Here is a 57,671-nt window from a genome sequence, read left to right as displayed (position 1 = left end):
CTCGACGTTGCCGCGCTGGAGCGCCGTGAGGCGCGAGTCGCCGAGCGCCTCGGCCTCGGCGAGGAGCCACCGGAACATCGCGTTCGCGATCACCCGCTCCTTGCGCGTGTTGAACAGCCAGACGGCCGCGTGGCACACGTCGGCGTGCAGCTTGGGGAACGCGAGGCGGCGGAACTCCCCGCCGACGAGCATCGCCGCGGCCTCGTACTGAGCGCGCAGCGACGTCCACTCGCGCCACTCCGAGAGCGCCGGGAGCTCGCGCCGCTCGTCGACGCGGCGGCGCAGGGCGTCGCACGCGATCTCCACCTCGGACAGGAGCTCGTCGCGGAGGCGCCGGCGCGTGCGGCCGATGGTCGCGCCGAGGTCGTCCCACGCTGCGCGCGGCACGCGCGCCGCGCGCAGCGTCGCCGCGAGGTCCTCCTCGACCGCGCGCGCCAGCGGGCCGAGCGCCGCCTGCGCCCCCGAGGCGCCGAGCGACGCCGCCCGCTCGCGGAGCTCGGCCTGCGCGCGCTCGTCGTCGAGCGCCGCGTCCCACGCGCCGCCGAGCCGCCTCAGGTCGTCGCCCGAGACCTGGCCCCGGGGCCGGAGCAGCAGCGCGGCGTGGAGCAGCACCGCCCGGCTCCACAGATCGCCCTCGGCGACCTTCGCGGCGCAGGGCTCGGGCGCCTCCGGCTCCGGGCGCGGCGCGCCCGCGCCCGCTGCCAGGGCCCGGCGCACGAGCGGGAGCGTGGCGCGGCGGCGGGGCGCGATGAGCCATCGCAGCCAGAGCCCGAGCGCCCCCGGCGCGGGCGCCTCGCCGAGCAGCCGCGCCGCGACGGCGCCGAGCAGCGACAGCGCCCGGCCGCCGCTCACACACGCGTATCCGCTCACGGCCCCCCAGTCGCCGCGGGAGGCCGCCTCGGCTGCGAGCCAGCCCGCGGCGATGCGGCGGGCCTCGTCGGGGCAGGCGCGCTCGTCCAGGCCGGCGACGCTGTCGAAGAGCGCCCGCGCGCCCTCCACGTCGCCGCGGTGCGCCGCGAGCATCGCGCCCGCGGCGATGCCCGCGCCGCGCAGCGGAGCGGCGCTCGCCGAGGAGGGCGCGGGCGCCGCGCCGACGCGCTCGATCCGCTCGCTGACCCAGGCCTCCACCGCGGCGTCCGGCTTCCGCGCGCGGCAGAGCGCCCACGCGGCCGCGAGCGCCGCGCCGCCGCGCCGGTCGGCGCGAAAGGCCCCGTCCGACAGCGACGCGACGAAGTACGCGGCGCGCGGCAGCCCGAGCGGGATGAGCGCGTGGCGAGCGAAGGACCAGGGCGCCATGAGCAGCGCGAGCGGCGCGAGCGGCACCGCGCACCAGAGCTGACCCCCGGCGAGCGCGAGCGCGAGGAGGATCGCGATCGGCGCGAAGACGAACAGCACGACGACGTTCCAGAGGCCCACGCCGAGCATCTGGGGGCGCGGCGCCGCCCCGGGCGAGGCCCTCCGCGCGGCCGCCTCGCTGATCACCCGCACGAGGATGGCGAGCACCAGGAGGCCGCCCCAGCTCATCGTGCCCTCCAGCCGAGCGCGGACAGCGCCTCGGGCCACGGCGCGCGCGGATCCTCCCCGGGCGGCTCCGGCGGCGGCAGCTCGCCGAGGTCGTCGTCGAGATCGTCCTTCGGCGGCGGCCTCGGGTCGAGCCGCGCCCAGACCTCGTGTGCCAGGCGGCGCTCCGGGTCCCGCAGCGCCGCCATCGCCTGCCGCACCTTGTCGGCCGTCCGCGCGCCGGGGCCGACCGGCGTCGGGTACGCCGCGGCGCTCGCCAGCTTGAGCTCGAGCATCCCGAGCAGCTTCTGCCCCTCGCGCTCGATCTCTGCGCGGCTCGCGCTCGGGCGCAGCCCGAGCACGTAGAACGGGTTGTCGCGGATGCGGCGGAGCGCGTCGTCCATCACCGCACCCCCGACTCGTGGCCGAGCCTGCGCTTCTGCGCGTCGACCGGCAAGAGGCGCCAGAGCTCCTCGGTGATCGTCCTGAGCGTCGCCGTGTCGCCGCGCTCCGCCGCGCCGCGCCCGTCGCGCACGAGCCGCTGCGCGCGGACCAGATCCGAGGCCTGGTGCGCCTCGGAGGCGGCGTCCTCGAACATCCACACCCACGCCTTCGGGTGGCGCTGGAACGCCGCGCTGCTCAGGTTGCGGACCAGCCGGAGCTGCCGCTGCAGCTCGACCTGGTTCTTCTCGGCGCGCGCCCGCGCAACGCCCTGCGCGGCCTCCTCGAGGAGCGCCTTCTCGGTGCTCGATCCGAGCTGCGAGATCCACGTCGACGCGCTCGCGACGGCGGCCTGGGCCTCGGCGTCGAGCTCCGGCCAGCGCTTGTCGGCCTCGGCCTGCTCGAGCAGGACGTCGAGATCGAGCAGCGCGCGCCGCGCCTTCTGCCCCGCGTCGGCGTCGCCGCCGCGCGCCGCGGCGGCGTCGCGCTCCACCTCGGCGAGCGCGCACTCCACGTAGGTGACCTTGCCGAGCGCGTGCGGCGCGTCCCTGCGCAGGGCGGCCTCGCGCACCGCGGCGAGCCGCTCGCGCATGGCGGCGATCGAGGCGTCGAGCACCTCCGGCGCCGCCTCGGGGACGAGGAGGTGCGCGACGCGCTCGAACACGAGCCCCTGCGACGGGATCAGCGCGCGCGCCGAGAGGTGCCCGCCCCGATCGAGCTCGAGCGTCAGCTCGATCGCCGAGCCCGCGGGCAGGGTCGCGGTGAGCCCGCTCCCGTCGATCTCGAGCGTCCCGACCACGCGGCAGAGGTGGGCGACGTCGAGCTCGCCCTGCACGACGGGGATCTTCAGCACGCACGCGCTGGAGCCCTTCGGGACGCTCTCCACGCTGTGGTGCACGAACGTCCGCCGGGCCGGCAGCGGCGCGCCCCGCTCGAAGTAGACGCGCACCGAGTTGTCCGCGAGCGCGACCCCGATCGTGCGCGACAGCGGCGGATCGCCGATCGTGAGCCCCTGGACGATCGTGATCGCCTGCGGGTGCACCGGCACCCGCGCGCCGCCGGCCGCGCTCGCCTCGATGTTGAACACGTTCGGCCGGCGCGGCAGCAGGTCGACGGTCACCACGAACGCCCCCTCGGCGTCGAGCGGCGCCTCGGCGCTCGTCCACCCGTCGCCCTCGCGCGTGAGCCGGATCCGCTCGGGCGCGGCCCCCGGCCCCTCCATGACGCGGCCGACCACGTGGGGCGTGAGATCGCTCGACATGGCCGGGTACTGGAGCCACAGCCGGCGACCCTCCTCCTTGGGCCGCGCGCCCGAGGAGGAGGCCCGCGCGTCGAGCCCCGCCGTCGCCGCGTAGATCGCGGCCCCCTGCGCGACGAGCGTCATCGGATCGAGCCCCTCGCCGAAGGGCGCGCCGAGCGCGTCCCGGACGCGCTCGCGCAGCGCCGGCATCACCGTCGGCCCGCCCACGAGCACGACGCGCGCGAGCTGCGACGCATCGAGCCCGTGCGCCGCGAGCAGCCGCCGGCAGACCTCGACCGAGCGGTCGATGATCGGCGCGCAGAGCGCGTCGAGCGTGGACCTCTGCAGGACCAGGTCGACGTCGACCGGCGCGCCGTCCACCTCGAACGCCGCGGGCACCGCGAGCGCCGCCTCGTCGGCGCGGGTGAGCTCGATCTTGATCTCCTCGACCGCGAGCTTGAGCTTGCGGAGCGCGGCGGCGTGCCGCGGGTCGGCGCGGCTCACGGTGACGCCCTGGGTGCGCGCGATCTCGGCGAGCGCCCAGTCGACGATCGCCCAGTCGAAATCGCGACCGCCGAGGAAGTTGTCGCCGTCGTGCCCGACGACGCGCAGCAGCCCGTCGCGCGTCTCGAGCAGGGAGACGTCGAACGTCCCGCCGCCGAGGTCGTAGACGAGCCAGCTGCCCGTCGACTCCTCGACCGTCCAGCCGGCGGCCAGCGCCGAGGCCACTGGCTCCTGGATCAGCTCGACGCGCTCGAACCCCGCGCGCCGCGCCGCCTCCGACGTCGCCGCGCTCTGGGGCAGCTCGAAGAGCGCGGGCACGGAGATCACCGCCGAGGCCGGCAGGACCCCGAGGTGCTCCGCGACGTCGGCGCGCAGGGAGCGCAGCACCTCGGCGGCGAGCTCCTCGGGCTTCTTCGCGACCTTCGCCGCCGCGAACTCGATCGGCTGGGCCGTCCCCATCAGCCGCTTGAACTCCGCGCGGGTGTTCTGCGGATCGCTCTCGAGGAACCGGCGCGCGCGCGCGCCGACCGTGATCGTCCCGCGCGCGTCGATCCGCACCACGCTCGGGGTGAGCGTCGCGCCCTGGGAGTTCCGGACGAGGGTGACCTTCTCGCCGTCGAAGGCGGCCGCGGTCGAGTTCGTGGTGCCGAGGTCGATGCCGACGTAAAGCGGGCGTGCAGCCATCGCTCGAAAGGATACACGCGCGGCACGGCGGCCGCCCGGCGAGGCATGGAACACGCCCGGCGAAGCCGCTCGCGCGCGGCTGGCGCGCCGCGGGCGCCCGCCCGCTCGCCGCGAGGCGCGTCCGCCCTCGGGGTACGGGAACAGCGTACGTCAGCGCAGCGCCGCGGCGTCCGCGGTCACCCTGCGAACAGCTGCGTCACCCAGACCCGGCCGGTCGGGTCGCGCACGACCGCCACGCCGGTCCTCCGGTAGCGCCGGTCGAGCAGGTTGCCCCGGTGCGACGGGCTCGCCCAGATCGCGCGGTGCGCTCCCTCGGTCGTGCCCGAGCTGGCCACGTTCTCCCCCGCGATCGTCGCCTCGTACCCGGCCGCCCTGAGGCGCGCCGCCGGATCGCCCGAGCCCACGTCGTGGCCCACCATCTTCGCCTTGATCATCTCCTCGGAGTGCGCCCGCGCCAGCGCGGCGAGCGCCGCGTCGCGCGCGAGCGCGGGCAGGCGCTCCGACGCCCGCGCGGCGTTCATCATCCGCAGCATCGCGTCCTCGCCGCCCTGCGCCCCCTTCGCGGCCTCCTCGCCCGGCGCCGCCGCGCGGACGAACCGGCCCGGCGGAGCGCTCCCCGCGAAGATCATCGCCTCCAGCACGGGCCTCGGCCCGGTCGACACCGTGGCCAGCACCTGCACGAGCCAGCTCCCCGGCTGGTCGACCGCGAAGCTCGAGCGGAGCCGCGCGCCCGACAGGGAGCTCAGCACCGTCTTGGGCGCGCCCCGCGGTCCCAGCAGCACCACCTTCGCCGCGGTCGCCGGGACCCGCATCGTCCCTTCGAGGGTCACCCATTGCCCTACCCGCGCGGTCGTCGGCAGCGGCGACAGATCCGCGAGCGCGTCCACCCCGATCGCGGACACGATCACCGTCCCGTCCGGCTTCCTCGCCTGGGCCACCCCACATCGCCGCACCCCGAGGGAGGTCCACCCCGAGAGCCACCCGTCGATCCGCGCCCCGATCTCCGCCGGCCCGAGCCCTCGGCCGGAGATCGACCATCCCCTCGGCCAGGCGTGCGGCGCGCCGGCGGCGCGCAGCGTGAACGCCAGCTCGTCGGGCGGCATGATCTCCCCGCCCTGGAGCTGCCGCTCGACGTTGCGCTGGGCGACCGCGGCGAGCGCCGTGTCCGCGCTGCCGCAGTGCGCCGCGAGCGCGGCGATCTCCGGCGAGACCGCCTTGGGGGGCTGTGGCGAGCGCGTCGTCGCCTCCCACGTGAGCGCCGGCGGCTCCGCCGCCGCCGCGCCCGCGGAGGCGAGCGCCGCGCCGAACACCCCGCTGGCCCACCATGACCGCATTCGACTCGGCTAGCAGCTTTCCCGCCCCGGCGCTCGTTCACCTGCGTCGCCGCGAAAGCCGCGCGGTCCCGCGGGCGGCTCGTGCTACCGTGGCCGTCGCGCAGCATGGCTGAGGTCTCCAAGGCCGCGAAGGTCGGCGTGATGACGATCGTGCTCGCGGGCGCGGCCTACGGCGGGTACCGCTTCGTCTCGCGCGACATCGGCGGCGGGAACGGCTACCGCGTCTGGGCCACGCTGCCCGACGCGATCGGCGTGTCGCCGCAGTCGCGGGTGATGATCTCGGGCATCCAGGTCGGCGTCGTCGACAAGATCTCGCTCTACAACGGGCAGGCGCGCATCGACATCAAGATGAGCCCCGACGTCCCGCTCTACGAGGACGCGGCCATCGGCAAGCGCGCGACGAGCCTCATCGGCGAGTCGTTCGTCGTGCTCTCGCCCGGCACCGAGGGCAAGCCGCGCATCCCCGACGAGGGGAGGGTCCTCTATTACATCGACGAGCCGACGATCCAGTCGATGCAGGGGCAGGTCTCCGAGATCCTGAAGGACGTCAAGACCGTCACCGAGACGCTGAGGAACACCGTCGGGTCCGAGGGCGGGCAGGAGCGGCTCGCGCAGATCCTCGACAACCTCGCCGAGGTCACCGAGCAGATGAACGCGACCGTGCGCGAGAACCGCGCGGGCGTCACGGAGACCATCAACAACATCAACCAGATCACGGGCGACTCGGGCCCGCGCCTGAAGGAGATCCTGCGCAACGTCGAGCAGGTGACCCGCGACATCCGCACGATGACGGCCGCGGCCGAGGTGCCCGGCCGGAACGGGCAGCCCGGGGAGCTCCGGAGCGCCGCAGAGCGCGTGGGCCGCGCGACCGAGAGCCTCGAGTCGGCGCTGAAGCACGTCGACAGCGTCGCCGCGCGCGTCGACCGCGGGGAGGGGACGCTCGGCCGCATCACCCGGGACGAGACGCTGATCAACGAGGTCGAGACGGTCGTCGAGAACGTCGGCGAGCTCGTCGGCGGGCTCAGCCGGTTCCAGACGGTGGTCGGGCTGCGGACCGACTACAACTTCCTGGCGAACACCATCAAGAGCTACGTCGAGCTCAGGCTCCAGCCGACGGAGGACAAGTACTACGTCGTCGAGCTGGTGAACGACCCGCGCGGCAAGACGGACTTCCAGCAGATCGACGTCGACACGACCAACCCGAACGAGCCCGCGCACTACCGCGAGGTCCGCACGATCACGACGAACGCCTTCCGGTTCTCGTTCCAGTTCGCGAAGCGGCTCGGCCCCTTCACGGGCCGGTTCGGCATCAAGGAGTCGACGGGCGGCCTCGGCCTCGATCTCCATCTGCTCGACGATCGGTTCGAGCTCCGCCAGGACCTGTTCGGCTTCGGCGAGGAGCTGTCGCCGCGCTGGCGCGTCGCGCTCGCGTACGAGTTCATCCGGAAGCTGTGGCTGCTCGGCGGGATGGACGACATCCTGAACGCCGATCGCCGGGATTACTTCATCGGCCTGCAGCTCCGGTTCAACGACGCGGACCTGAAGACGGTCCTGCCCTTCGCTCCGTCGGGCTTCTGATCGCGCCCCCGCCCTCTCGGCGCGCCCCCGGCGGTGCGCCCGGGCCCCTGTGCTATAGCGCGAGCATGAAGCGCTCGCTTCTTCGCGGAGTGCGTCGCGGATACGCGCTCTTGATCCCCTTCGTCGCGATCTCCGCGGCGGCCTTCGCTTCGGCCTGTCAGGGGTGCAAGCTCCCTGCGACGGCCGCCGTGAGCGCGGACGCGGACGTGGACGCGAACGTGAACGCGAACAAGCCGACGGTGCGGCTCTACGTGCTCAGCACCGTCGCTGGCGCGCTGGAGCCGTGCGGCTGCACGAAGGATCAGCTGGGAGGCATCGACCACCTCGCCGCCTTGATCGAGTCCCAGCGCGGCGAGGCCCCGGATCGGCTCGTGGTCGGCGCGGGGCCGATGCTCTTCACGGACCCCGAGGTGAAGCCGGAGCGCTCCTCGCAGGACGCGTGGAAGGCCGAGGCGATGGCGCTGGCGGCGAAGGAGATCGGGCTGACGGCGTGGGCGCCTGGCGAGAACGACTGGGCGCTCGGCGCGGAGGCGCTCGGCAAGTACCAGGCGCAGTCCGGGGCGGCGCTGCTCGGCAAGAACCTCGAGGGCGCGCAGGGCGTCCAGGGCGTCGTCGTGCGCGACGTCTCCGGCGTGAAGGTGGGCCTCATCGGCGTGAGCGACCCGAAGGGCCGCGCCGGCGCCTACCCCGACGGCGTCAAGGCCGGCCCGGCGATCGACGCGATGAAGGCGGGCGTCGAGGAGGCGAAGAAGCAGGGCGCGAGCGTCTTCGTGGGGCTCGCGGCGCTGCCCAGGGGCGAGGCGCTGCGGCTCGCGGACAACGTGCCGGAGCTGCACGTGCTGGTGCTCGGCAAGCCGAGCGAGCGCGGCGACGGCAACGACGGCCCGAAGCCGCCGGAGATCATCGGGTCGACGCTGGTCGTGGAGACGCCGAACCACCTCCAGTCGGTGGCGGTCGTGGATCTCTTCGTTCGAGGCGGCGGCAGCGGCCCGCTCGTGTTCGCCGACGCGGGCGGCGTCGCGAAGGCCGGGGAGCTCATCAGCCTGTCGGAGCGCATCCGGGAGCTCGAGATCCGCCTCAACGGCTGGGAGGGCGACAAGCGGGTGGCGGCGAAGGACGTCGAGGCGCGAAAGGCGGATCTCGAGAAGCTCCGGGCCGAGAAGGCGCAGCTCGAGGCGGCGGAGACGAAGGTGACCGGCAGCTTCTTCCGCTACAGCTCGGTCGAGGTGCGCGAGAAGCTCGGGGCCGACAAGGACGTCGCCGGGCAGCTCCTCGCCTATTACAAACGGGTCAACGACCACAACAAGCAGGCCTTCGCGGATCGCGTCCCCGAGAAGCCGGCGAAGGGCGAGGCCAGCTACATCGGCATCGACGCCTGCACGAACTGCCACGACGAGGAGCGCAAGTTCTTCGACGGCACCGCGCACGCGCGGGCCTACGCCACGCTGCAGCAGGATTTCAAGGAGTTCAACCTGGACTGCGTGAGCTGTCACGTGACCGGGTACGGCAAGCCGGGCGGCTCCACGGTGACGCACAACGCCTCGCTGCAGAACGTGCAGTGCGAGGAGTGCCACGGCCCCGGCTCGCTTCACGCGAAGGATCCCGAGAAGAAGGGGCTCATCGTGCTCTCGCCTCCGCCCCAGAGCTGCGTCACGCAGTGTCACCACCCGCCGCACGTGGAGGGCTTCGAGCCCGTGTCCAAGATGCAGCTCATCCTCGGCCCCGGGCACGGCAGGGACTGAAGGAGGGGACGCGGCGGCGGCCCTCTCCCGCTGGTTCTTCTGGTTCTGGGCTGCGGCATTCCCGCGCCGTTTCGATCGCGCTACGGAATGCGCCTGTGACGAACGTCCACGCCGTCGTCTCCCGCCTGGGCCCGGTCGAGAGCGCGATCCTTGCGGAGCTCACCGCGGGCGCGCCGCCGTTCGCCGTGCACCGCCGCGCCGCGCTGAGCTCGACGCTCCGCTACCTGGAGGGCGGCGGCGGCTCGCCGGTGGTCCTCCTGCACGGCCGCGGGAACGCCGCGACGACGTGGTTCCCGCTGCTCCCCGAGCTCGCGCGGCGCCACCGCGTCGTCGCGGTGGATCTTCCCGGCTTCGGTCACGCGTCGTCTCCGCCCTTCGAGGGCGGGGGGTTCGAGGAAGGCCTCCGCTTCTTCGCCGATCCCGTGGAGGAGCTCCTCCTAGAGCTGGATCTCGGCGGCGCCGCCCTCGTCGGCCACTCCCTGGGCGCGCTGGTCGCGGCGGAGATCGCGCTCCGCAAGCGCGCGCGCCCGCGGAAGCTCGTGCTCATCGGCGCGATGGGGGTCGGTCCCGTCATGACCGCGTGGAGCCGCGCCTATTTCCGCGCCCCGCCGGAGCGCCTGGTGCGGGTGCTCGGCCCCGCGCTCTTCCGCCGCCTCCGTCCGCCGCAGCCCACCCCGCTCGGCGAGCGTCTGGCCGCCTTGCACGGCGAGTTTTACGCCGTGCCCGACGGCCGGGTCGCGCCCGTCGCCGCGTTCAACGCGCTGTTCCCCGCCCTCGGCGCCGTTCCCCATCGCTTCCCGCGGCTCGGCGAGATCGACGTGGAGACGCTGGTGCTCTGGGGCGAGCGCGACGACGTGTTCCCGGCGCCGATCGGCATCGCCGCGGCCGCGGCGATCCCGCGCGCCACGCTGCACATGGTGCCGCTCGGGCACGCGCCCCACCTGGAGGATCCGGCGCTCGTCCTCCCGGCGCTCACCGCGTTTCTCTCGGCCGGAGCAGCGCCCTCCGCGTAGCCCTTCTGGGCGCCATGACACGGCCGTGCCCTCCAGGAAGGGCCGGTGGTTGTCCAGGAACCGGGAATCGCCGTCCAGGAACGCCAGCGCGCCCCTGTCGAGTCCAGGGCCGCTCAGTGCACGCCGCCGACGAGCCACGCCTGCGCCGGGACGAGCACCTCTTCGGGCGAGCCTCCGCCCTGCGACGCCGGGCCGGTCGCGCTGCCGTCTCCCATCGGCGTCATGCGGAACCCGTGGTCGCCGAACACGAGCAGCAGCGTCCGCGGCGGCAGGCTGGCCATGAACCGCGCGATCACGTCGGCGACCTCCTCCGCGATGGCCTCGATCCGCTCGGCGAACGGCGGCCCGGCGGCGCGCAGGCGCGCCTCCACGAGGTCGAGCTTCATCAGCTCGCGCGACCCGACCCGCTCGCGCCGCAGCGTCGCGACCGCGCGCCCGCGGGCGATGGCGGGCTCCGCCTCGCTCGGGGGCATCGTCTCGCGGAGCCCGTCCGGCCCTCGGGCGAGCAGCGAGATCTGCGCCGTCGTCGTCGGCGGCAGCGCCGCCCAGAGGAGCGATCGCTCGACCAGGATGGCCCGATCCACCAGGATCTCCTTCAGGTGCGCGGCGACCCGCTCGCCGAGATCGAAGCGCATCGCGTCCACGAGCAGGAGCTTCACCCCGCGCGCCCCGTTGAGCCGGGCGATGCGGGCGGCGATGTCCGGGGCGTCGAACACCATGGGCGGCCGCTTGCCGGTCACGCGCAGCGCCGAGAACGCCTCCCGGTAGCTGTGCTCGAAGCTGGTCCTCCAGCTGTCGACCACGCCGCGCACGGCAGCGTCCGTCTCACCGGCGAGCGTCGCGCCGAGCAGCGGCGTGTAGTGGGTCGCGAACAGCTGCTCGATGACCCGGACCGGCTTCGGGCCGCGGGCGTTGTCGAGCTCGACGGCGAGCGCGCGCCACTCCGCCGCGCTGAGGATCCGGTCGCGCGGCGCCTTCCGCTCCCGCCGCGCCTGCGGGGGCGCGTCGGCGTCCGCCTGGGCTCCGTCGACGTTTGGCGCGTTTGGCGCGTTCGGCGCGGCCTCATGCGCCCCTCGCGGCGGCCTGAGCGTCATCGCTGCGCCGCGCTCCTCGTGCGGCGCCCCCGGCTCGGCGGCCGGCGCGCCCGGCGCGCCGCTGGCGGGCGCCATCGCGGCCGTCTCGTCCGTGGCCGGCGGCGTGCTCGCGCCCGGCGCCCGCGCCGCGACGGCGCTTCTCCCGGCGACGGCCGCCGGCGCGTCCGCGCGGCGGATCCTCGAGGAGCGGGGGGGCAGCACGCCGCGCAGCCGCCCGTCCGTCCGCCCTTCGGCGGAGGCGGGCGACGCCGGCGCTCCATGCGCTTCGGGGGCCGTCGACTTGGCCTCGTGCGCCTCGTCCGGGGCTGTCGGTCCGGCCTGGGGCGCCTCGTCCACGGCTGTCGGCTTCGCCGGGAGCGCCTCGACCGGGGCTCTCGCTCCGGCGCTCGGCTGCGCCGGCCCGACGGGGCGCTCCTCCCCGCGCGCCGCGAGGCTCCGCGCCTGCCCGCGCGGGGACATGGAGGAGACGCCGCCGTACCCGTCGCGCGTGCTCCTCTCGACGAGGTCCGCGAGGGGCACCGGCGCGAGCACCTGCGCGGACCTGTCGTCCGCGTCGAAGACGAGGGCGACGGGCGCCTCGCGCGCCGCGCCGAGCCAGGCGAGGAGCGTCGCGCTGTCGTCCGGGTGGAGCGCGCGCGGCGAGGCTGAGCGCCCGCCCGCGAGGCGCGGAAGGGCGACGGCGAGGCCCGCGGCGCCGAGCGCCCTGGCCCGGAAGATCTGGTCAGCGATCACCACCTCGACCGGCGCGCCTTCCTGGACCCGCGGCGGCAGCGCGCCGCGCAGGGCCAGCGCGAGCTCGACGGCCTCCTCGATCGTCGCGCGGAGCTGCCCGTCGGGCGCCGCCGGGGCGCTCGCCCAGAGGAAGCGCTGCGACCTGAGCTCGCGCTCGGAGTCGGCGCCCTGCCCGCTCGGGGCGAAGCGGGCCGTGCCGCACGGGGGCGCAGGGGGGGACGTCGGTCGGCCCTCCTCGGAGGCGGAGTCGAGGCGGGAGACAGGATCGAGGCGCATCGCGCGGGACCCTCGCAGAGCTCGCGGAAATGGGCCAAGTTTCGGCGAGCGAGCGCGCGACCGCCGAGCGCGCGACCGAAGGCCGCGCCGGCCGCGGCCTCCGCGGGCCTCTCGCGAGGCCGCGGCGGGTCTCGGGTGGGGCCTAGCGGGACTCGCGCGCTGTCTCGGCCATGAGGGCGAGCAGGGAGCAGGCGATGGCGAACCGGGCGTCGATTCGCCCCTGGTTCATCGACAGGTCGAGCGTGAACTCCTTCACGAACCACCGGAACACCTGCTTCACCTTCGCGACCTCCTGCTGATGGAGCTCGATGTGCCACTTCCCGATGAGGAGCGGGAACATGCGGCGGAGCAGCGCGGCGCCGTCCTCCTGCATCAGCCCGACCGGCTGATCCGCGGGGTCGAGGATGTCCCAGGTGTCGCGGACGATCGATTTGAGCCCGCGCGAGCGGATGGTGCCGACGCGCTCGCCGGTGCGCGCGTCGAGGACGTCGAGGCACCGGTTGAGGGCGATGACCTGCCGCGAGCGGATCGTGAGCAGCGGCTGCGACTCCGACTCGTCCGCGAAGAGGGTGAACTCCTCACGCAGCTTGAGCAGCGGGTGCTTGACGAAGCAGACGAGAGAGCCGTCGGGCGCATAGACGTGGAACTTGCGGCCGAGCAGCGACCAGAAAGGCCGCTTGATCGTGTACGTGGGGTGCGAGAACGGTTGAACCGCGAGGCCGCCGTACGCGGCTTGGGCTTGGACCATGGGGCTGGCAGGCTGCATCGGCGTCGAGTAGGCCGGAGCCGAGCGCGTCGGTCAAGCAGCGACGACCGCGCGTCTCGCGCGTCCAGCGACGACCGCGCGTCTCGCGCGTCTACCGCGCGAGAGGGCCGCGCTCCTCCACGGCAATGCCCGCTGCGATGGCCTTCACCAGCTCTGGTTTGACGACCTTGCCCATCGCGTTGCGCGGCAGGGCCCGCACGACGATCGACTCGCGTGGGACCTTGTAGGGCGCGAGGCGCTCCTTCGCCCAGGCGCGGAGCGGTCCGGTGGCGCACTCCGCCTCTCGCCCGGGCGCGGCGACGACGACCGCGACGACGCGCTCTCCCCACGCCTCGTCAGGGACGCCGATCACCGCGACCTCGGCGATCGCGCCGTGCTCCCGCAGCGCCTCTTCGATCTCGAGGGCGGACAGCTTGTATCCGCCGCTCTTGAGGATATCAACCGAGGTCCGCCCGAGGAGCCGGAAGCACCCGTCGCTGGAGCGCTCGGCGACGTCGCCGGTGCGGAACCAGCCGTCCTGGAAGGCCGCGGCGGTGGCGTCCTCGCGCCCGAGGTATCCCTTGAAGACGCTCGGCCCGCGGATCCAGAGCTCGCCTCGCGCGACCGCGGCGTCGCGCGGCGCTGGCGGGTCGCCCGGCGGCCGTTCCCCCGGCGTTCGTTCACCCGGCGCCCACGCGTTGCCCGCGTCGTCCGTGATGCGCGCCTCGACGGTCGGCAGCGGGAAGCCGACCCAGCCTGCCCGCCGCGCGCCTGGATCGAGCGAATTGCTCATGCCGACGCCGATCTCGGTCATCCCGAAGCGCTCGAGCGGGATCGTGCCGGTGAGGTCGCGCCAGCGCTCGGCGAGCGTCACCGGCAGCGCCGCGGAGCCGCTCGTCGCGAGCCGCAGGGCCTTCGCCCCCGCGGCGAAGCCGGGCGCGCCGCCCCGGTCGACGTGCTCGAACAGCCGCTGGTACATGGTCGGCACCGCCATGAACGACGTCACCGAGCGGCGCGCGATCTCGGCGGCGACGCGCTGGGCGTCGAAGCGCGGCAGCATCCTTGTCGCGCTGCCCGCGAGCAGCGACGTCATGAGCGCGATGACGACGCCGTGGAGGTGGTGCAGCGGCAGCGCGTGCAGCAACAGGTCCTGATCCGAGAAGCCCCAGGCCGCGCGCAGGAGCTCCGCCTGCACGGCCAGGTTGCGGTGCGTGAGCAGCGCCCCCTTCGGCTTGCCGGTCGTGCCGCTCGTGTAGAGCAGGAGCGCCGGATCGTCCGCGGCGATGTCGGAGATCGCCGCGTCTCGCCCGGGTGCGGCGCGCTCGAGATCCTCCACGCGGAGCACGGCGCGGCCCTGCGCGATCGGGGCGGCCACGGCGGCGAACTCGCCGTCGGTGATGATCCGCCGCACGCCCGCGTCGCTCGCGAGCCACTCGAGCTCTGCCGGCGGATAGAGCGCCGACAGCGGCAGCACGATCCCCCCGGCGAGGAGGGCGCCGAGGAAGGCCGAGACCCACGCCGCGCCGGGCGACACGAGGAGCAGGATGCGCTCGCCCTCGAGGGAGCCCGGGCTCTCGGCCTCACCCGCGCCGCGCCGCGAGCCGCCGGCGAGCAGCGCGCCGCGGACGCGGAGGGCTCGCTCCAGGAGCGCCGCGAAGGTGGTCTGCCCCCGCTCGTCCTCGACGGCGGTTCGGGCGGACGAGCCGAGCTGCGCGAGCCGTTCGACGAGCGGGGAAGCCATCGCGCGGACTCTCGCACAGCGGAGGTGCGCGGAGCCAGGCCGGTTGGTTACACTGCCGCGCCATGAGAGCTTCCTGCCTCCTTGTCAGCGCCTCGCCGCGCCTCGCGGTCGCCGCGGGCCTGATCCTGGCCGCGGCGGCGTGCGAGAGCGCGCCGAAGCCCGCCGAGCCTGGCGCGGTCGCCACGGTAGCCCCGAGCGCCGAGGCGCCCGTCGCGCCGCCGAAGCCGAAGGGCATGCCCGAGCTGCTCGTCGACTCCATGGGCCCCTACATCGGCGGACAGCGCGTGGATCTGGCGCAGAAGGAGGGGCCCGAGAAGCTGACGAAGGTGATCCGCGAGCTGCCGATCGAGGGCAAGCCCGTGACGCTGCTGGCCGACAAGAGGGCGAAGCCGAGCGCCGTCGCCGCCGTCGTGAGCGAGCTCGGCGCGGCCGGCGCGCCGAAGGTAGTCATCAAGACCGACGGGCGAGACGACCTCCCGAAGGAGATCACGGTGGTCCCCGAGGGGCGCGCGTCGAAGCCGCCCTCCTGCGCCGTCAGCACGATGGTGCTGAAGGACCTCGCGACGGCGATCTGGCCGTTCGGCGGCGGCATGGGCAAGAAGCAGCGCAAGGGGCTCGCCGGCCCGGATCTGTCGAACACCGGCGAGCAGCTCACGAAGGACATCGCCGCGTGCAGCGCGACGGTGGCCTTCTTCTCGGCGGACGACGAGGTGCCCTGGGAGATGGCGCACAACCTGGCCGGCACGGTCATGGCTTCCGACGCCAAGAAGAAGCTCGACACGCTCGTCCTGCTCCGCGCTGCCCCGGTCGCGGGGCGGCCTGTGCAGCTCGGTGGAGGCTGACGTGCGCGGCGCCGGGGGGCTCCATCGCGTGGATCGCCGTGCCTTCGGGGCGCACCGGCCGCAGGGGGCAGCGGGTGCGCTCGGTGCGCATTTTTGCGGAGGGGCTGTCGAACGCGGTGGGGCGAGATCGCGTGTGTGCTCGTTCGAGCGCGGGTAGGGTTGGCTGGGGTGACCGCGGCACGATCCGGCACAGGCGATGGTGCTGCGAAGGCACGGAAATGCGCGGGCGGGCGCTCGCCGTTGGGGTCGGCCTGGATCATGAATAGGGCGAGTCGCCGGTCCCCTGCGCCATCGGGGGCGTGACAATCACGGGAGGATGGTTCGGACATGTCGAAGCGACTTCTTGGATCGGCCCGCGCGAACAGGGGCCGAAGTCTCCGTCCCCGGGCCTCCCAGCCGCGGGTGTCGGCGGCGCCTGAGGGGCCGGCCGTCGCGACCAGGGACTCCGCGAGGCCGGTCGCGAGCGGCTCGGACGTCGTCGCCGAGGTAGCTGAGTGTTCCGCCGCTCCTGCGCTGGCAGCCAGCGCCGCGGACGACGCTCCCGCTGTGTCGCCGGCTCTCGAGGCGCCCGCCGCACCGATCGTCGCGGAGGTGGCCGCGGCTGCGCCGGTCGTTGCGGCTGCGCCGGTCGCCGTGGCTGCGCCGGTCGTTGCGGCTGCACCGGTGGCCGCGGCTGCACCGGTGGCCGCGGCTGCACCGGTGGCCGCGGCTGCGCCGGTCGTTGCGGCTGCACCGGTCGTTGCGGCTGCACCGGTGGCCGCGGCTGCACCGGTCGCCGTGCTCGCGCCGGCGTCCGAGGCGCTCGCCGCGCAGCGCGCCGTTCCAGGCGACACGGACGATGCGGACCCTGACAAGGCGCTGGAGCACGACCCATCGATCATGGCTCCACACGCCGGCGCCCTGAGCCAGCCGGGTACCCTTGCGTCCCCGCCCGATGAGCTGGCGTCCGACGAGGATGCGCTCGATCTGATCGACCCTTCCTCGCCCACGGCGGCGTTCTTTCGGCGCGAGGAGGAAGAGTCGTTCCCGCCGCTCGCCGAGGTGGCCAGCGGCCCCGACGATCACGCTGACGAGCGCCTCGTCGTGGTTCATCAGCTGTCGCCCGAGACCCTCGCCCGGCGGGCGCGCCTTCGTCGGATCGTCGCGGCGGTCGCGGGGCTCGCCGGGGTGATCTCCGTGGCGGTCGTCGCCAAGGCGGTGTTCTCGAGCAAGCCGTCCTCACCTGCGCCGGTCGCGATGGCCGCGCCGGCTCCGAAGCCAGCGCTCGTCGAGACGAAGCTCCTGGCCGCGGCGGGCGCTCCCTCTCCGGCACGGGCGAAGACGCCTGCGCAAACCGAATCGGCGCTGACGGAGTCCTCTGCAAAAGGGGCCGGCGCCGTTCCCGATCCGGCGAAGGCGGAGGCCGACGCGGAGAAGGCCGAGGCGGAGAAGGCCGCGGCGGAGAAGGCTGAGGCGGAGAAGGCCGCGGCGGAGAAGGCCGAGGCAGAGAAGGCCGCGGCGGAGAAGGCTGAGGCGGAGAAGGCCGCGGCGCCGGCGGCCAGCGCTGAGGACGCGGGCAAGCTGAAGAAGGAGGCGCTGAGCTTCCTCAACCGCGGCAGGTACAAGGACGCGATCGAGGCATCTCGCGCGGCCATCGCGGCCGATCCGAGCGACGCGCTCCCCTATCTCTACCTGGGCTCGGCGCTCCAGGACACGGGCAAGTGGAAGGACGGCATCGCCGCGTACAGCGATTGCGTTCGCAATGCCACGAAGGGCCCCGTCCACGAGTGCAGGGCCATGGGCGGCCGCAAGTAGCGCTCAGAGCGGGCGGCGTGCGATCTGCGCGAGGAACGCCGCGGCCGCGGCATAACCGAAGGCCACGCCCGTGGCGAGGCGGCTCGCATGCCAGACGGGGCGCAGCCCGAGGTCCTGGGTCGCCACGTCGACCGCCATCAGCGCGGCGAGGGCGATGAGGATCGGGCGCCACGCCGTCATCGCCAGGCGAGGGCGCGCGATCGCGGCGCCCGCTGCGAGCCCGGCGAAGATGCCAGCGCAGCGACTGCAGAGCGGCATGACGACGCCGTCGAGCGCGAGGGATCGCTCGGGCATCCGGTGGCACATCGGCGCGAAGACACGATCGAGCGCTGCGCCGAGCTCTCCGAGCGGCGCGCGGCTCCGCGCGACGGGGAGGCTCCAGGGCAGGGCGCCGAGGAGGACCAGCGCGCAGCGCACGATCGACAGCAGCGAGGGCCGCTCGGCCGGGCTCGATTCGCTGGGCGCGTGCGGCTCGGCGCCTGCGCCGACAGCGGCGAGCGCGTGCGGCTCCGCGCCTGCGCGGACGGCAGGTACCTGAGCCGCTGGCTGTCCGCGCCCGGCAGCGCACGCGGCCACCTCAGCCCCTGTCGGGCGCGCTCTTGCCGAGGTGGCGCATCACCTCTTTCAGGTCGCTCCAGACCTCTCGCTTCGCGCTCGGCTGGCGCAGCAGGTAGGCCGGGTGGAACGTGGGCATGATCGGGATCGATCCCTTGTAGAGCTTCCACGTGCCGCGGAGCTTCGTGATCCCCTCGCTCGTGCCGATCAGCCCCTGCACCGCGGTGGCGCCGAGCGCCACGATCACCTTCGGCTTGATCAGCGCGAGCTGAGCCGTGAGGTACGGGCTGCAGGCCGCCATCTCGGCCGGCTCCGGCTTCCGGTTCTTCGGCGGCCGGCACTTCACGATGTTGCAGATGTAGACCTCGTCGCGGTGGTACCCCATCGCCGCGATCATCTTGTCGAGCAGCTGCCCCGCCGCGCCGACGAACGGCTGCCCCTGCTGGTCCTCTTCCGCCCCTGGCCCTTCGCCGACGAACACGACCGCGGAGCTCGGGTCGCCGCGCGAGAACACCGTGTGGGTGCGGCCCTCGTGGAGCGGACACTTCTGGCAGGTGCGGACCTCCTCCGCGATGAGCGAGAGCCGCGCCGCGCGCTCCTCCTTCGTGTCCGGCAGCGTTGCGCTCGCGCGTGCAGCCGTATCCGCGCGAGGTGCCGGTGCGGCGCTCACGGCAGGCCGGGGCGACGGCTCGGGACCTCGCTGCGCCTGCGTCGGCGACCACGCCGCCTGCGACTCGAAGCCGCCGCGCTGCTCCGGCTGCGGAGCGCCACCGCGCTGCTCCGGATGCGGCAGGGAGGCGCTCGCGGCGGCTCCGCGCTGCTCCGGATGCGGCAGAGGGGCGCCCGCGGCGGCACCGCGCGGCGGCGGCGGCGAGAACGCCGCGCCGCTGCCCCCTCGCGCCACCGGCGGCGAGGGCGCATCCTGCCCGGAGAAGCCGCGCTCTGGCCGCCGAGGCGCCGGCGTAGCGCCGTCCGGAGAAGCCGCGCCCAGCGCCTCGTGGAGCGCTGCAGGGTGGCCCGGCATTCCGTCCGCGCCGGTCGTTGCGTGCCATTCCAGGAACGCCCGGACCGAGGCGGTCAGATCGGCGAGCTCTTCGCGCAGCGCTTCGACCATGGCCGTCCTCTCAGTGGCCGCCCTGCTGCGCGAGCCAGCGCTCCGCGTCGAGGGCCGCCATGCAGCCCGTGCCAGCGGCCGTGACGGCCTGGCGGTAGTTCCAGTCCTGCACGTCGCCCGCGGCGAAGACGCCCGGGATGTTGGTGCGCGTCGAGCCCGGCACCGTCTTCAGGTAGCCGTTCGGGTGCGTGTCGAGCTGCCCGACGAAGAGATCGGTCATCGGCGTGTGGCCGATCGCGACGAACATCGCCGCCGCCGGCACGAGGTGGCTGTCGCCCGTCTTCGTGCTCTTCACGCGGACGCCCGTCACCATATCGGCCTTCACGTCGAGCACCTCCTCCACCACGTGGCTGTAGAGGATCTTGATCTTCGGGTTCTCGACCACGCGCTGGACCATCGCCTTCGACGCCCGGAACTCGTCGCGGCGGTGCACCAGCGTGACGCTGCTGCAGAGGCCGGACAGGTAGGTGGCCTCCTCCATCGCCGTGTCGCCGCCGCCGACGACCACGACGTCCTGGCCGCGGAAGAGCGCGCCGTCGCAGACCGCGCAGGCGCTGACGCCCTTGTTCTTGAGCTTGTCCTCGCTCTCGAGGCCGATGTAGTTGGCGCGCGCGCCCGTCGCGATCACGACCGCCTTCGTCAGGTAGAGCGTGTCCTCCACCCAGACCTTGAAGGGGTGGCCCGTCAGCTCGACCTTGGTCACGTCCGCCGTCACGATCTCCGTGCCCTGATGAGCGGCCTGATCGCGAAAGCGCTGCATCAGCTCCTGGCCGGTGATCTTCTCGGGGAAGCCGGGGTAGTTCTCGACGTCGGTGGTGAACATGAGCTGGCCCCCCGGGATCAGGCCGCCGGCGCTGAAGCCCTCGATGAGGAGCGGCTTCAGGTTGGCGCGCGCCGCGTAGATGGCGGCGGTGAGCCCGGCGGGGCCGGAGCCGATGATGACCAGGTTGCGGACGTTCGATTCACTCATGGTGGAGGCATCTTATAGGCGCGACCGCCTTCCGCGTCGACCGCCCCGGCGGTCCGGCGCGCCTCCGCTGCGCCGCGGCTCCGCGCGTCCTGCGCTCCGCTCCACCACGCCGGAGGCACGCCGGAGGCACGTCGGAGCCACGCCCGAGCAGCCGCCCGCTCAGAAGCGCATGGTTCCGCTCAGACCGAACTCGTCCAGGCTGCTCTCGAAGCGGCCGCCGTTGACGCTCTGGATGCTGCGGTAGCCGCTCAGCGCAGCGCCGGATACGGCCTTGAGGCGCCCGTTCCCGCCGTTGTCCAGCGCACCGAAGGACGTGTGCTGAAACGCGGCTGAAATGTCGACCGGGCCGACTCGCGCGGTCACGCCGGCCCCGACGCCGATCCGGTAGCCGAGGTGGAAGTCGAGGTTCAGATCGGCGTCGTCCTGCCCCTTGTTCTCGAAGAAGCCGCCGGCGCGCAGCGCGAGGAGGCTCGGGAGCACGACGAAATCGCCGCCGAGCCGGACTCCCAGGACGTCTCGCCAGCGGTGCGGGACGTCGGCGTTGGGCGGCACCGTGCCCACGCTCGTGCCGCGCACGGGGATGCCCTCGCGGAACCGGACCTCGATCGCGTCGACCGCGCTGTTGTTGGCCCAGGTGAAGTCGAGCTCCACATCGAAGAGGTCATCCGCCATCGGGTCGCGGACGCGGGGCTCGGCGGCGGAGGCGCGGCGTGCGTTCGCCGCGCGCCGCGCGCCGGCGCGGGGCATGTGGTACCGGAGGCCGAGCTTCGCCTCCATGGGGATCCGCATCCTGAGATCGCCGGCGCCCTGCTCCTCGGTGACGTTGCACTCCGGCGCCTCACCCTTGCAGGGGTCCTCGTCCTTCGCTCCTGCCGGCGTCCAGTAGCGAGACTCGATGGTGAGATCGGTCTTCGCGCGCACGGCGTCCTGCCACTTGAACCATGCGCCCAGGTCGAGGTGAGCCGCCGCCGCCCAGCGCGCGCCGAGGACGAAGCCAGGGATGAAGAAGTCGGTCGCCTTCGCGCGCGTGCGCAGATCGCCGTGCGCCTTGAAGTCGTCGCCCCCTTCGCCCGAGAGCGCCTCGCTGAAGTTGACGAAATCGATCGCCGCCGTGCCCCAGATGAAGCCGGCGCCGAGCGAGACCCCCTCCGCGGGGGTGAAGCCGACCGACAGCGTCGGCATCAACATCAGGGCGTCGAGCGACGTGAGCAGGTACCGCTGGGGCGACGGCTGCGTCATGTCGCCGAAGCTCGGGTGCGTGTACCGGAGCGACTCGGGCCATGCCCGCTCGCCGACGCCGTGCGGGCCGAGCACCGCGACGCCGAGGGCGAGCGCGTCGCTCAAGCGCAGGGTCGCCGCGAGCTGCGGGTTCGGGAACAGGCCGCCCTCGGCGCACACCTCGGGGTCGGGGCCCCCGTCGCTGCCGGGCGCCGGGATCGCCGTCGTGGCGCTCGGCGGGACGGGGCGGCCGCCGGGGCCGAGCCTCGTGAAGCACTGGGCCAGCTGGATGAAGTGGACGCCGCCGTGGGCGCCGCTCCGCTGCGCGGCGAGCCCCGCCGGGTTGAAGTAGGCGGCGAGCGGATCGTCCGCCCGCGCGACCCACGCCCCGCCGCGGCCGAGCTGGAGCACCCCGATGTCAGGCGAGTCGAGCCCCGACGACGCGCGCGCGGCGCCGGCGGCCACCATCGCAGCGAACGCGGCGCCCGCGGCGCCGGCAGATCTTCGTCTCATGACCCCCCGTCCCCGCCGCGCGGCGATCCCCGCCGCTCGGCCTCACTTCACCGGAGACGCCTTGAGCGCCGCCTTGCCGTCCTTCACGTAGACCGTGAAGCGAACACGCGAGCAGTTGTGGCGAGCCACGAGCGCGTCCTTGTTGCGCTGCAGGGTCCCCTTGAATTTCTCGAAGGTGAGCGCGTTCGTGGGCTCCCCGCACTGCTGCTTGACCGACAGGAACTCCTCGTAGACGGCGTTCCATTCGGTGAGCTCGTCCGGCTCTCCCGCGCCGTCCTGCTGCGCGGCCGGCGCTGCCGGCGCGCTCGCCGCCTCGGGGAGCGGGTTCGGCAGCGCGGGCGCCCCCGGCGCCTTGGGCGGCGGCGGCGGCGGCGGCGGGCGCCGCGGCGGCGGGCGCCCGGGAGCGCTCGCGGGCTCGAGGGCGGAGATCGCCATCCCCGCGTCCGAGACCTCCTCGATCGCCTCGACCGGCTCCACGGAGTCGCGGGCCGGCGGCGGGCCGCTGAGCGGGTGCGAGCCAGGCCGCCGCGTGGGGCCGCGCGGGCTCACCATGGGCTTCGGGTACGAGGGGCGCGAGTCAGGGCGCGGCTCGCCGGGGCCGAGCGGCACCGAGAACGCGCTCATCGCCGGCTGCGTCGGGATCGGGCCGAGCACCTGCTCGAGGTCGGCGGCCTTCCGGGGCGCGCCGCCCTTCGCGGCCACCTTCTCGACGCCGTCGTTGATGTCGGCCGCGATCTTCCGGTAGGCGCCGCGGAAGCGGCTCGGCGCCAGCACGTCGACCTCGCCCTTGGAGAAGCGCGCCGCCTCGCCGCGGAAGACATGGAGCGGCCGCGTGTGCTCCAGGAACGAGAGCACCAGCCCGATCGCGGCCATGGCAAGGACGCCGACCAGGATCAGCACCGTGGGCACCTCGCTCTTGTCGTCGTTGTTCGCCTTGTCGAGGAAGTTGAGCGGCGAGTCGACCGACGCCGCGAGGCGGCCGACCGCGTAGCCGGCGCCGAGCTCCCACGCCTCGCCGGGCAGCCGCGCGTAGACCACGCCGAGGTGCTGGCCGATGACGCGGACCTCCGAGCGCCCCTTCTCGATGTAGTCCTTGTTGTCGTCGAGCAGCTTCAGATCCTGCGTGATCTGGTCGAGGTTCGACTTGTCGAACCCCTCGGGCGCGCCGGAGGCGACGCGCGACCCCTCGGCGTAGAAGCCGACGGCGGCGCCGGTGCGCTTCGTGACGGCGCGGGCGAAGGTGTCGTCGATGATCTTGGCGCCGATCACGGCGCCGACCGGCTCGCCGTTGACGTCCTGCTCGACGGGGCGCGCCACGACGCGGAGGATGCGGCCCTTCCAGACCCACGCGTCATCGCGGATCCAGCCGTGGAGGGCGTCGGCGACCAGCGGGTAGCCGCCGAGCTCCCAGTCCTCGCGGTGCTCGAAGTCCACCGACGCCATCACCCGCCCCGCCGCGTCGACGGCCCACACGTGATCGAATTTGAGCTCCGGGGGCACCTCCGCGGTCGCGGTGCGCAGCGCGGTGCGGGCCTTCTCGCGCAGCTCGGCGCCGGGCTTGGCCTCGGCCGACGACTTGGCGAGCGCGGTCCGCAGGGCCGGGTTCAGCGCGACCCGGATGAGCGCGCTCGAGCGCTTCCGGGTGTCGTCGTTGAGGAACCACTCGACCGCGCTGGAGTCGGCGCTGAGCGCCTCGCTCATCGCGCGGTGGCTCGAGCGGTTGTAGAGCTGCGCGGCGACGAAGAGGATGAAGACCGCGGCGCCGAGCGCGAGCGCGAGCACCCCGTACCAGAAACGCGACAGCAGCATGGCCTACTTTCCAGCCTCCGCGCTCGGTCCGCCGGCCTCACCCACGACGACCGGGTCCTTGATGAACTGCTCGTCCGGCCCGGGCTTCACGATCGCCTCGATGGCCTTCCCGACCGGCTCGCCGTTGAAGTAGCCCTGCAGCGTGTACGTGCCGGCCTCGATCTCCATGGCGAAGTTGCCCTGACGATCCGGGTAGGCGACGGCCACCGCCCTCGGCTCGACGACGATCCACGACCGGACGCTCGGGGCGAGCTGGTCGCGGAGCTCGTACTTGCCGGGGCCTGGCGGTGTCCAGGCGCGGGTCTTGGCCGCGGCGATCTCGACTGGCTGGAGCCCTTTGTTGCCGACGTCGTAGATCTTGTGCGGGAACGGGTCCTGGTTCTCGAACTGGATCTGCTGGCCCTCGGCGACGACGAGCGTCACCGGGGAGGTGCGCCCGCCCGCGATGACGATCGAGCGCGGCGTCTTGAGCGGCGCGCCCTTCTCGCCGAGCGCGGCGATGCACAGCTCCTTCGGCGGGTAGCCGAAGAGCGCGCGGACATCGGCGCGGACGGTCGGGGACGGCTCGCGGAAGGTGTACCGGTTCGCCTTCGGGTCCTTGGCCTCGTTCCAGACCGGGTTCAGGAGCTTGGGCATGCCCGTGGCCCGGCCCTTGATCGTCACCGCCGCCAGGGCGGCCCCGGGCACGGTGAGGATCGCGAGCGTCAAGGCCAGGCGCCGGACGAAGCGCGAGCTGCCGGGGAGGCGGCGCGCGAGGTGGCTTGACGACCCAAACCGCGCTGCGCCGACGAGCGGGCGCTGCTCGTCGTGCTGCGCACCTGCAGATCGAGGGGATCTCGTATCCATCGCAGGCCCGAAGCTACCGGAAGGGGGATGAGAACGGAAACAAAAGCCGGGCCGTGCGCCGCGCGCCCCGCCCGCGCCGCCCTCCGGGCTCCCCGTTCCTTGTGCGGTGTGCTTGGCCTTGTCCGGTGCCGCGAGCGCCGCGCCCAGGCGGGGGTACCCCCCGCCGTCCGGTGATGCCGCGGTGCGCCGGTCGCCGGGCGCATGTCGAGGGCATCAAAAAACTGCGGGCCGCTTGGACGGCCCGCAGGGGAGAGATGTTCCGTACCGCCGAGGACGTGGGCCGAAGGACTTGAACCCCTAGCATAGCTGCTAGGTGGGAGCCTAAGTACCGCTTCAGGCTTCCCGGTGAATGGTTCCGGGCCTAGCTCACCACGGTATCGTTGTTGGCTCCCTGGTTCTTGCTTACTCGGGATTCAATCGTCCAGCGCCTCACGAAGTCGGCAGAGGGAACAACCATAGGATAGTTCACTGGGCGGCTCCGTCAACAGCTCTTCCGCACGTTCTCATGTTTTGCTCATGTTTTGATGGTCGCGTTCGCCGGTCATCGTTCACACGGTTCGCGGTTCGCGGTTCGCGGTTCACATCGCTCGCACGGGTCATGCATGAATCGCGCAAGGATCTCGCCCGACTCACCCGTGAGTCCTGCACGCGTCATGCGTGAGATGCGCGAGAGCCTGATGGCGTACGGGTAGCCCCGAGCTGGCCGGCGCCTAGCAGGTCGGCGAGCCCGGGTGAGAGAACAGCGCGACGATGGGGGCATGGACGAGGCCGTTCGACGCCACGATGTTGCCTGTGTAGTAGTTCGGCGGACCGCCGTCGAGCGCGGTGATGACGCCGCCCGCGCCGCGCACGATCGCGCTTCCGGCGGCGACGTCCCATGCATGCAGCCGGCGCTCCCAGTACGCATCGTAGGTTCCGTCCGCGACCATGCAGAGATCGATGGCCGCGCTGCCGCAACGACGCACGGCCTGCGCGTTGCGCTTGACGGTCATGAAGGCGTCGAAGTTGTTGTCCGGCGCCCGGTCGCGGATCGGCGGGAAGCCGGTCGCCACCATCGCGCGCTCCAGCGACGCCGTGGCGCTGACCGCGCATCGCTCGCCGTTGCGGCGCGCCTCTCCGTCGATCGCCGCCGTGCCCACCGGCGCGCGAGCGGCGCCGCGCGGCCGGAAGCCCGTCCAGCGGAGCCCGAGCGCGGGCGCGACGACGGCGCCGGCGACGGGCACGTCGTCATCCATCAGGCCGACGGACACGCACCAGAACGGATGGCCGTGGACGAAGTTCGTCGTGCCGTCGAGCGGATCGACGTACCAGACTAGCCCGCCGCGCGGCTCCGCGCGGCGCGCGGCGCTCTGCTCCTCGCCGACGACGGCGACGCCGGGCGTGAGCGCGTCGAGCCGCGCGACGAGCAGGTCCTCGCTCGCCCGGTCGAACTCGGTCACGAGATCGTGCGGCCCCTTCTCCTCCACGCGCAGGCCGCGCGGCCCTGCCCGGAACCCGGCCTGGACGAGCGCCGCCGCCTCCTCGGCGACGCGCAGCGCGATCTCGGAGAAATCGAGCAGCTCGGCTGATCCGCGCCCGCTCATCGCGCCCCCGCCGACAGCGCGCCGCGGAGCTTCTCGTAGATGCCGCCGAACGCCCCGTTGGACAGGAGCGCGATCGTGTCGCCCTCCCGCGCGTCGCGCGCGATCGCGGCGACGATCGCGTCCACCGAGGCCGCCGCCTCCGCGCGCTTGCCCCCGCGCTCGATGTCGCGCACCAGCCTGTCGAGATCGAGCCGCTCGCCGGCGGCGATGTCCGGGCGCCCGAGCGGCGCAAGCACGACGCGGTCGGCCGTGTCGAACGCGCGCGCGTAAGGCTCCTGGTGGAGGGCGCGGCACGCGGTCGCGCTGCGCGGCTCGAACACCGCCCACAGCGCGCCTCCCGGGTGCCTGGACCGGAGCGCGCGCAGCGTCTCGTCCACCGCGGTCGGGTGGTGCGCGAAGTCGTCGTAGACGCGGACCCCGCGCGCCTCGAAGAGGAGGTCCTGCCGGCGCCGGACGCCCGCGAAGCCGGCGAGCGCCGTGGTCGCGGTCGAGAGCGGCACGCCGAAGCCCTGCGCCGCGGCCGCGATCGCGGCGATGGCGTTGCGCACGTTGTGGTGCCCCGGCATCTGCAGGGCGAAGCGCCCAGCCAGGACGCCGCCGGCGTACAGATCGAACGACTGGCCGCTCTCGCCGGCCTCCGCGGGCGCGGCGAGCCAGTGCGGCGGCTGCCCGTGCGTGTCGTCGCCCTCGAGCGCGAACCACGCCACCTCTGCGCGCGCCGATCGCGACACCAGCTCGACGACCCGCGGATCGTGCGCCGCCGCCACGAGGAGCCCGGTCTCCGGGATCCGCTCGACGAACCCGCGGAACGCCGCCTCGTAGGACGCGGCGTCGGGGTAGATGTCGATGTGATCGTGCTCCATCGACGTGACGACGCCCACCTCGGGCTGGTAGTGCCAGAACTTCGGCGTCTTCTCGAAGAAGGCGGTGTCGTACTCGTCGCCTTCGACGACGAACGGCGTCCTGCGGCGCCCAGCGCCCGCCTCGCCGAGGAGCGGCAGGCCGCGGCGGTCGCTCGCCGAGGAGGCGCTCCGGGGCAGGCGGAAGCTCGCCTCGAAGTTCTTCGGCAGGCCGCCGATGAGGAAGCCAGGGTCCCTGCCCGCCTCGTGAAGGATCCACGCGCACATCGAGCTCGTCGTCGTCTTGCCGTGCGTGCCGGCCACGACGAGCGGGGAGCGGCCGGTGAGCATGTGATCCGCGAGCGCGTGCGCCATCGTGGTCACCCGCATGCCTCCGTCGATCGCGGCGCGGGCCTCGGGGTTCGTCGGGCGGCAGACGTTGCCGATCACGACGAGATCGGGCCGGGGGTCGAGGTGCGCGGGATCGAACCCGGTCAGGAGGCGGATGCCCCACCGCTCGAGGGCCGGCCCCATGGGCGGGTAGAACGAGGCGTCGGAGCCCGAGACGTCGTGCCCCGCGGCCTTGAAGAGCCCCGCCAGCGCACCCATGCCGGTGCCCGCGACGGCGACGAAGTGGACGTGCATCGCGGCGCAGTGTGCCCGAGCGCCCCGGGGGGGCAAGGGGGCATCCGCGCGAGAGCTCGCCAGACCGCGCCGGTCCCAGGGAGTCGCCGCGCGCCGCGTCCGCGACGTCTGGAGTCGCGCGCGCGATCTCGTTGCGGGGATACCGAAGAGAACGAGCGCGCCTTGACTCGACATCTCGCGCCCCGCGCGTTGACCGGTCCTGGCAGACTCCCTGTCTGGACGGCTCGACCGAGGCGGCGAGCTGCGCTGCGGCTCGCGTCCAGCGTCAAGGCGGATCGACGAGCACGAGCGGCCTCAGCCGCTTCAGCGACCGCCGGCCCAGCCCCTTGACCCGGAGCAGGTCATCGACCTTCCGGAAGCGCTTGAGCTTGGCTCGCAGCGCCAGGATCGCGGCCGCCTTCGCCGGGCCGACGCCGGGAAGGCGCCGGAGGTCCGCCTCGGTCGCGAGGTTCAGCACGACCTTTCCGTCTGCGGTCACGCCGCCGCCCGCAGGAGCGCCGGCCCCGCCATCGCTGGGCGGCGGCGGCTCTACCGCTGCAGCTCCCGCGTCGGCGCCGGTCTCGGAGGTGGCCTGGGGCGGCGGGCTTCCGGCCTGGGGCGGCGGGCTTCCGGCGGAGCCGAGCGGCGCTGGATCGCCGGCGACCATCGCCAGCTCCGCGGTCGGGTCAGTCGGGCGGGCCGGGTTTGCCGGGCGGGCCGGGAGCAGGCTCAGCGCGTGCCCGGAGCCCACGAGCGCCAGCGCGAAGAACCCCGCAATGTAGGCCGCGACCTTGCCGCCCAGCGCGGTCCAGGCCGAGTCCCTCAGCGCTGCCAGCGCCCGCTCTCGCCAAGGGCGAATCACCTCGTTGTCCTGCACTGCATCGGCCGGCCCGGCGGGCGAGCCTGTCCCCTTCGATGTCGCTTGCATCGTGCCGCGTCTCCTTCCGGTCTTCCCGTCTCGTGCCAAGGACGTCGCCCTCCGCGCATCCGTGAGCGGCGTTCGTCTCCTCGGCGTCGCCGCCACCGCCAAGCGAGCGGCGTGCCGGCGCGCGCTTGCCAGGAAACCCGAGCAAATCCCGGGTGGGAGGCGCTCCGGGGCCTGGCGCCGCCATGGCGGAGGCGCGCGGCGCGGCCGGCGCGGCGCGGTCGACCTCGCCGCCGGGCGGCCGAGCGCCGTGTCTCGAGCGAGAAGCTCGGCTACCATCAGCGCCCCGGGCGCCCCGCGACCGGCGGCATCCACCACCGCCGCGAGGCGCTCACCACGAGGTCTTATGCCCCACGATCCCCGTCGCTTCGTTGATCCCGGCCCCGCGGGGCGCTCGCGCCGAGGCTTCCTCGGCGGGCTCGTCGCCGGCGCCGCGGGCGCCGCGCTCCTCGGCCCGCGCGCGGCGTTCGCGGAGGCGCCCCTGAGCCTCGCGGCCGCGCCGCCCCCCGGCTTCACGCCGCTCTCCATTCCGGGGAAGATCGTGAAGGTCACGAAGTCGAACTCGATGCAGCCGAACGGCCTCTGGCCCGACGCGTCCGCGGCGAAGGTGATGCTCGAACGGGCGATGGCCGAGCTCACCGGGAAGGCCGACCTCGGGGCCGCCTTCGCGCGGTTCGTCCACAAGGACGACCGTGTGGCGATCAAGACCAACGGGATCGCCGGCCAGAAGGGGGCGACCATGGCCACCAACAAGGAGCTCGTGCTCGAGATCGTGCGCGGGGTGATCGCGGCGGGCGTCCCCGCGGAGAACGTGGAGATCTTCGAGCAGTACCCGTCCTTCCTCGCCGGCACCCGCTGCGCCGACCGCAGCGCCAAGCCGGCGGCCGAGTTCCCGGCCGGGATCCGCGCCGCGGTGCACGAGAACAAGGACGCGGTGATGCCGAGCATCTCGGTCTGCGGCATCCCCACCAAGTTCGTGCGCCCGTTCACCCAGGCGACGGCGGTGATCAACGTCTCGCTGATCAAGGACCACTCGATCTGCGGCTATACCGGCTGCCTCAAGAACATCACCCACGGCGCGACCATCAACCCGCACTCCTTCCACGAGCACACCGCGAGCCCGCAGATCGCGGAGCTCTACGGGCAGGACATCGTGAAGAGCCGTGTCCGCCTGCACATCACGGACGGCTTCAAGCTCATCTACGACCAGGGCCCGCTCGACAAGAACCCGAAGCGGCGCGTCCTCCACGAGTCGGTCTACGCGACGACCGATCCGGTCGCGATGGACGTGATCGGCTGGGGCGTGGTCGAGACGTGGCGCAAGGAGAACGGGTTGCCCACGCTGAAAGAGGCGAGCCGTGAACCTTCGTACATTCGCATCGCGGGCGAGCTCGGTCTGGGCGTCTTCGACAAGAATAAAATCGCGATGCGCGAGGTCGGATTGTAGCGGCGCCGCGGGATCCGCCCGCGTGACCGCCGTCGATGAGGCCGCTCGCCGAGGCTCGTGTTGTTCATGTCCTGCTCCAGGTCGACTGCGCGCTCGTCCACACGCCGGAGGGCCGCGCCGGTGGTCCCGGTCTTCGCGTCCCTCGCGCTCGTCGCCTGCAGCAGCACCCCCCCGACGAGGCCGCCGGGGTTGCCTCCGACGCCGGCGTCGGTCACCCGCGAGAACCCGGGGGGCGACGCGGCAGACCCCGAGCGGGCCGCGCTAGAGCGGCTGCTGGCCGAGCCGTGGGGGAGGCGGCAGGACCGGTTCAACACGCTCGACGTACCCCTGGTCGACTGGAAGAGCTGGCGCAGGGTGCGGATCTTGACCTACCCGACGCGCGCGACTTTCCGGTACGGCGACGAGCACTACGCCGCCCTGTCGGTCGTCTACACGACCACCACGGGGCCGAGCGACCCCGACAGCTGCCTCGACGAGTTCTGGGCGAAGAACGCGCCGCTCGCCGACGGTTATGGCGTGCGGCTCGGGGAGGCGCAGATCATCCGCACGACGCAGGAGATCGACGGTGAGGTGCGGCCGCTCGTGTTCAAGGTCCTCCAGGGCAGCGTCGACTCGGTGCTCGCGAGCGACGAGTACGTCGGCGCGATCGCCGTCTACGAGTCGTGGCCGGGGACATGCCTCGTGGCCGCGATGGCCGTGAAGTCGACCCAGCACCCCGAGCTCGCGCGCCGGGTGCGCGACCGCTGGATCGACGAGGGCGCCCCGAAGCTCAAGTGGACGTCCGGCATCACCGACGCGCCCACGACCAGCGCGCGGTAACGGCGCCGCCGCGCCCTGGCGATGGCCGGCGATACGAGCGCCAGGGCGGCGTCGCGGCGCCCCGCGAGATCACGGTCCTCCGGGCGCCGGGCTCTCCGCGGCCTCGAGCGACCACGCCGCGCCCTGAGCCACGCTGTGGAAAACAACGCAAGCGGCCGCGATGAGCAGGCCGACGGCGACCATCCAGGGGACCCGGAGCGGCGGCAGGACGCGGCTGTCCAGAACGACCTCGCTGTGCCGGTCGCACGAGGCGGAGGCGGGCTCGACGGCGGCGTCCGTCGCCGTGGGGCCGCCGAGATCGTTCGCCGGCGCCGCCAGCATGGCGGCCATGGTCGTCTGATCATCCATCGCGCAGCGAAGCGGGGCCGCGACCGCGCCTACCGCGCTCCGCTTCACGATGGCGCTCCGCTCGGACGGCGGTGGGACGGGGATCGCCCGCAGCGACTCCGACGACGGCAGGGAGGCCGGCACCTGCACGATCGCGGAGAACGCTTCCATCATCTCCTTGCCCGACTGGAACCGCGCCTCCGGATCGAACTCGAACGTTCGGGCGAAGAACGCGTCGACCCCGGGCGGGAGCTCCGGCGCGAGCTCGGACGCCTTCGGGAACGACGTCTGACAGATGTGCCTGACCAGCTCATTGATGTTGGCGCCCGCGAAGGGACACTGGCCGGTGATCGCGCGGTAGAGGATCACCGCCATCGACCAGAGATCGCTCCTGTAATCGACCTGCCTGGGCGCCATGGTCTGCTCGGGGCTCATGTACCTGGGCGTCCCGAGGACCATGCCCGTCTTCGTGATCCGATCGCGCGAGCAGGACGACTTCGCGACGCCGAAATCGACGACCTTGACCAGATCGTCGCCCGCCGAAGATGTGATGAAGATGTTCCCCGGCTTCAGATCCCGGTGGATCACCCCCGCGGCGTGGATCGCGTCGAGCGCCTTGCCGAGCTGCGTGAACAAGGCCGTCGCCTGCGCGAGCGGGATCCGCTCCTCGCGCTCGAGGCGGCGATTCAGGTCCTCTCCCTCGAGGTACTCCATGACGATGAACGCGCAGCCGCGATCGACGCCGTAATCGTAGGTCTCGATGACATAGGGGCTCCGGACACGCGCGGACGCGCGGGCCTCGCGCTCGAAGCGGGCGATGAGCTCCGGCTCCGTCGCCGCGAAGCTCCGGATGAACTTGATGACGACCCGCCGCCTGAGCTTGATATCGAAGCCCAGCCACAGGTCCCCCATCCCACCGCCTCCGAGCCTGCGCTCGAGACGGTACTTGTCCATCACGGCACGACCTTCAGCAGTCTCCTTCATGGCTCCGCACCTGCCACCCAATGCTCTAGCCTGGGACAAGTGATCACCCGATTCCTGTCGAAGGGCCCACCCCCAATACTACGCCTGATCAAACTATATAGCAATCCGTCCGGACGGTGAGCTGAAAACGTCCCGAAACAGAGCGCAGCTCACAATGAATGAGCGTACTGCGCCGAAACGCGCGTGGCGCGTGTGTGACTCTATGCGACTCGATGTGACTTGAGGTGAATCGATGTCCGTCGAGGTGCGGCAGACTGCGATTACAGGATGTCGAAGGGGTAGGCGCGATCCGCATACGCTCGCACCGCGATGGCCTTGCGCAGCTCGTCGTCGTTCTTCTGGAAGTCAGCGACGTGCTGCCTCAGCCGCTTCTGCGCGATGCCGGTGAACACGGTCGTGAGATCGATCTCCCGCCGCGCCCCGTCCTCCCCGCGCCGCTCGATGGCCCGGGTCGTGCGCGAGATGCACGCGGCCATGCAGTACAGGTCGATGGCCATCTCCGCGATGCGGCGCTGCGCGTACTGCATCTCCGCGATCTCCCGCCCGTGCTTCCGGAGCATGTCCTCGCTGTGGGTGGCGAGCTCGGCGGTGCAGTCCTCGAAGATCACCGCCTCCCGGCTGAGCAGCGGGTGCGCCTTCGACATCCGCTCGCGTCCGAGCACCGACCGCGCCTTGCGGAGCGCGAAATCGCTGAGCAGCCCGAAGCCCTTGATGGGCTCTCGCATCGCCTTCGCGACGTCCGCGAGCGCCTTGCCCGGGCCGCTCATCCCGGAGAGCGCCATGAAACAGCGCAGGATCTCGTTCGTCCCCTCGAAGATCATGTTGATCCGCGCGTCGCGCAGGTGCCGCTCGTAGGGGTACTCCTCCATGTAGCCGATGCCGGCCGCGATCTGGAGCGTCTCGTTGACCACGAACCACAGGGTCTCGCTCCCCATGACCTTGCAGATCGCGCTCTCGATCGAGAAGTCGGGGACCTTGGCGTCGACGAGGCTCGCCGTCAGGTACGTGATGGACTCGAGCGCGTACGTGTGCGCCAGCATCGTCGCGATCTTGTCCTTGATGAGCCCGAAGTCGCCGATGCTCCGGCCGAACGCGCGCCGCTCCTGGACCCGGTCGAGCGCCATCCGGATCAGCGTGTTGCACGCGCCCACACACCCCGCCGAGAGCCCGAGGCGCCCGTTGTTGAGCACCTCGACGGCGACCTTGAAGCCCTTGCCGACCTCGCCCAGCACGTTCTCGCGCGGGACCTTCACGTCCTCGAAGAAGAGCTCCGTCGTCGACGAGCCGCGGATCCCGAGCTTCTGCTCGTTCGGCCCGTTCTTCACGCCCATGCTCCGCTCCACGATGAAGGCGGTGAGCTTCGGCTTCTTGCCCTCCTCGAGCGCCGAGGTCCGGGCGAACACCGTGAAGACGTCGGCGAAGCCGCCGTTCGTGATCCAGATCTTCGACCCGTTCAGGGTGTAGTACGAGCCGTCGGCCGAGATCTCGGCGCGCGTCCTGATCGCCGCGGCGTCGGAGCCGGCGCCCGGCTCCGTGAGGGCGAAGGCCGCCATCCACTCGCCGGTCGCGAGCTTCGGGAGATAGCGCTGCTTCTGCTCCTCCGTCCCGAAGAGCTGGATCGCCTTGAAGCCGATCGACTGGTGCGCGCCGAGGGTGACGGCGATCGACGCGTCGAGCCCGCCGATCTCCTGCATCACGCGCGCATACGCCATGTTGCTGAGGTTGACGCCGCCGTGCTCGGCAGGGATCTGCAGGCCCATCAGGCCGAGCCTCTTCATCTCGGCCAGGACGCCCGGATCGATGGCGTGCTCCCGGTCGATCCGGCTGCTGTCGACGCTCGACGCGAAGAACCGCCGCACGCTGTCGAGCATCATCGACGTCGTCTCCCGGTCCTCGGCGGGCATCTCGGGATACGGGAAGATGATGTCCTCGGCGATGATGCCGTGGAAGAGGGCCTTCATGAAGCTCTGCTCTATCGTGGGAGGCATCGGACCGTCCTTTCCTGGAGCAGGCCGCTCGGCCTCCGCGGGAGCGCGCGGCGCGCCCGGCCTGCTCAGTGCGTCTTCCTCGGCGTCCGCACGGACTCCGCTGGGCTCTCGTCCTTCACGGGCCCACCGGCTTCGTCCACGACGACGGGCGCGACCGCGCCCCGCGCGCTCGAGGAGGACGGCGGCACAGCGCCCCGAGTGCTCGCGGGGGGCGGCGGGACAGCGCCTCGCGCGCTCGAGGACGGCGGCGGGACAGCTCCTCTGGCGCTCGAGGAGGGTGGCGGGGCGGCGCTCCCGTCCCGACCCGGCGCGCTGGACGCGGGGACGGGCGTGGGCGTGCCGGGGCGCGTGGGGTGCGGCGTGACCGTCGGCGGCGCAGGCGTGTGCCCGGCGCGATCGCTCTCGCGCTGCCACGGGTACTTGATGCGCCCGTGGTACATGTTGACCAGCGTCGACGCCATCCGGCTCGTCATGATGCGCAGGTCCTCGATCGTCAGCCCGGATTGATCGAGCTGGCCAGACGCGAGCTTCGAGAACATCACCCGCTGGATCATCTCCTCGAACTTCTTGTGCTCGGGCGGCCAGATGGTCCGCGACGCCGCCTCGATGGAGTCGACGAGCATCAGGATGGCCGTCTCCTTCGTCTGCGGCTTCATGCCGGGGTAGCGGAAGTGCTCCTGCGTCAGGTCCTTCGGGTTCCCTTGCTCGACGCACTTGTGCCAGAAATACTCGACGACCTGCGTGCCGTGGTGGGTGTACGCGAACTCGACCACCGGCTCGGGGATGTTGCCCTCACGCAGGATCTTCGTGCCCATCACGACGTGCGCCATGATCGCGTCGGCGCTCACCTCCGGATCGAGCTCCTCGTGCGGCGATCGCTCGCCGGGCGGGAGGTTCTCGATGAAGTACTTGGGCTGCACCGTCTTGCCGAGGTCGTGGTAGTAGGCGCCCACGCGCGTCAGCAGCGCGTCGGCGCCGATCGCCGCGGCCGAGGCCTCGGCGAGGTTCGCCATCGCGCGCGCGTGCTCCCAGCTGCCCGGCGCCTCCGCCGCCATCTTCTTGAGCAGCGGCTGCTCCAGGTCGGTGAGGTCGAGCAGCTTGTCGCGGGGCACGTGCCCCATCGCCCGCTCGGCCGGCTCCCTCAGGCTCCGACCGAGCACGCCGACGAGCAGCCCCCCGCCGATGCAGGCCAGCACGTTGGAGCCGAGCCAGCGCTTCAGATCGGCGCCGAGATCGAAGCTCCCCTCGAACAGCACGGTCAGCGCGATGAACCCGATCGCGCCGGCGATGCCCGCCAGGCTGCCCGCGACGAACAGCTGCCGCGAGCCCTTGCGCTTGAAGAAGAACATCGTCGCGGCGATGCCGCGCACGAGCAGCACCGACAGGAGCACGACGTCGAACCGGAGCAGCGACGACGCGATGAACGCGACCCCGACCTCGACGAGGAACGCGGTCCGCCGATCGAACGCGATCGCCACCCAGAGCGGGAGCGCCGCGACCGGCATCCAGAACTCGGGCAGCGCCGTGAAGAGCAGGAGGAGCTTCGCGACGATGAGCGAGCCCGTCATCAGGACGAACATGCCCACCTGCGTGCGGAGCAGCCGCACCCGGTTCTGCCCGAAGCGACGCAGGTAGACCGTCAGCATCAGGCAGACGATGAGGTAGATGGCGTACATGCTCGCGAGGCGCGCGCCGAGCCCGGGCCGCCGCATCCGCCGCACCGTCTCGTACGCCATCGCGGCGTTGTGATCCTCGTTGTGCTCCGAGAGGACCGTGCCGCGCGGCACGATCACGCGCCTGTGCTCGTACGAAAGCGTGAAGCTCCCGTCGTGCGTGTCGCGCACGATCCGCGGACCGTACGGGACGCGCAGCGTCACGGGCGCAGGCATGCCCATCTCGGGGCTGAGCGCAGGGATGAAGAGCTCGCCCACGCCGAGCACGGCGAAGCACGCCGCGAAGAGGGCGCTCAAGACGAAGCCGGCGAGGGGACCTGCCCGGATACGCGTGCGCAGCATGGAACCGCTCGGTCTCGTCCGCTGGTGCAGCCTGAGAAACGGTTGACGGGGCACGCTCGCGCGTGTCCCCGCCCGCACCGGACGACCGCGAGGGGCCGCCGATGTGAATGTGTAGGCGGGACCCTAGCAAAGAAGCAAGGCCGAGTCAGCGGCGCGCGGAGCGTGGGGGGGGACCCGGCGCCGCGCCCCCCTGCTTCCCCTTGATTCCCCTTGATTCCCCTTGATTCCCCTTGCCTGATTGCCTCCGTTCTCTGCGTACCCTCCGTTCCCTCCGTACCGTTTCTTCCCCATGGTTCGCGCTGAGTCCCCGCCCGAGCGTGGGACGGCCGCCGGGAAGCCGGCGCCCGAAGCGAATGTGGACGCCGGTGCGCCGTCCAACGCCGGCGCGCGCCCGCCGGCCCAGCCGGCGGTTGGCAGAGCGCGACGCGCCGGACCCCCCTCGCGATGTTCCAATTGCTCCTGGAAAACATCGATTCGACCAGACAATTGCCGTTCGGCGCAAAAGTTGCTACCCACAGGAAATGTCCCCGCTGCGCATGCTGCTCGAACGCCGCAGGAGCGTGGTGATCATGGGGGTCCTGAACCGCACGCCGGACTCGTTCTCCGACGGCGGTCGCTTTGCGGATGAAGATACGGCTCTCGCGCAGATCGATGCGATGCTCTCCGAGGGGGCAGACATGATCGACATCGGCGCGGAGTCGACGCGGCCGGGCGCGCGGCCCGTGCCGGATGACGAGCAGATCGCGCGCATCGGCGGGAGCGTGCGCGACGCGGTGAAGAGGGGAGCGGTGGTCTCCATCGACACGACCTCTCCCGCCGTCGCGGCGCGCGCGCTCGACGATGGCGCGGCCGTGGTCAACTCGATCTCGCTCGACAGCGCGGCGGAGCTCGGCGCGCTCTGCGCTCGGCGCGGGGCGTCGCTCGTGCTCATGCACAGCCGCGGCCCGATGTCGGCGATGGCCGGCTTCTCCGCGTACCCCGACGACGCCTACGACGACGTCGTGGCCGACGTGGCCCGCGAGTGGTCGAGCGCCGCCGCGCGGGCGCTCGAGGCAGGCTTGCCGGACGGCGAGCTCGTCCTCGATCCGGGCCTCGGCTTCGCGAAGAACGCGCGCCAGTCGCTCGAGCTGTGCGCCAGGCTGCACGAGCTCTGCGCCCTCGGCTTTCCCGTGCTCGTCGGGCCGAGCCGCAAGTCGTTCCTGGCGCGCGCCGCGGCCTCGGAGGCCGCGGGGCGAGGCGACGGCGGGGAAGCGCCGCTCGCGCCGCCCCCGGACCGCCTCGGCGGCACCGTCGCCGCCGCGATCGCGTGCGCCGCGCGCGGCGCCGCGGCCGTCCGTGTCCACGACGTCCGCCCCGTGCGCCAGGCCCTCGACGTGATGCGCGCGATCGAGCGCGCGGGCGCCGGCGACCGTCGGCGCCCGGACGGCCCCGTCGCCCAGGGGGCGCGCGGCGATGGTTGAAGGGTTCCTCCGACTCTTCTCGGTGAGGCCGGCGACGCAGGTCATCCGGGACTTCTTCGACATCTTCATCGTCGCCTACGTCGTCTATCGCGCGCTCCTCGTGCTGCGCGGCACCCGCGCGATGCAGATGGGCCTCGGGCTCGGCATCGTCTTCCTCATCTACCTCGGGGCGAAGATCTTCGGCCTGACCACGCTCCTCAACCTCCTCTCCTGGCTCCTCTCCTCGATCATCCTCATCGTGGTCGTCGTCTTCCAGAACGACATCCGCCGCGCCCTCATCCGCGTGGGCGGCAGCAACTGGTTCACGAGCGGCCGCGAGCAGCAGTCGCGCGTCATCGACGAGGTGGTGGCCGCCGCGACCGAGCTCGCCCGCCACCGCATGGGCGCGATCATCGCCTTCGAGCAGGACGCCAACGTGCTGGAGTTCGTCAAGAGCGAGGGGATCCACATCGACTCGGTCGTCACGCGAGAGCTGCTCGTCTCGCTGTTCGTCCCCGAGTCGGTGAACAAGCTGCACGACGGCGCGGTGCTGATCCGCGATCTCAAGATCGCGCGCGCCGGCGTCTTCTTCCCGATGCCGGAGACCAAGATCCTCGACGCCAGCCTCGGCTCCCGCCACCGCGCCGCGCTCGGGATCACCGAGGAGACCGACGCGGTCGTCGTCGTCGTCAGCGAGGAGCGCGGCACGATCAGCTTCTGCTTCAGCGGCAACATCGTCTCGAACCTCGACGGCCAGTCGCTGCGGCACGCGCTGCTCGGGCTCTTCGGCCGCTCGTCGCGCAGGCGGCGCTTCGCCAAGAAGGTCGCCCAGGTCGGCCGCGCGAGCCTCCCCACGCCGGCGGCGCGCGGCCCCGCCGTGGGCGCGACGCAAGGCGCCGGGCAGGCGCACGAGCCCGCCAAGCCCGCCGCCGCGAAGCCCGCGCCGATCGAGGCCAAGCCTGCAGCGCCGGTCTCGAAGACGTCCTCGATGATCAAGGCGGCCGTGGACCCCGACGCGCGGCCGATGGCGCGGATGTCGACGTCCACGCCGATGCGCTCGGGCGCCGAGGCGCGCGCCGCGACGGGATCCAGCGCCGACCTGCGCGCCGCGGCCGGGGCCGGCGCCGGGGGGACGGCCTCGCCGCAGGACGCGGATCGCCCGTCCGAGCGCGGCCGGCCGGCCATGGTCGACGTCCCCGCGGCGGCCGCGACCGACTCCCCCGTCCCGTCACAGCGCACCTTCGTCCCGACCGGGCAGGTCGCGGCGACCGCCGCATCCAAGGGGAGCGCGGAGGGGATGCCCCCGCGAGATGAGCCATGACGCTTGCCGGCATCCGCGAGGCGCTCCGCTCGGCGCTGCTCGACAACCTCAGCCTCAAGCTGCTCTCGATCACCTTCGCGCTGTGCCTCTACGCCTTCATTCACGGCGCGGAGAACGCGCAGCGCACGCTGATGCTCAGCGTCGTCTCGATCCTCCCGCCCGAGTCGAGCAACCGGCAGCTCATGACCCAGATCCCGAACGAGGTGGCGGTCACGGTGCGCGGCTCCCGGACGCAGCTCGACGACCTGCGCGCCGAGAGCCTCGGGACGCTGCGGCTCGATCTCCGCAACGGCACGGTGACGCACATCGACCTCGACGCGTCGATGTTCCACGTGCCAGCCGGGCTGATGGTCGAGCAGATGTACCCGTCGACGATCGAGCTCGGCTGGGACGACGTCGTCACCCGGGCCATCCCGGTGCACGTCCCCCGCACCGGGGACGCCGCGCAGGGGTTCCTCGTGAAGGGGATGGTCTCGGTCGAGCCGCCGATGGTCAGCGCCCGCGGCCCGCGCTCGGTCGTCGACGTGATGCAACTCGCGCGCACCGCGCCGTTCGACATCAGCGGGCTCACGGAGGGCACCTACCAGCGGCAGCTGGCGCTCGATCGGCCGCCCAAGCTCGTGACGTACAGCTTCGAGAGCGTGATGGCGACGCTCGAGATCGGGCGCGAGCTCGCCACGCGGACGTTCGAGCGCAAGGTCGAGGTGATCGGCATCCCGCGCGCGACGGTCGCGCCGGCCGTGGTGCAGGTGAGGATCACGGGGACGCCGGAGGACGTGGGCGCCGTCAACGCCGACGCGATCGTGGCGCGCGTGGAGCCCAAGGCGGCGAGCCTCGATCTGAGCCAGCCGGGCAGCGACTTCCTCGACGTGCTCGTCGACGTTCCGCGCGTCACCGCGGAGGTCAACCCGTCGAAGGTCATGGTGAAGTGGTGAGCGCGGCGCGCTGACGCTCCGCCGCCGGACGTCAGCGCGAGAGGACCACGAGCTCGCCCCGCGCGAGCCGCGCGGACAGCGCGCTCACCCGCGCCTTCGTCGCGCCCGGGATCCTCGCCGCGGCCTGGCTCACGGCGAGCGGGCAGCGCCGGCGTCCCGGAACAGCCCGAGCTCGCCGAGCAGCGCGCGCAGCTTCTCGGGCCCGCGCTTCGGATCGGCAAGCTTGACGATGGCGTAGCGCTCCTCCTCGGTCAGCTCCGCCAGGCGGCCGAGCGCGCCCTCGTCGAGCGCGCCGTCCGGGCCGAGCCGTTCGTGCAGCCGCGCGCTGACGCTGTCCCGATCCCAGGCCGCGCGGCGCACCGGCGCGCCCGCGAGGGGGGCGAGGGCGACCCCGGCGCGCTCCGCAAAGCCGCGGAGCACCTCGGCGTAGACGGCGACGTCCTCGTCCGTGTCGACCGGCAGGTGACACAGGGCGAGCCGCTCCGCGCGCGACAGCGCCTGCCACCCTGCGAGAGAGATCTTGATCTCGGCGAGGTCCAGCTTCCGCCGCACCGAGAGCGGCACACAGTCGAGCAAGGTGTGGACCTCGCCCTCGAGCGCGAACTGCCTGTACATGGTGGCTCCATTCTATACCCGCTGCCCGCGCCCCGGGCGCTCCGCGAGCGCGGCGCTGCCCGGAATGGGATGCGCGGCGCGGTTGCGCTAGCCTGCCGATGTGCGCCGCTCCGGGCTCCTCACGACGCTGCTCGCGTTGCTCACGCTCGCGTCGCTGACGCCGAGCGCCCACGGCCAGGTCGCGCCGTCGGCCGCGGCGCCGGTGCCGCTCGACCGCGTCGTCGTGCGCTGGCATGCGCCGGAGACGGGCGGCGTGCGCCGGCCTCAGTTCATCTTCGAGCGGGAGCTCGCCTTCGAGGCCCGCCTCGAGGCGCTCGCCGATCCTGACGCGGAGCCCGGGCTGTACCGAGACAGGCATGTGCGCGCCGCGCTCGACAGGCACATCGCGGAGACGCTGCTCGCCAGTCTGCCGATCTCGCCGGCGCCGACCTCGGCGGAGGTGGCGCAGCGGGCCGAGGCCGCCCGGATCGCGCTGGAGCAGCGCGCTCGCGGCCGCGCGCGCCTCCTCGCCGCGGCGGCCGCCGAGGGGATGAGCTCGGACGAGCTCGACGCGCTGCTGCGCCGCCAGGCGCGCGCGAGCTTGTACCTGGATCGCATGGTCGCGCCGATGCTCGAGCCCACCGATTTCGAGCTCAAGATCGTCCTGCGCTCCGGCGCCACGCCGTTCAAGGATCAACGCTACGAGGAGGTCGCCCCGGCGCTGAAGCGCTGGTATGTCGGGCAGCGGCTCGCCCAGGCGCTCGACGCGTACTACCAGAACGCGCGGGCCCGGGTCTCCTTGAGCATCACGCCCGCTCGCTGAGCCGCGCCGAGCGACCGGCCAGCTGCTCGCCACGTCGAGCTGCACGCCCGGGCGGCAGGAGAGCAGAAGTCCATCTCGCGGGTCGATTCCACCTCTCGATAGCGAAGGACAGCACCAGACATCGTGAAGAGGGCTCACGAGCCGTTGCTCATGCAGAGGATGGAGGCCTCTCTTTCAACAACTCAGGCGTTCGGTGCGGCGAGCCGGTGGCATCGCGGCGCGCGCCGCTACCGCGCCCGGAGGCCCGCCAGGCACCAGCCGGCCTCGCCGAAGCAGATGGGATGTTTCGGGGCGACAGCGCAACGCCCTTCCTGGACAAGAACATGTCCACCCACGCTGCACTGCAATCGAGACTGACCCGCTCTGGATCTGCGTCGGTCGTTGCGCCGTTACGACGCGATGCGTTATCCTGTCGACCAAGGGCGATCTGCCTGCGCGGCCTGTGCTCCGCGGCATGGTCCTGCGCGCGCGCACAGGATCCGCTCGCTGGCGCGGCGCGTTCGGTGCGCCGGCGAGCGTCAATGACGCTCAGCGGGGCCGACGGCTCGCCCTGGGTTCAACCCAGGAGAGAGACGAGCACCGCGGCGACGCCCCGGCCGGGTGTCGACATGAAAAGCCAGGTTCGTGGTCCCGAAACATGCGGCACACCGTCGTGCGCAGCGGCGTCATCACGCTGCGAAAGCTGCGAAAGCGCAGCTGGCCGGGGCTCGCCAATGCAGCCTTCCTGTCCGTGTCACGTGCGCGGCGCGCACCCGGTAACGCACCAGGGGGCACCCGTGAATTCTTCTGGCAACACTTCAGGCAGCGCGAGAGCCAGCGCGAGCCTGTTTTTGGTGCGATGCGTCATTCTAGGCCCCCGTTCCTGGCCCGAGGAAGAGAGCGGGTGCTGCTTAACCAAGTGATTTCGATTACTTAATAATAACGCGCCGCAGAAGATGACAAACTGCCGAAGGGTGTTCGGAGACCTTTGACATGAACAGAACGTTCCTGTTAACTGTGCCCCCCGCGGGCCCCGCATGTGTGGCAGCGGGTGGCTCTTTCCCACAGAGTCAACTTAGATTCTCTTGACAGGCCACTACCTCTGCCGCGCTTGGCCATCTGGCCGAATCACCTCCCATCACCCCAAGCACACTCCCAGAGAATGGATAGGAGCGTCGTTCGATGACATCACTTATGAGAGACAGGTCGTCGGTCCCCAGCAAGCGAATCGCGGGTCGGCGCGCCGCTGTCCGAGCCCTCGGGCTGCTTTCCGTCTCCGCCCTTTGCCTCACGGCGGCGCCGCGGTCGGCTCACGCGGTGGGGAGCGAGAATTTTGAGTGGCACTGGTACTCACGCCTCGGCATGGCGTGGTCCCCGGTCTACGGGCAGAACGTCCAGGGCGCGTCCCTGAACCTGCTCGGGTTCGGCATCGGCGGCCGCTACGAAGAGGGCGATTACTCCGAGCCGTCGTTCGTCGCGCACGTGGTGAAGGGCGCGACGCCGGATGACTTCTACGTCAAGTCCGAGATGACGTTCGCCATCTGGAACCAGTACGGCGGGCCGTTCATGCAGCCGTCCTCGAACGGTGGCCAGTCGATCACGGTGCAGTTCAACCAGGCGTACATCGAGGCCGGCAACTTCCTCGTCCCGGGCCTCAGCGTCTGGGGCGGCGCGAAGTTCTTCCGCGAGCAGTACGCGCCGATCGGCGACTACTTCTACCTCGACGACCTCAGCGGCCAGGGCGGCGGCATCAAGTACGGCGGCCTGCAGCTCGCGATCCTCGGGTACCGGGGCTTTGGAGCCACCACCCCCCCCTACAACATCGACGTGAACGGGGCGGACGTGCCGGGCGGGAACCTCGAGCGCTTCCGCACCATCTTCGCCGGCAACTACAAGGCGGAGTTCGGCGGCGAGGCCAAGCACCACGTCAAGGTCCACGGCGAGTTCCATGTCCTGCCGGCCGCGAAGCTGGGCGAGGGGTACGCGGTGCCCGAGAACGCGCCGGCGGACTTCGGCGGCGTCATCGGCGCGAAGCTGCACCTCGGCCTCGGCCAGGGCAACTTCAGCGACACGGCGGTGCGCTTCGGCACCGGCATCGCCAACGGCGCCGCCGGCGGCGCGAAGACGTACCAGACCTGGGGCTCCCCGAACTCGGACAACACCTACGCGGGCTCCTTCGCCATCGAGGCGGTCGAGCACCTCGGCTTCCGGCTCGGCGACGCCGCCGCCCTGGAAGGCCTCGCCACCTTCCACTACACGAAGGCGGCGTACGAGGCCGAGGGCGCCGCGCCCCCCACGGCCCTCGAGAAGCAGATGGACTTCTCGGTCCAGGCGAACGCCACGATCTTCGCGCACAAGAACTTCCACCCCGTCGTCGAGGCCTCGTTCCAGGGCCGTAAGGACGGCGACGGCGACCTGGGCACCGCGGTCAAGGTCTCGGTCGTCCCGACCCTCGTGCCGACCGGCGAGCTCAGCGCCGGCGCGCGGCCGCACTTCAAGCTCATCTACTCGCTCGCCATCTACAACGATGCCGCGAGGGATGGGGCGATGTCCGGCTACCTGCAGCGGGTTGGCGCCGGTCCGGGCGTCGGCTCGAAGGTCGGCCAGTACATCGGTGCCCGCACCGACTGGTACTTCTAGACCGCTCGGCGCTCGAAGCCGCCGCTCCCTTCCGTTCCCTCACCCACCCTCAGGCCAGCGCCCCGGCGCCGCGATCGCGGCGCCGGCAGCGCGCCGTCACGCCGTGTCGCTGCGCGACTCGCTCGCGATCTCCTGCGAAGCAGGCCCGGCGTCGTCGTCCACCGGCCCCTGGGCCTCGTGGTAGTGGTGCGCGAACGAGCGCGCCGCGCGGCGCGCCTTCAGGAACTCCGCGAACGCCGTCAGCGTGTCGAGATCCCGCGGACCGAGCGCCTCGGCGATGTCGCGGAGATTCTTGCGCAGGCTCTCCACGCTCTTGCCGCGGCGGGGCTCTCGCGTCTCCTCGCGCTCGCGCGCCGGCGGCTCCACCGCAGGGACCGACGGGACGACCGGCTCCGGACGAGACGGCACCTCCGGCACCCAGAGCGGGCGAGGGACCGGGTTCAGCGCGTGGGCGCTCAGCCACGCCTCCATGAAGATCCGCAGCCGCTCGCTCCGGAACGCGAACCAGCGCTCCCGCTCCGGACCGTAGGACATCAACACATCCTTGAAGCGACGGAACGCGCCCTTGCCATCGATCGCCTGGCTGAGCTTCGCCTGGAGATCCATGTCTTCCACCATCGGGATGTAGCGCTCCATCCACCGGTACTGCTCGCGCGAGCTCACGGGATCGATCCGGAGATAGTTCGCGTCTGCCGCGATGCGCGCGTGCATCTGCGGATCCGCCACGCCGTCGACCACCCGCAGCACGTCGCCCGTGCCGAGGTGCAGGTACGAGTGCACCTCTGGGGCGTTGTTCTCGAAGGCGTCCTCCAGCGCCTCCCAGTCGATCGGGATGTCGCGAACGGCCGTCCCGCCGGCTGAAGCATTCTCGGTAGTCGGCATGTCCTCCTCGTCTCCATCGAAAGCAGCGAGGCGGCGGTGGGCTGGCCGCGCGCCTCGGTTCAAGTGCACCAAGTTTGAACGGAAATGCGCCGTCGTCATAGCACTCTACGCTGGTTGGGGGCTTCTGGGCCTAACTCTCGCAACCTAGGGTTGATTCCTTGATCCGGAAGCCCGTTCGGCCGCCGAGCCGCGGCGCGATGACGGCTCGGGAGAGAGCTTCGGAAGACCTGGTTCAAGCGGAAAACAGCGTGGAAATTCAGGGGAATCGGCGAGTGCTCAGCTGCGCTTCGAGCGCGTGCGGGCGACGGCGTCGGCCCAGCGGTGGAGGTGGGCGGATCGAGCCGCCTCGCTCATCTCGACCTGGAAGCTCTGCCCCACACGGGACATGCGGGCCGCGTCCTCCTTCGTGAGGAAGAGGCCGGCGCCGACCCCGGCGAGCATTGCCGCGCCTCGCGCCGTCGTCTCCAGGTCGGTGGGGCGCTCGATAGCGACGTTCGCCACGTCCGCCTGGAACTGCATGAGCAGGTCGTTCGCGGCGGCGCCGCCGTCCACGCGCATCCGGCGCAGCGGGTGGCCCAGGTCGTCGGCCATGGCCCGCACGAGATCCGTCACGGAGAGCGCGATTCCCTCGAGCGTCGCGCGGGCGAGGTGCGCCGCGGTCGTGCCGCGCGTCACCCCGGAGATGATCCCGCGAGCGTCCGGATCCCAGTAGGGCGCGCCGAGGCCCGAGAGCGCCGGGACGAACGTGACGCCCTCGCTCGAGGGCACGCTGCGGGCGAGCGCCTCGATCTCCGCCGCGCTCTTGATGAGGCCCAGGCCGTCGCGGAGCCACTGCACCGCCGCACCGGCGATAAAGGCGCTTCCCTCGAGCGCAAAGACCACCTCGGAGCCGATCTTCCACCCGACGGAGGTGAGCAGGCCGAAGCGGCTCCTGAGCGGGCGATCGCCGATGTTGGCCAGCACGAACGCGCCGGTGCCATAGGTGCACTTCGCGTCGCCCGTCGCGAAGCAGGCCTGGCCGAAGAGGGCCGCCTGCTGGTCGCCCGCGATGCCGGCGATCGGGATACCGTCGGGCAGGTGCGGGAAGCCGCGAGTCGCCGCGATGCGGCCCGCCGAGCCCACGATCTGCGGCAAGAGCGAGCGCGGGATCTGGAGCATCGCGAGCATCGCGTCGTCCCAGCGCAGCGACGCGAGGCCCATGAGCAGGGTGCGCGACGCGTTGGTGACGTCGGTCGCGTGCACCGGCGAGCCGCCGGCCGCGTCGCCCGAGAGCCTCCAGACGAGGAAGCTGTCGATGGTGCCGAAGCAGAGTTCGCCGCGCTCGGCGCGCGCGCGCGCGCCGGGCACGTTGTCCAGGAGCCACGCGAGCTTCGTGCCGCTGAAGTACGGATCGAGCACGAGGCCGGTGGTCTCCTCGACCGCCTGCTCGTGGCCCGCGGCGCGGAGCTCGGCGCAGCGCGCCGCCGTGCGGCGGTCCTGCCACACGATCGCGCGGTGGATCGGGCGCCCGGTCGCGCGCTCCCAGACGAGCGTCGTCTCGCGCTGGTTCGTGATGCCGATGGCCTTGATCGCGCTGCCGGCCACGCCCGCCGCCCTGAGCGTCTCGCCCACGGCATCCTGAACGCTCTGCCAGATCTCCTCCGGGTCGTGCTCGACGAGGCCCGGCTCCGGGAAGTGCTGGCGAAATTCGCGCGTCGCGCGGCCCAGCGTCGCCCCCGACGTGTCCATGAGGAGAGACGTCGTTCCGGTGGTGCCCTGATCGATCGCGAGGAGGTACGCGGAATCCATGCGGCCGACTAACGCGGCGGCATGTGGGCGCATAGCCGTTCCAGGCGACGCCTCCCTGAGATGCAGGGCCCGGTAAGCTAATCATCCGGTCAGGTATCCATGCGACAGCCGACGACAGCCGCCCCGGGCGGTCGAGCTCGGCGCAGGTGTTTCCAGCGGGGCCGAGGCGCATTTTGCGCGGCCCGGCACGGTCGCCTCCCGCGGCCGGCGCTGGACTTCGGCCGGAAAGATTGTCGGTCCGTGCCCGGCTGGGTAATCTGCCAGAACCGATGGCCCGCCTCATCCTGCAGACCGCCGAGGGCCAGCAGGCGATCGATCTGCGACCCGTGAACTCGCTGGGGCGCCACCCGAACAACTCCATCCAGTTGCTCGACAAGATCGTCTCCAAGGAGCACTGCATCATCGAGCAGCGGGGCGATCACTTCGTCCTGCGCGATCTGGGGAGCCTGAACGGCACGTTCATCAACAGCGAGCGTGTCCGGGGCGAAGCGCCGCTGAAGCACGGGGACGAGATCGCCCTGGGGTCCACGCGTGGCCGCTTCGACGATCCGGCCGCCCCGGTCGCGCCGCCCCTCGTCCCGGGCTGGCCGCCCGTGGTCAACCACCAAGGCGCGGCGCCGGCGCAGCCGCCGGGCCACGGGTATCCGCCGCAGCAGCCGCAGTACCAGCGCCAGCCGGCGCAGCCGCCGCTCCCGGGCACGCCGGTGGCGCCGCCGGTGACGCGGCAGCCCTACGTGCCGCCGCCGCCGCTGGGCGCCGGGCCGGGCGGGACCGCGCCGCTGCCGGGGCGCTCGGGGGCGCACGGAGGCTCGTTCGTCGCGCAGGGCACCCGCATCGACGTGAACGATCAGGCCCGGCAGATCGGGACGCAGATCGCCGCGGTCGACAAGGGGTTCCTGGCGTTCGATCGGATCGCCAACGACATGAACCAGCTGCGCGCCGACTACGAGCGGCTGCGCCTGTCGCACGAGCTGTCCCGCGAGATCGCCGCCGAGCGCGACACGACGAAGCTGCTCGAGAAGATCCTCACGAGCGTGTTCAAGTTCATCCGCGCCGACCGCGGGGTGATCTTCCTGCGCAACGAGAACGGCGAGCTCACCCCGCAGGCCATGCAGCGGCGCGACGGGACGACGGCCCCGATCAGCGTGTCGTCGACGATCCTGAACCACGTCGTCCACGAGCGGGCCGCGGTGCTGACCCACGACGCGGCGATGGACTTCGCGGCGTCGAAGGGCAAGAGCATGATCTTGAACCGGATCAGCTCGGCGATCGTCGCCCCGCTGCAGCACAACAGCGAGGTGCTCGGCGTGCTCTGGCTCGACTCGGAGACGCTCGCGCAGTTCCAGCCCAAGGACCTCGAGCTGGTGACGGCCATCGCCTACCAGGCGGCGATGTTCATCGAGATCAACATCCTCGGGAAGAAGATCGAGAACGAGATCGTCACGCGCGAGCAGCTGCGCCGGCTGCTCTCGCCGAACATCGCCGAGCGCGTGCTGAGCGGCCAGCTCGCCGTGAAGCAGGGCGGCCAGCACGTCGAGGAGTGCACCGTCTTCAACAGCGACATCCGCGGCTTCACGCGCATGGCCGAGAGCAAGCGGCCCGAGGAGCTCGTCGAGATGCTGAACCTGTACTTCGAGCGGATGGTCGACACCATCTTCCAGTTCGAAGGCACGCTCGACAAGTTCATGGGCGACGGGATCATGGCGCTCTGGGGCGCGCCGGTCGCCCACCGGGACGATGCGGTCCGCAGCGTGGAGTGCGCCCTGAAGATGGGCGAGGTGCTCGGCGAGTTCAACCGCGAGCGGCTCGAGAAGGGCGAGCTTCCGCTCGCGGTCGGCATCGGGATCCACACCGGCCCGCTCGTCGCCGGGTACATCGGGAGCTCGAAGGCGCTCAGCTACACCGTGATCGGCGACGTGGCGAACACGTCGGCGCGGCTCTGCTCCATCGCGCTGGCCGGACAGATCGTCATCAGCGAGAGCACGTACGCGCAGCTCGGTGGAAGGTTCGAGACCGAGGAGCTCCAGCCCGCCAAGGTGAAGGGCAAGGACAAGCCGGTCACGATCTACAACGTCATCCGGAGCCGGCCGATGTCGCAGGTCCCGGCGAACGCCTTCATTCACGCCGAGCCGACCAACGCCCTCCCCGAATGACCGAGGTGACGCGGCGCCTCGGCCGATCGGCCGGGGCGTGCGCGCGCGTCATCCCGTGGACGATGCAGCGCGGCAGCACAGCGCCGTAGCCGTCCGCCCGCTGCAGCGTTAGGGTCCGGGCCGTGGCTGCTTCGATCCTACCCTTTGAGAAACCTGTCGCAGAGCTCATCGAGAAGGTGCGGGAGCTGCGCGCGCTCGCCGCGGCGGACCCGCGGTTCGAGCCGGAGCTCGCCCAGCTCGAGGACAACACGGGCCGGCTGGCGCGCGAGATCTTCGCGGGCCTCACGCCGATGCAGAAGGTGCTGCTCTCGCGGCACGCGAACCGGCCGTACACGCTCGATTACATCAAGCGGCTGTTCACCGACTGGGTCGAGCTGAAGGGCGATCGGCGCTTCGCCGACGACTGCTCCATCGTCGGCGGGCTCGCGACGTACCACGGGCGGAGCGTGGTGGTGGTGGGCCACCAGAAGGGGCGCGGCGCCAAGGAGAACGTGAAGCGCAACTTCGGGATGCCGCACCCGGAGGGCTACCGGAAGGCCATCCGGCTCTACGAGATGGCCGACAGGTTCGGGCTGCCGATCCTGACGTTCATCGACACGATGGGCGCCTACCCGGGCATCGGCGCCGAGGAGCGCGGCCAGAGCGAGGCGATCGGCGCCGCGCTCGCCGCGATGGCGCGGGTCGGGGTGCCGATCGTGGCGACCGTCATCGGCGAGGGGGGCTCGGGCGGCGCGCTGGCGCTCGGCGTCGCCAACCGGGTGCTGGTGCTCGAGTTCAGCTGCTACTCGGTCATCTCGCCGGAAGGCTGCGCGGCCATCCTCTGGAAGGACGGCTCCCGCGCCGATGAGGCCGCGGCCCGGCTCAAGATCACCGCGCCGGATCTGCTGCAGCTCGGCGTCGTGGACACGATCGTCGAGGAGCCGACCGGCGGCGCGCACCAGGATCACGACGACGCCGCGGTGCGGCTCGACAAGGCGCTCTGGGCGACGCTCACGTCGATGGACGGGCTCGGGCCGGAGGAGCTCGTCGACGATCGGTACCGCAGGTTCCGCGGGCTCGGGTCGTTCGTGGGTTAGGCGGCGCGCCGCCCCGGCTGGCTCTCCTCGAGCGCCGGGGCTATACGGCTCGCGGATGGACTACGGCAAGGCGGTGCGGATGCTGCTGCTCGTGGGCACCAGCGCCGCCGCCGGCGGCGCGGTCCTCTGGACGCAATCGAGGTTCAACGCCTCGGACCGCAGGGCGGCGCTCGGCATCGTGCAGCAGTACCGCCCCGAGGGCGGCCGGAGTGTGCCGGAGGCGATCGGCGCGCGGCACCCGGGAAAGGCGCCCGCCTGGAGCGCCACCACCGAGTCGGCCTGCTTCCAGCACGTCCGCGTGCGCGCGACGATCGAGGGCGAGGCGCGCGCGCGGTACGACTTCGTCGTCGACATCAACGGGCCCTCGATCCACCCGGGCAACGCCGAGGGCGAGGCGATCCTCGGCGAGCTCACGCTCCGGCCGGCCGAGTCCGCCGCGGCGCCGGGGGCGCCGTGAGCGCCGCGAACATCCGGGTCGCGCTGGTGGGCTGCGGGCGGTGGGGGGAGAAGCTCCTCCGCGCGCTGTCGGAGAACGCGCGGGCGCGCGTGGTCGCCGTGGCGGACGTCGACCGCGGCCGCCTCTCGCAGGCGCGCGCGCTCGCCCCGCGCGCGCGGCTCGTGCGCACGATCGACGAGGCGCTGGCCGCGCGCGTGGACGCCGTGATCGTCGCGACCCCCGCGGCGAGCCACGCCGAGCTCGCGCTGCGGGCCCTCGAGGCCGGCGCCGACGTCTTCGTGGAGAAGCCGCTGGCCCTCTCCGCCGCGCAGGCCGATCGCTGCGCTTCCCGCGCTGCGGCGCTCGGCCGGATCGGCATGGTCGGCCACCTGCTCCGCTACCACCCCTCCGTGGTGCACCTCGTCGCGCTCGCGCGCGAGCGGCGCCTCGGCGATCTCGTGAGCTTCAGCGCGGCGCGCCTGTCGATGAGCGCCGGCGCCGCCGGCGCCGGCGGCGGGGCCCGGTCGGCGCTCTGGACGCTCGGGCCGCACGATCTCTCGTTGCTCTCGGCGCTCGACTCGAGCCCGCTCGCCGAGGCGCGAGCCCACCTCGCGCCGTGCGGCGAGCTCGTCACGCTCGAGGCGCGCCTCGAGAGCGGCCTCGCGGCGCGGATCGAGCTCTGCTCGTCGAGCCCGACGAAGGAGCGGCGGCTCCGGCTCGTCGGCAGCGTGGGCGTCGCGGTCTTCGACGACGTGCGCGCGCCCGACCGCATCGTGTTCCTGGACGCGCGCGGCGCCGCGGCGGGCGCGCCGTCCAGCGAGCGCGCCGCGCACCTCGAGCTCGCGCCGGCCGGGCGCGAGCTCGAGGTGCCGTGGCGCGAGCCGCTCTCCGTGGAGATCGAGCACTTCCTCCGCTGCGTCGAGGACCGCGCGCCGCCGCTGACGCCGCTCGACGAGGGCGCCGCGGTCGTGCGGATCCTCGAGCGCGTCGAGGCGACGCTCGCCCCCGTCGATGCGCGGGTGGTCGCCGCAGGGTGACGTACGCAGCCGCGGTCCGCTCCCGCTCCGGCTAGCCCGAGGCGCCCCGGAGGGCGCGGAGAGCGCCGGGCGATCGAGCCCTGACGGAGCCCTGGAAACCTCGGAGACACCGCGGGATCCGAGAAAAGCGGAGCGGCGCCCGGTGGACGCGCCGCGGCGCTTTGCAGCGCCGGATCGGCGTGGTACTGCCGTCGCCTGGAAGGGCACGATGCCGCAGGATCCGAAGCTGACTCCCACTCAGGTCAAGGCGCCGCACGGCGCGCGGGTGATGGAGATCCACTGGGCCGATGGCCACCGCAGCGTCCTTCCGCACGAGATCCTGCGCGGGTACTGCCCGTGCGCGAACTGCCAGGGGCACGGCGGCACGATCAACTTCGTGCCCGGCGGCGACCTGAACGTCCGCGAGATCGAGCAGGTCGGCAACTACGCGCTCCAGTTCACGTGGGGCGATCGGCACGACTCGGGCATCTACACCTTCCGGTACCTGCGCTCGCTCTGCCAGTGCGACGAGTGCAAGCCACAGTTCCAGCCGCCCCGCTCGAAGTGACCACATCCCGCCGCGCCCCCAAGCCTCAAGCTGCTCCGACGGCACGCGCCGAGCGGCAGCTCGATCCGTTCCAGATCGTCGACTCGTCCTTCGTCGCCGGCGCGGGCTCGCTCGCGTCGCTCCCTCCGCCCGTCAGCGCGGAGGTGGCGTTCGCCGGGCGCTCGAACGTCGGCAAGTCGAGCCTCATCAACACGCTCGTCGAGCGCAAAGGGCTCGTCCGGACGAGCTCGAACCCCGGCTCGACGCGGCAGATCAACCTCTACGAGGCGCGGGCCCGCGACGGCGCGGTGTTCCAGCTCGTGGATCTGCCGGGCTACGGCTTCACCCGGCGCTCGAAGTCCGAGCAAGCGGCGTGGGCGTCGCTGATCGAGGGGTACCTGCGCGGGCGCGTCACGCTCGCCGCGGTGCTGCTCCTGGTCGATGCGCGGCGGGGCCTCGAGGAGGACGATCTCGAGCTCATCCGCTTCATCGAGGCGTCCCGCGACGTCGCGCGACGGCCGGTGGAGCTGCTGCTCGTCGCGACGAAGGTCGACAAGGTGCAGCGCTCGTCGGTCCGGCGCGCGCTGGACCAGCTGTCCGCGGCGGCCCCGCGCATGGCGGGCGGCGCTCTCCGCCGCGCGATCGGCTTCTCGTCGATCACCGGCGAGGGCAGGCGGGATCTCTGGCTCGCGATCCGGCGCGTGACGCAGCTCGGCGGCGCGGCGCCGTCATCGAGCGGCGGCACCGCGCGCGAGGACGATGCCGAGCGGACGACCGACGGCTGACCTCGCAGAGGTGCGAGATACGCGCAGAAACAGCGCGTCTCGCCGTGGAACAGGGCCGATGGAAGTATTGACCCGCCCTGTGACCCTCCATTAACGTGCGGCTCCTCCGGTTCCGCGGGGGAGTCACCAGAGCCGACTGACACGTCGCGGGGTCGTTGCAGAGCAAGACGCGCGTGCCGGCCCATGTTCTCACCGGCTGCCCCAACGATGCCCGACTACTCCGGCCAGGTCACGCACGTCCACACGGCGCTGACGCCACTCTGGTGGATTCCGCTCCTGCCGATGCTCGGCGCGGTGATCAACGCGCTGTTCGGCCGCGCGTTGCAGCGGAGCGCGTTCGGTCGCGACGTGTCGAGGCGGCTCCACATCGGGAGCTTCGGCGTCACGCTCGTCGCCGTGGGCGCCATGCTGGGCGCCTTCGCTCTCGGGCTCGCGAGCTTCGTCCAGCTCGTCGGGCTCGCTCCGGGGGAACGCGCGCTCTACAGCTTCGCCTGGCAGATGGTCCGCATCGGATCGCTCGACGCGAACTTCGCGTTCGTGATGGATCCGCTGAGCTGCCTCATGACGCTGATCATCACCGGCGTCGGCACGCTCATCCATGTTTACGCCGCCTCGTACATGGAGGCAGAGCCGGCGTACTGGCGATTCTTTACCTACCTGAACCTCTTCGTCTTCTCGATGTTGCTCCTCGTCCTCGGGGACAACTTCATCGTGATGTTCTTCGGCTGGGAGGGCGTCGGCCTCTGCAGCTATCTGCTCATCGGGTTCTGGTACAGCGACTACAAGAAGGCCTCCGCCGGCATGAAGGCCTTCGTCGTGAACCGGATCGGCGACTGGGGCTTCGTGTGCGGCCTGGCGCTCCTCTTCTGGGGCCTCGGCGCCAGGTGGCTCGACGACGGCCGGTTCCTCTCCGATTACCGCGCGCGCTTCATCGCGGTGGCCGCGGAGGCGCGCGGCGATCACGGCGCCTCCGCCAGGGCGCAGGACGGCGCCGGGGGCAAGGCGGGCGAGCGCAGGGCGCAGCCGCTCGCCGGGGCGAAGGGATACCTCACCTTCACCGGTCATCCCGGCGCGCGCGTGTACCTCGGTATCGCCGACGCCGCTCAGCTCGCCTCGAGCCCGCGGCCGTTCGGCGTGTCCCCCTTCATCCGCAAGGAGATCGACGCCGGGGCGCACTCCGTGGTGATCGTGCCCGGCGACGGCGCCGTGATCGGGGGCGACGGCGTCGAGATCGCCGCGATCGAGCGGATGCGCGTCGAGCCGGGCAAGGAGATCGTGGTGGCGACCGTGGGCTCGACGGTCACGTTCCGCGAGATCCACGATCAGCTCGTCATCAAGGACGCGAGCGGCAAGGCGTTCCTCAAGGATGCCCTCGAGTCGAAGACGGTGTGGGGCGGCGTCGCGCTGATCACGCTGGCTTGCCTCTTCCTCTTCGTCGGCGCCGCCGGCAAGAGCGCCCAGATCCCGCTCCACGTCTGGCTGCCGGACGCGATGGCCGGCCCGACCCCCGTCTCCGCGCTGATCCACGCCGCCACCATGGTCACGGCCGGCGTTTACATGGTCGCGCGCCTCAGCTTTCTGTTCTCGCTGAGCCCGGTCGCGGGCGGCGTCATCGCGCTGATCGGGGCCTCGACGGCGCTCCTCGCGGCGACGATCGGCTTCTTCCAGTACGACATCAAGAAGGTGCTCGCCTACAGCACGGTGAGCCAGCTCGGCTTCATGTTCATCGGGGTCGGCGTCGGGGCGTACTGGGCCGCCGTGTTCCACTTGATGACGCACGCCTTCTTCAAGGCGTGCCTGTTTCTCGGCTCCGGATCGGTGATCCACGGGATGCACGCGGTGGAGCACGACGAGGCCGCGGCCCAGGACATGCGCAACATGGGCGGCCTCCGCCGCGTCATGCCGCTCACGGCGCGGACGTACCAGGCGGCGTGCCTCGCCATCACCGCCGCGCCCATCCCGTTCTTCGCAGGCTTCTGGTCCAAGGACGAGATCCTCTGGAAGGCGTTCGGCACCGAGAACACCGGCCCGATCCCGGGGCTGCTCCTCTACGGGATGGGCCTCGCGGCGGCGCTCGGCACGTCGTTCTACATGTGGCGGAGCTACTTCCTGACGTTCGAGGGACCCCACGCCCGCAAGGAGATCGAGACCCAGGTCCACGAGTCGCCGCCGGCGATCACCTGGGTGCTCGCGGCGCTGGCGGTCCTGTCGGCGTGCGCGGGCGCGGTGTTCGGCTTCTCCAGCCACTTCGTCGGCGGCCACGGCGAGCCGCTGCTGGAGGCGTGGCTCCATCCGGTGTTCGCTCACGCGGAGATCTCGTTCCGGCGCCACGGGCTGGGGCTCGAGCTCGCGCTCATGGCGCTCTCCGTCGGCGGCGCGGTCGTCGCCTTCTCGCTCGCGCGCGCCCGCTACGGCGCGCGTCGCTCCGCGCGCTGGGCCGAGGAAGAGCGGCGGCTCCCGGGCTTCCAGCTCCTCTCGAACAAGTACTACGTCGACGAGATCTACGACGCGACGGTGGTGCGCGCCGCCCTCTCGCTGCGCCTCTTCTTCGCCGAGATGGACCGCTGGATCGTCGACGGCATCGTCAACGGGGTCGCGGTCCTGGCCCGGGCCGCCGCCTGGGTCACGGGCGCCATCGATCGGTACCTCGTCGACGGCGTCGTGAACCTCGTCGCCGAGGGCACGCTGAGCGCCGGGGCGAAGCTCCGCTCTCTGCAGACCGGGCGCATCCAGAGCTACGTCTATTTCCTCCTGGGCGGCGTCGCCTTGTTCAGCATCGTTCATTACTTCCTGCGGTGAACGGCCGATGTCGAACCTCTCCCTCGTCAGCATGCGCCGTGGATTCGCCCTCGCGAGATCGGCCAGGTCCACCTCGATGAAGCTCCTGATCCCCCTCCTGGTCGCGCTCTCCGTCGTGCTCGGGGCCGCGCCGCCGGCGCTGGCGCAGGCGCTCGATGCGCCGAGGGCGCCCGGGCCGCGCGGCCAGATCGCGCTGCGCGCGGAGCCGCCCGGCGCGCCGGTCGAGCTCGCCGCGAGCGGGCCGGATCACGTCGGCTCGTTCACGATCGAGAACCAGGGCGACGGCCCCTTGAAGGTGACGCGGGTGATCGTGCGGACGTCCCCCGAGGACCCGCGCGTCCCGCCGGGCGTCAGCGTGGAGCTCGAGGGCGGCGGCACCGCGGCGATCCTCCCGCCGGGCGCGAGCCGGAAGGTCGTGGTCCGGTGGAAGACCGCGGGCGTGCGCGCGCGGGAGCTCTACGGGCACGTCGTCGTCGAGTCCGACGCGGTGGCGGCCGGCGCGGCCGCGCCGGGGCGGACCGTCGCGATGGGCATCCACGCGGAGCGCGGGAGCAGCCTTGGCTTCGTCGGCGACCACATCCTCTCGATCCTGACGTTCCTGCCGCTGCTCGGCGTGGTCGCGGTCTTCCTCGCGCACCTCTTGCGTTACCAGGACGACAGGAAGCTCCGGCTGATGACCGTCGTGCTGATGGGCGTGAACCTCGTGCTCGCGGCGTGGCTCTACGCGCAGTTCGATCGGGGCTTCACCAGGGCCGACGGGAACGACGGCTACCAGTTCATCGAGCACGGCGTGTGGATCCGCTCGCTGAACGTCGAGTACTTCGTCGGCGTCGACGGCGTGTCGATCTCGATGGTCCTGCTCACGGCGCTGATCTCGTTCGTGGGCGCCCTCGCGAGCTACAGCGTCCACGACCAGCTCAAGGGCTACTTCGCGATGTACAACCTCCTCGTCACGGGGATGTTCGGCGTCTTCATCGCGCTCGACCTGTTCCTCTTCTTCGTCTTCTGGGAGGTGATGCTCCTGCCGATGTACTTCCTCATCGGCATCTGGGGCGGACCGCGGCGCGAGTACGCGGCGATCAAGTTCTTCCTCTACACGCTGGCCGGCAGCGTCTTCATGCTGCTCGCGTTCATCTGGTTCTACCTGAACGCCGGCCATACCTACCTGGTCGACGGCCAGGCCACCGAGCGCATCTTCTCGATCCCGGAGCTCTCGCGGGTCGCCTGGGCGGCGCAGGGGCTTACGATCCTCGGCGTCGCCGCGGTGAAGGTGGTCTGGATCTGGCTCTTCGTCGGGTTCGCCATCAAGATCCCGATGTTCCCGTTCCACACCTGGCTGCCGGACGCCCACGTGGAGGCGCCGACCGCGATCAGCGTGATCCTCGCGGGGGTGCTCCTCAAGATGGGCACCTACGGCATCCTCCGCATCAACTTCACCCTGCTGCCCGAGGCGACGCAGTGGGCCGCGCCGGCCATGGCGGTGTTCGGGGTGGTCAACATCCTCTATGGCGCCTTCTGCGCCATGGCGCAGAGCGACCTGAAGAAGCTCGTGGCCTACTCCTCCGTCAGCCACATGGGCTTCACGCTGCTGGCGCTCGGCGCGATGACGCCGCAGGGCATCCAGGCCTGCCTCGTCCAGATGTTCAACCACGGCCTGATCACCGGGATGCTCTTCACCCTGGTCGGCGTGGTCTACGACCGCGTGCACACGCGCGACATCGACAGGTTCGGCGGCCTCGCCTCGGAGATGCCGCTCTACACCGCGCTCGTCGGCTTCGCGTTCATGGCGTCGCTCGGCCTGCCCGGCCTGTCCGGCTTCTGGGGGGAGGCGATGACGTTCATCGGCGCCTTCCCGCGCTACCGCGCCCTCACGATCCTCGCCGCCGTCGGCGTCATCATCACCGCGGCCTACCACCTCTGGGCCCTCCAGCGGATGTTCCTCGGCACGTTCCGCGCGTCGTGGCGGCAGAGCAAGTACCTCGAGCCGTTCGGCGGGAAGTTCCCGGAGATCAGCGGGCGAGAGCTCGCGTCGATCGCGCCGCTCGCGGCGCTGGTCCTCGTCCTCGGCTTCTGGCCGCGCCCGCTGCTCAGCCTCATCGATCGCGGGGCCCTCGACGTGCACCGCCTCGTCGACAGGCCGGGGCAGTCCCAGATCGCCGGCGCGCCAAGCGCAGACAGCGTGGGCGGCGCCGCGTACGCCCGCGCGGGCGCCCCGGAGGAGGGCGCCTCGCCGGGCCAGGGCGCCCTCGCCAGCGCCAGGTAAGCCGTGGAACCCCGCACCCTCGACAACGTGGCGAGCCTCGCCTACTTCGCGCCGGAGCTCGTCCTCATCGCGGCGGCCCTGCTGCTCGTCGTGTGGGACCTCGCGTCCCCGGCGCGCCTCAAGCTCGCCGGCCTCGTGATCCTCAGCCTCGCGGCGCTCGCCTGCTCGGGCGGGCTGGGCGCGTACTTCCTGGCGACGGACGCCGCCCCTCGCGCGCTCTTCCACGGGCTGCTCGCGTTCGATCGCTTCTCGAACCTCTTCCGCGTGATCTTCGCGCTCGTGACCGGGGCGATCGTCCTCTTCTCGGTGCCCCCGCGGGCCCCCGGGATCGAGCCCGAGCTCCGCCGCGACTCGGGCGA

General features: G+C 72.2%; 43 protein-coding genes and 1 other RNA gene (2 of these 44 only partly in view). 21 read left to right on the top strand and 23 right to left on the bottom strand.

Features of this window, described 5'->3' with window-relative positions; all coding sequences use genetic code 11:
• From WMF12_RS40060 to WMF12_RS40045, 4 genes are all read right to left on the bottom strand, one after another.
• Positions 1 to 1,524, bottom strand: partial view of a hypothetical protein gene (locus WMF12_RS40060; protein WP_437853707.1) — the 5' portion only. The gene continues 12 nt to the left of window position 1, outside the view; 1,524 of the gene's 1,536 nt are visible here — the first part of the coding sequence; its start codon is at positions 1,522 to 1,524; its stop codon lies off the left edge, out of view.
• Complete coding sequence (locus tag WMF12_RS40055; RefSeq protein WP_437853705.1) at positions 1,521 to 1,904, bottom strand: hypothetical protein; 384 nt, start codon at positions 1,902 to 1,904, stop codon at positions 1,521 to 1,523. Before WMF12_RS40055 ends, WMF12_RS40060 begins: the two co-directional genes overlap by 4 nt.
• Positions 1,904 to 4,369, bottom strand: coding sequence for an Hsp70 family protein (locus WMF12_RS40050; protein ID WP_437853703.1), 2,466 nt, complete (start codon positions 4,367 to 4,369; stop codon positions 1,904 to 1,906). Before WMF12_RS40050 ends, WMF12_RS40055 begins: the two co-directional genes overlap by 1 nt.
• A 176-nt stretch (positions 4,370 to 4,545) precedes the next feature.
• Entirely contained in the window at positions 4,546 to 5,703 is a 1,158-nt protein-coding gene (locus tag WMF12_RS40045; RefSeq protein ID WP_437853701.1) for a CAP domain-containing protein, read from the bottom strand.
• 105 nt (positions 5,704 to 5,808) lie between these two features.
• On the opposite strand from WMF12_RS40045, the gene WMF12_RS40040 reads away from it, so the two are divergent.
• The 3 genes from WMF12_RS40040 (at position 5,809) to WMF12_RS40030 (ending at position 10,036) form a co-directional block, all read left to right on the top strand.
• Entirely contained in the window at positions 5,809 to 7,281 is a 1,473-nt protein-coding gene (locus tag WMF12_RS40040; protein WP_437742004.1) for an MlaD family protein, read from the top strand.
• 65 nt (positions 7,282 to 7,346) lie between these two features.
• Entirely contained in the window at positions 7,347 to 9,023 is a 1,677-nt protein-coding gene (locus WMF12_RS40035; RefSeq protein ID WP_437853699.1) for a multiheme c-type cytochrome, read from the top strand.
• 95 nt (positions 9,024 to 9,118) lie between these two features.
• Complete coding sequence (locus WMF12_RS40030; RefSeq protein ID WP_437853698.1) at positions 9,119 to 10,036, top strand: alpha/beta fold hydrolase; 918 nt, start codon at positions 9,119 to 9,121, stop codon at positions 10,034 to 10,036.
• 113 nt (positions 10,037 to 10,149) lie between these two features.
• Here WMF12_RS40030 and WMF12_RS40025 read toward each other — a convergent pair whose 3' ends face one another.
• The 3 genes from WMF12_RS40025 to WMF12_RS40015 all read right to left on the bottom strand — a co-directional run bounded on the left by WMF12_RS40025 (position 10,150) and on the right by WMF12_RS40015 (position 14,624).
• Entirely contained in the window at positions 10,150 to 12,138 is a 1,989-nt protein-coding gene (locus tag WMF12_RS40025) for a hypothetical protein (RefSeq protein WP_437853696.1), read from the bottom strand.
• A gap of 142 nt (positions 12,139 to 12,280) precedes the next feature.
• Entirely contained in the window at positions 12,281 to 12,886 is a 606-nt protein-coding gene (locus WMF12_RS40020; RefSeq protein ID WP_437295507.1) for a hypothetical protein, read from the bottom strand.
• Positions 12,887 to 12,995: 109 nt separating this feature from the next.
• Positions 12,996 to 14,624 carry an AMP-binding protein gene (locus WMF12_RS40015; RefSeq protein WP_437853694.1) on the bottom strand — a complete coding sequence of 543 codons (1,629 nt, stop codon included), beginning with the start codon at positions 14,622 to 14,624 and terminating at the stop codon, positions 12,996 to 12,998.
• A 62-nt stretch (positions 14,625 to 14,686) separates the two neighbouring features.
• On the opposite strand from WMF12_RS40015, the gene WMF12_RS40010 reads away from it, so the two are divergent.
• Positions 14,687 to 15,466, top strand: coding sequence for an ExbD/TolR family protein (locus WMF12_RS40010; RefSeq protein WP_437853692.1), 780 nt, complete (start codon positions 14,687 to 14,689; stop codon positions 15,464 to 15,466).
• A gap of 327 nt (positions 15,467 to 15,793) precedes the next feature.
• A complete protein-coding gene (locus WMF12_RS40005; RefSeq protein ID WP_437853691.1) occupies positions 15,794 to 17,260 on the top strand; it encodes a hypothetical protein in 1,467 nt (488 codons plus the stop codon).
• A 3-nt stretch (positions 17,261 to 17,263) separates the two neighbouring features.
• Here the strand turns inward: WMF12_RS40005 and WMF12_RS40000 are convergent, their stop codons facing one another.
• The 10 genes from WMF12_RS40000 to WMF12_RS39955 form a co-directional block, all read right to left on the bottom strand.
• Entirely contained in the window at positions 17,264 to 17,836 is a 573-nt protein-coding gene (locus tag WMF12_RS40000; protein ID WP_437853689.1) for a DUF2085 domain-containing protein, read from the bottom strand.
• Between the two features lies 1 nt (position 17,837).
• Positions 17,838 to 18,929 (bottom strand): uracil-DNA glycosylase family protein, encoded by a 1,092-nt coding sequence (locus tag WMF12_RS39995; protein WP_437853687.1) that lies wholly within the window; start codon positions 18,927 to 18,929, stop codon positions 17,838 to 17,840.
• A gap of 10 nt (positions 18,930 to 18,939) precedes the next feature.
• Positions 18,940 to 19,899 carry a thioredoxin-disulfide reductase gene (trxB, locus tag WMF12_RS39990; RefSeq protein WP_437763947.1) on the bottom strand — a complete coding sequence of 320 codons (960 nt, stop codon included), beginning with the start codon at positions 19,897 to 19,899 and terminating at the stop codon, positions 18,940 to 18,942.
• A 159-nt stretch (positions 19,900 to 20,058) separates the two neighbouring features.
• Positions 20,059 to 21,630: an OmpP1/FadL family transporter gene (locus WMF12_RS39985; RefSeq protein ID WP_437853685.1), complete on the bottom strand. Its 1,572-nt coding sequence runs from the start codon at positions 21,628 to 21,630 to the stop codon at positions 20,059 to 20,061.
• Between the two features lie 42 nt (positions 21,631 to 21,672).
• Positions 21,673 to 23,439 carry an MXAN_5187 family protein gene (locus WMF12_RS39980; RefSeq protein ID WP_437853683.1) on the bottom strand — a complete coding sequence of 589 codons (1,767 nt, stop codon included), beginning with the start codon at positions 23,437 to 23,439 and terminating at the stop codon, positions 21,673 to 21,675.
• 3 nt (positions 23,440 to 23,442) lie between these two features.
• The gene (locus WMF12_RS39975; RefSeq protein ID WP_437853681.1) at positions 23,443 to 24,285 is read right to left on the bottom strand and encodes a hypothetical protein; all 843 of its coding nucleotides are present in this window, start codon (positions 24,283 to 24,285) and stop codon (positions 23,443 to 23,445) included.
• Between the two features lie 257 nt (positions 24,286 to 24,542).
• A non-coding RNA gene (gene ssrS / locus WMF12_RS39970) (6S RNA) lies at positions 24,543 to 24,735 on the bottom strand.
• Positions 24,736 to 24,995: 260 nt separating this feature from the next.
• Entirely contained in the window at positions 24,996 to 25,868 is an 873-nt protein-coding gene (locus WMF12_RS39965; RefSeq protein ID WP_437853680.1) for an inositol monophosphatase family protein, read from the bottom strand.
• Positions 25,865 to 27,352, bottom strand: coding sequence for a UDP-N-acetylmuramate--L-alanine ligase (locus WMF12_RS39960; protein ID WP_437853678.1), 1,488 nt, complete (start codon positions 27,350 to 27,352; stop codon positions 25,865 to 25,867). Before WMF12_RS39960 ends, WMF12_RS39965 begins: the two co-directional genes overlap by 4 nt.
• Before the next feature lie 265 nt (positions 27,353 to 27,617).
• Positions 27,618 to 28,259 (bottom strand): ComEA family DNA-binding protein, encoded by a 642-nt coding sequence (locus WMF12_RS39955; RefSeq protein ID WP_437853676.1) that lies wholly within the window; start codon positions 28,257 to 28,259, stop codon positions 27,618 to 27,620.
• A 343-nt stretch (positions 28,260 to 28,602) separates the two neighbouring features.
• Between WMF12_RS39955 and WMF12_RS39950 the strand changes: the two genes are divergently transcribed.
• Positions 28,603 to 29,703, top strand: coding sequence for a DUF362 domain-containing protein (locus tag WMF12_RS39950; RefSeq protein WP_437741988.1), 1,101 nt, complete (start codon positions 28,603 to 28,605; stop codon positions 29,701 to 29,703).
• A gap of 120 nt (positions 29,704 to 29,823) precedes the next feature.
• The gene (locus tag WMF12_RS39945) at positions 29,824 to 30,522 is read left to right on the top strand and encodes a hypothetical protein (protein WP_437853674.1); all 699 of its coding nucleotides are present in this window, start codon (positions 29,824 to 29,826) and stop codon (positions 30,520 to 30,522) included.
• 69 nt (positions 30,523 to 30,591) lie between these two features.
• Here the strand turns inward: WMF12_RS39945 and WMF12_RS39940 are convergent, their stop codons facing one another.
• The 3 genes from WMF12_RS39940 to WMF12_RS39930 all read right to left on the bottom strand — a co-directional run bounded on the left by WMF12_RS39940 (position 30,592) and on the right by WMF12_RS39930 (position 35,836).
• Positions 30,592 to 31,803, bottom strand: a complete 1,212-nt coding sequence (locus WMF12_RS39940; protein ID WP_437853672.1) for a serine/threonine-protein kinase — start codon at positions 31,801 to 31,803, stop codon at positions 30,592 to 30,594.
• A 290-nt stretch (positions 31,804 to 32,093) separates the two neighbouring features.
• Positions 32,094 to 33,821, bottom strand: coding sequence for an acyl-CoA dehydrogenase family protein (locus WMF12_RS39935; RefSeq protein ID WP_437853670.1), 1,728 nt, complete (start codon positions 33,819 to 33,821; stop codon positions 32,094 to 32,096).
• A 65-nt stretch (positions 33,822 to 33,886) separates the two neighbouring features.
• Complete coding sequence (locus WMF12_RS39930) at positions 33,887 to 35,836, bottom strand: HDIG domain-containing metalloprotein (protein ID WP_437853668.1); 1,950 nt, start codon at positions 35,834 to 35,836, stop codon at positions 33,887 to 33,889.
• A gap of 521 nt (positions 35,837 to 36,357) precedes the next feature.
• Here WMF12_RS39930 and folP point away from each other — a divergent pair.
• From folP to WMF12_RS39915, 3 genes are read left to right on the top strand one after another with little or no spacing between them, the layout of a single operon-like run.
• Positions 36,358 to 37,296, top strand: coding sequence for a dihydropteroate synthase (folP, locus tag WMF12_RS39925; RefSeq protein WP_437853666.1), 939 nt, complete (start codon positions 36,358 to 36,360; stop codon positions 37,294 to 37,296).
• Positions 37,289 to 38,596, top strand: coding sequence for a diadenylate cyclase CdaA (gene cdaA, locus WMF12_RS39920; protein WP_437853664.1), 1,308 nt, complete (start codon positions 37,289 to 37,291; stop codon positions 38,594 to 38,596). Before folP ends, cdaA begins: the two co-directional genes overlap by 8 nt.
• Positions 38,593 to 39,531: a CdaR family protein gene (locus tag WMF12_RS39915; RefSeq protein WP_437853662.1), complete on the top strand. Its 939-nt coding sequence runs from the start codon at positions 38,593 to 38,595 to the stop codon at positions 39,529 to 39,531. Before cdaA ends, WMF12_RS39915 begins: the two co-directional genes overlap by 4 nt.
• A gap of 129 nt (positions 39,532 to 39,660) precedes the next feature.
• Here WMF12_RS39915 and WMF12_RS39910 read toward each other — a convergent pair whose 3' ends face one another.
• The gene (locus tag WMF12_RS39910; protein ID WP_437853660.1) at positions 39,661 to 40,146 is read right to left on the bottom strand and encodes a nitrate reductase associated protein; all 486 of its coding nucleotides are present in this window, start codon (positions 40,144 to 40,146) and stop codon (positions 39,661 to 39,663) included.
• Positions 40,147 to 40,246: 100 nt separating this feature from the next.
• On the opposite strand from WMF12_RS39910, the gene WMF12_RS39905 reads away from it, so the two are divergent.
• Both WMF12_RS39905 and WMF12_RS39900 read left to right on the top strand, forming a co-directional pair.
• Positions 40,247 to 40,948, top strand: a complete 702-nt coding sequence (locus WMF12_RS39905; protein ID WP_437741979.1) for a hypothetical protein — start codon at positions 40,247 to 40,249, stop codon at positions 40,946 to 40,948.
• Positions 40,949 to 42,289: 1,341 nt separating this feature from the next.
• The gene (locus tag WMF12_RS39900) at positions 42,290 to 43,567 is read left to right on the top strand and encodes a carbohydrate porin (protein ID WP_437853658.1); all 1,278 of its coding nucleotides are present in this window, start codon (positions 42,290 to 42,292) and stop codon (positions 43,565 to 43,567) included.
• 96 nt (positions 43,568 to 43,663) lie between these two features.
• Here WMF12_RS39900 and WMF12_RS39895 read toward each other — a convergent pair whose 3' ends face one another.
• Both WMF12_RS39895 and glpK read right to left on the bottom strand, forming a co-directional pair.
• Entirely contained in the window at positions 43,664 to 44,449 is a 786-nt protein-coding gene (locus tag WMF12_RS39895) for a UPF0158 family protein (RefSeq protein ID WP_437853656.1), read from the bottom strand.
• Between the two features lie 276 nt (positions 44,450 to 44,725).
• Positions 44,726 to 46,270 (bottom strand): glycerol kinase GlpK, encoded by a 1,545-nt coding sequence (glpK, locus tag WMF12_RS39890; protein WP_437853654.1) that lies wholly within the window; start codon positions 46,268 to 46,270, stop codon positions 44,726 to 44,728.
• Between the two features lie 236 nt (positions 46,271 to 46,506).
• Here glpK and WMF12_RS39885 point away from each other — a divergent pair, with 236 nt between their 5' ends.
• From WMF12_RS39885 to WMF12_RS39845, 9 genes are all read left to right on the top strand, one after another.
• Positions 46,507 to 48,390: an adenylate/guanylate cyclase domain-containing protein gene (locus WMF12_RS39885; protein ID WP_437853652.1), complete on the top strand. Its 1,884-nt coding sequence runs from the start codon at positions 46,507 to 46,509 to the stop codon at positions 48,388 to 48,390.
• A gap of 122 nt (positions 48,391 to 48,512) precedes the next feature.
• A complete protein-coding gene (locus tag WMF12_RS39880; RefSeq protein WP_437325460.1) occupies positions 48,513 to 49,466 on the top strand; it encodes an acetyl-CoA carboxylase carboxyltransferase subunit alpha in 954 nt (317 codons plus the stop codon).
• Between the two features lie 55 nt (positions 49,467 to 49,521).
• Positions 49,522 to 49,923, top strand: coding sequence for a hypothetical protein (locus WMF12_RS39875; RefSeq protein ID WP_437853650.1), 402 nt, complete (start codon positions 49,522 to 49,524; stop codon positions 49,921 to 49,923).
• Entirely contained in the window at positions 49,920 to 50,939 is a 1,020-nt protein-coding gene (locus tag WMF12_RS39870) for a Gfo/Idh/MocA family protein (protein ID WP_437853648.1), read from the top strand. The genes WMF12_RS39875 and WMF12_RS39870 overlap by 4 nt, the downstream gene beginning before the upstream one ends.
• Positions 50,940 to 51,147: 208 nt before the next feature.
• Complete coding sequence (locus tag WMF12_RS39865; protein ID WP_044966844.1) at positions 51,148 to 51,486, top strand: gamma-butyrobetaine hydroxylase-like domain-containing protein; 339 nt, start codon at positions 51,148 to 51,150, stop codon at positions 51,484 to 51,486.
• Positions 51,483 to 52,250, top strand: coding sequence for a ribosome biogenesis GTP-binding protein YihA/YsxC (gene yihA / locus WMF12_RS39860; RefSeq protein WP_437853645.1), 768 nt, complete (start codon positions 51,483 to 51,485; stop codon positions 52,248 to 52,250). The genes WMF12_RS39865 and yihA overlap by 4 nt, the downstream gene beginning before the upstream one ends.
• A 207-nt stretch (positions 52,251 to 52,457) precedes the next feature.
• Positions 52,458 to 55,049 (top strand): NADH-quinone oxidoreductase subunit L, encoded by a 2,592-nt coding sequence (locus WMF12_RS39855; RefSeq protein ID WP_437853643.1) that lies wholly within the window; start codon positions 52,458 to 52,460, stop codon positions 55,047 to 55,049.
• Between the two features lie 7 nt (positions 55,050 to 55,056).
• Positions 55,057 to 57,312: a complex I subunit 4 family protein gene (locus WMF12_RS39850; protein WP_437853641.1), complete on the top strand. Its 2,256-nt coding sequence runs from the start codon at positions 55,057 to 55,059 to the stop codon at positions 57,310 to 57,312.
• 3 nt (positions 57,313 to 57,315) lie between these two features.
• Positions 57,316 to 57,671: the start of an NADH-quinone oxidoreductase subunit N gene (locus WMF12_RS39845; protein ID WP_437853639.1), read on the top strand. Its footprint extends 1,165 nt past the window's final position; the window shows 356 of its 1,521 coding nt (coding positions 1-356); its start codon is at positions 57,316 to 57,318; its stop codon lies beyond the right edge, outside the window.

Source organism: Sorangium sp. So ce363, assembly GCF_051520435.1.
GTDB lineage: Bacteria > Myxococcota_A > Polyangia > Polyangiales > Polyangiaceae > Sorangium > Sorangium cellulosum_B.
This window is presented reverse-complemented; position numbering and strand designations above follow the sequence as displayed.

Coding starts and splice junctions, on each gene's coding strand:
- WMF12_RS40055 (WP_437853705.1), bottom strand. CDS start 1,904: ATGGACGACGCGCTCCGCCGCATCCGCGACAACCCGTTCTACGTGCTC.
- WMF12_RS40050 (WP_437853703.1), bottom strand. CDS start 4,369: ATGGCTGCACGCCCGCTTTACGTCGGCATCGACCTCGGCACCACGAAC.
- WMF12_RS40045 (WP_437853701.1), bottom strand. CDS start 5,703: ATGCGGTCATGGTGGGCCAGCGGGGTGTTCGGCGCGGCGCTCGCCTCC.
- WMF12_RS40040 (WP_437742004.1), top strand. CDS start 5,809: ATGGCTGAGGTCTCCAAGGCCGCGAAGGTCGGCGTGATGACGATCGTG.
- WMF12_RS40035 (WP_437853699.1), top strand. CDS start 7,347: ATGAAGCGCTCGCTTCTTCGCGGAGTGCGTCGCGGATACGCGCTCTTG.
- WMF12_RS40025 (WP_437853696.1), bottom strand. CDS start 12,138: ATGCGCCTCGATCCTGTCTCCCGCCTCGACTCCGCCTCCGAGGAGGGC.
- WMF12_RS40020 (WP_437295507.1), bottom strand. CDS start 12,886: ATGGTCCAAGCCCAAGCCGCGTACGGCGGCCTCGCGGTTCAACCGTTC.
- WMF12_RS40015 (WP_437853694.1), bottom strand. CDS start 14,624: ATGGCTTCCCCGCTCGTCGAACGGCTCGCGCAGCTCGGCTCGTCCGCC.
- WMF12_RS40010 (WP_437853692.1), top strand. CDS start 14,687: ATGAGAGCTTCCTGCCTCCTTGTCAGCGCCTCGCCGCGCCTCGCGGTC.
- WMF12_RS40005 (WP_437853691.1), top strand. CDS start 15,794: ATGTCGAAGCGACTTCTTGGATCGGCCCGCGCGAACAGGGGCCGAAGT.
- WMF12_RS39995 (WP_437853687.1), bottom strand. CDS start 18,929: ATGGTCGAAGCGCTGCGCGAAGAGCTCGCCGATCTGACCGCCTCGGTC.
- trxB (WP_437763947.1), bottom strand. CDS start 19,899: ATGAGTGAATCGAACGTCCGCAACCTGGTCATCATCGGCTCCGGCCCC.
- WMF12_RS39985 (WP_437853685.1), bottom strand. CDS start 21,630: ATGAGACGAAGATCTGCCGGCGCCGCGGGCGCCGCGTTCGCTGCGATG.
- WMF12_RS39980 (WP_437853683.1), bottom strand. CDS start 23,439: ATGCTGCTGTCGCGTTTCTGGTACGGGGTGCTCGCGCTCGCGCTCGGC.
- WMF12_RS39975 (WP_437853681.1), bottom strand. CDS start 24,285: ATGGATACGAGATCCCCTCGATCTGCAGGTGCGCAGCACGACGAGCAG.
- WMF12_RS39965 (WP_437853680.1), bottom strand. CDS start 25,868: ATGAGCGGGCGCGGATCAGCCGAGCTGCTCGATTTCTCCGAGATCGCG.
- WMF12_RS39960 (WP_437853678.1), bottom strand. CDS start 27,352: ATGCACGTCCACTTCGTCGCCGTCGCGGGCACCGGCATGGGTGCGCTG.
- WMF12_RS39955 (WP_437853676.1), bottom strand. CDS start 28,259: ATGCAAGCGACATCGAAGGGGACAGGCTCGCCCGCCGGGCCGGCCGAT.
- WMF12_RS39950 (WP_437741988.1), top strand. CDS start 28,603: ATGCCCCACGATCCCCGTCGCTTCGTTGATCCCGGCCCCGCGGGGCGC.
- WMF12_RS39940 (WP_437853672.1), bottom strand. CDS start 31,803: ATGGACAAGTACCGTCTCGAGCGCAGGCTCGGAGGCGGTGGGATGGGG.
- WMF12_RS39935 (WP_437853670.1), bottom strand. CDS start 33,821: ATGCCTCCCACGATAGAGCAGAGCTTCATGAAGGCCCTCTTCCACGGC.
- WMF12_RS39930 (WP_437853668.1), bottom strand. CDS start 35,836: ATGCTGCGCACGCGTATCCGGGCAGGTCCCCTCGCCGGCTTCGTCTTG.
- folP (WP_437853666.1), top strand. CDS start 36,358: ATGTCCCCGCTGCGCATGCTGCTCGAACGCCGCAGGAGCGTGGTGATC.
- cdaA (WP_437853664.1), top strand. CDS start 37,289: ATGGTTGAAGGGTTCCTCCGACTCTTCTCGGTGAGGCCGGCGACGCAG.
- WMF12_RS39915 (WP_437853662.1), top strand. CDS start 38,593: ATGACGCTTGCCGGCATCCGCGAGGCGCTCCGCTCGGCGCTGCTCGAC.
- WMF12_RS39910 (WP_437853660.1), bottom strand. CDS start 40,146: ATGTACAGGCAGTTCGCGCTCGAGGGCGAGGTCCACACCTTGCTCGAC.
- WMF12_RS39900 (WP_437853658.1), top strand. CDS start 42,290: ATGGCGTGGTCCCCGGTCTACGGGCAGAACGTCCAGGGCGCGTCCCTG.
- WMF12_RS39895 (WP_437853656.1), bottom strand. CDS start 44,449: ATGCCGACTACCGAGAATGCTTCAGCCGGCGGGACGGCCGTTCGCGAC.
- glpK (WP_437853654.1), bottom strand. CDS start 46,270: ATGCGCCCACATGCCGCCGCGTTAGTCGGCCGCATGGATTCCGCGTAC.
- WMF12_RS39885 (WP_437853652.1), top strand. CDS start 46,507: ATGGCCCGCCTCATCCTGCAGACCGCCGAGGGCCAGCAGGCGATCGAT.
- WMF12_RS39875 (WP_437853650.1), top strand. CDS start 49,522: ATGGACTACGGCAAGGCGGTGCGGATGCTGCTGCTCGTGGGCACCAGC.
- WMF12_RS39865 (WP_044966844.1), top strand. CDS start 51,148: ATGCCGCAGGATCCGAAGCTGACTCCCACTCAGGTCAAGGCGCCGCAC.
- WMF12_RS39855 (WP_437853643.1), top strand. CDS start 52,458: ATGCCCGACTACTCCGGCCAGGTCACGCACGTCCACACGGCGCTGACG.
- WMF12_RS39850 (WP_437853641.1), top strand. CDS start 55,057: ATGTCGAACCTCTCCCTCGTCAGCATGCGCCGTGGATTCGCCCTCGCG.